Genomic DNA, 57175 nt, shown 5'->3' with positions numbered 1-57175 from the left:
GAGCTCCTGGAGGCCCTTAAGAAAGAGCAGGGAAGCTGGAAGGGGTTGCCGGGCACGGGGGGCGATCCGAACCTCGACTGGGGCCATGCTCCCAAGGTCAACGTGGCGGTGAAGCCAACGGCGCTCTTCTGCCTCGCCAATCCCCAGGATTTCGAGGGGTCGGTGGTTGCCATCCTGAACCGGATGCGCCGCATCTTCCAGAAGGTGATGGAGCTGAACGGCTTCCTCTGTATCGACATGGAGTCATACCGCCACAAGGAGATCACCCTGGAGGTCTTCCGGCGCCTCAAGCTGGAGTACCCGGCCTATCCCCACCTCGGCATCGTGCTCCAGGCCTACCTGAAGGATACGGACAGGGATCTGGACGCTCTTCTCGCCTGGGCGAAGGAGCGCGGGGTCCAGATCTCCATCCGCCTCGTGAAGGGGGCCTACTGGGACTACGAGACGGTGAAGGCGAAGCAGAACGACTGGGAGATCCCGGTCTGGACCATCAAGGCCGAGAGCGATGCCGCCTATGAGCGCCAGGCGCGCCGGATTCTGGAGAACCACCGGATCTGCCACTTTGCCTGCGCCTCCCACAACATCCGGACCATCTCCGCGGTGATGGAGATGGCGAAGGAGCTGAACGTGCCGGAGGAGCGCTACGAGTTCCAGGTCCTCTACGGGATGGCCGAGCCGGTGCGCAAGGGGATCCTCAAGGTGGCCGGCCGCATCCGCCTCTACTCCCCTTACGGCGACATGGTGCCGGGGATGGGGTACCTGGTCCGGCGGCTCCTGGAGAACACTGCAAACGAGTCGTTCCTGCGCCAGAGCTTTGCCGAGGATGCCCAGGTCGAGCGGCTCCTGGAGGACCCAGTCGCCACGGCCGAGCGGGAGCGGGCCGCCCGGGCGGCGAAACCGAAGAAGGAGCGGAAAGGCCCCGGCGGAGTTCCCCCCTTCGAGAACGAGGCCATGGTGGACTTCACTCGCGCCGACCACCGCACCGCCTTCCCGGCCGCCATCGCCCAGGTCCGGAGCCAGCTCGGCGAGAACTATCCGCTCTTTATCAACGGCCGGGAGATCCGGACCAGCGACCTGATCCCCACGGTGAACCCCAACAAACCGTCTGAAGTCCTCGGGGAGATCTGCCAGGCCGGGACCACGGAGGTGGGGGACGCCATCGTCGCCGCCAAGGCCGCATTCCCGGCATGGCGCGACACCGACCCGCGGAGCCGGGCCGAGTACCTGCTGAAGGCGGCCCGGGCGGCCCGGAAGCGGAGCTTCGAGCTCTCCGCCTGGCAGGTCCTGGAGATCGGCAAGCAGTGGGACCAGGCCTACGCCGACGTCACCGAGGCGATCGACTTTCTCGAATACTACGCCCGGGAGATGATCCGGCTCGGCTCTCCCCGGCGGGTGGGGCACGCCCCGGGGGAGCTGAACCACTACCTCTACGAGCCCAAGGGGGTGGCAGCGGTCATCGCCCCGTGGAACTTCCCCCTGGCCATCAGCATGGGGATGGTTTCGGCGGCCATCGTCACCGGCAACTGCGTCGTCTTCAAGCCGTCGGGGATCACCTCCATCATCGGCTGGCACCTGGTGGAGCTCTTCCGGGAGGCGGGGCTTCCCGACGGGGTCTTCAACTACACGCCGGGGCGCGGTTCGGTCATGGGTGACTACCTGGTGGATCACCAGGACGTGAGCCTCATCGCCTTCACCGGCTCCATGGAGACGGGGTTGCGGATCATCGAGCGGGCGGCAAAGGTCCATCCGGGCCAGGCCAACGTGAAGAAGATCATTGCCGAGATGGGGGGGAAGAACGCCATCATCATCGACGACGACGCCGATCTGGACGAGGCGGTACCGCATGTCCTCTACTCGGCCTTCGGCTTCCAGGGGCAGAAGTGCTCCGCCTGCTCCCGGGTCATCGTGCTGGACGCGGTCTACGAAAAGTTCGTGGAACGTCTCGTCTCCATGGCGAAGGCGACCCAGGTGGGCCCCTCGGAGGACCCCACCTACTACATGGGGGCCGTGGCCGACGACAAGGCCCAGAAGAGTATCCGGGAGTACGCCGAGATTGGGAAGCGGGAAGGGCATCTCCTCTACGAGAGCCCGGTGCCGGCAGGGGAGGGGTACTACGTCCCCATGACCATCATCGGCGGCATCAAGCCCGAGCACCGCATCGCCCAGGAGGAGATCTTCGGGCCGGTCCTGGCGGTGATGAGGGCCAAGGACTTCGACCAGGCCATCGAGTGGGCCAATTCCACCCGCTTCGCCCTCACCGGCGGGATCTTCAGCCGCAGCCCCGAGCACCTGGCCAAGGCCCGGCGGGAGTTCCGGGTGGGGAACCTCTACATCAACCGGAACAACACCGGCGCCCTCGTGGAGCGGCAGCCCTTCGGCGGCTCGCGGATGTCCGGGGTCGGCACCAAGGCGGGGGGGCCGGACTACCTCCTCCACTTCATGGACCCGCGGGTGGTGACCGAAAACACCATGCGGCGGGGCTTCGCTCCCATCGAAGAGGACGACGACTGGATCGCCTAGTTTTTCCCTCCGGGGGCAGGGGTTCGAACCTGCCCCCGTTTTTTGTCCCGCCATACAAAATTTCGACAGAATCAACACAAAGTTGATACTTCCGCTTGCACAATCTCCGGGCACTGTGGTATACATGTCGGACCTGTCGAGGCTTTTTCCTGTGCCCAGTGCAGCGCACCGTCCCGAGCCCTCGCTCCAAAGTCGCACCAAATCCACTCAAAAATATCCGCGCAGAGAGGAACGCGCATGCTCCTGCAGCAGCTTATCAACGGGATCGCCCTGGGCAGCACCTACGCGCTCATTGCCCTGGGCTACACGATGGTGTACGGCATCATCGCGCTCATCAACTTCGCCCACGGCGAGATCTTCATGGCCGGCGCCTTCGTCGGGCTCTTCATGGTCACGATCCTCAAGCTCAACATCTTCGTGGCCATGGCCGGCGCCATGGTCTTCTGCATGGTGATGGGGGTAGTGATCGAACAGATCGCCTACCGTCCGCTACGGAAGTCGTCGCGGCTTTCGGCCCTCATCTCCGCCATCGGGGTCTCTATCTTTCTTTCCACCCTCGCCCTCATGGTCTTTGGCGCCGATGCCAAGGGGTATCCCGACAACGCCTTCCCGGTGCGCCAGATCAAGCTCTTCGGGGCGGAGATCTCCACCCTGCAACTCCTGATCATCGGCGTTTCCGCCGCGCTCATGCTCGGCCTCGAGTTCATCGTCCAGAAGACCAAGACCGGCAAGGCGATGCGGGCCACCTCCGAGGATTACAACACTGCCGCCCTCATGGGGATCAACGTCAACCGGATCATCTCCTTCACCTTCGCCCTCGGCTCCGCCCTGGCGGCGGCGGGCGGGGTCCTCGTCGGCCTTCTCTTCAATGCCGTGAGCTTCAACATGGGACTCATGGCGGGCCTCAAGGCCTTCTCCGCGGCGGTTCTCGGGGGGATCGGCTCCATCCCCGGCGCCATGCTCGGCGGGCTTTTGCTGGGGGTGGCCGAGGTCTTCGGTGTCGCGGCGGGCTTTTCGTCGTACCGCGACGCCATCGCCTTCGCGATCCTCGTCCTCGTGCTCCTGGTGAAGCCGACGGGACTTCTCGGGCAGAAAATCCAGAAAAAGGTGTAACGAACATATGGGTGAGGCTCTGCAGCACATCGTCGCCCTGGTGGATCCCTATATCCTCCAGATCGTGGTCAATATCGGGATCGCCATCGTTCTGGCCCTGGGGCTGAACGTCATCACCGGGATCACCGGCCAGCTCTCCCTTGGCCACGCCGCCTTCATGAGCATCGGCGCCTTTGCCAGTGCGCTCATTGCGACCAAGCTGGCGCTCCCCTACGGCCTGAATATCCTCTGTTCGGGACTGGTGGCCGCCGCCATCGGGGCCGCCATAGGGTACCCGATCCTGCGCCTCACCGGCGATTACCTCGCCATCTGCACCCTGGGCTTCGCGGAGATCGTGAAGGTTGTCTTCCTCAACCTCGACGTCACCAACAAGGCCCTCGGCCTCACGGTTCCGCCCCCCAAGTCGGTGATCCCGATGCCGTTCTACGTCTGGGGGGTGGCGATCCTCGCTATCATGTTCGTCTGCTTCATGAAGGAGTCCCGCTTCGGCCGGGCCCTCAAGGCGATCCGCGACGACGAGATCGCCGCCGAAGCCATGGGGATCAACATCACCCGCTACAAGATCCAATCCTTCGCCGTCGGCTCCTTCCTGGCCGGGGTGGGGGGGAGCCTCTACGCCCACTTCATCAACTACATCAACCCGTCGGACTTCGGCTTCCTGAAATCGGTCGACATCCTGAGCATGATGGTCCTCGGCGGTCTCGGGAGCATCGCCGGCACGGTCTTCGGCGCCTCGGTGCTGGCCGCCGCACCGGAGTTCCTCCGCTTCATGTCCCAGTACCGGATGCTCGTCTACGGGGGGCTGCTGGTCTTCATGATGGTGTTTCGCCCCAACGGGCTCCTCGGCGGGGTGAACTTCACCGAACTCGTGCTCCGCAGCTTCGGAAAGAAGCCGAAGACCGCGGAGATAACCGAACGTCACAGACAGTAACGGGACTGCAACCATGTCGCTGCTCAAACTCGATAACGTAACGATCCGCTTCGGCGGCCTGGTGGCCGTGGACAGCGTCAACCTGACGGTGGAGAAGGGGGAGATCCTCTCCCTCATCGGCCCCAACGGTGCTGGCAAGAGCACCATGTTCAACCTGATCACCGGTATCTACGCCCCCACCGAAGGGACCATCACCTTCAAGGGAGAGCGGATCAGCGGCGCGAAGACCCACCGGATCGCCGCGGCGGGCATCGGCCGCACCTTCCAGAACATCCGTCTCTTCGCCGAGCAGTCGGTCCTCGACAACGTCCTGATCGGCGCCCATACCCGCGGTTCGTGGAATCTGACCGGCGCCCTCATGAAAGTCGCCCCCTGGGTCCGCAAGGAGGAGGGGGAGCTGGCCGAGTGGGCCATCGAGTGCCTCAATCAGGTGGACCTTGCCCACCGCGCCTATGAGATGGCGGTGAACCTCCCCTACGGCGAGCAGCGCCGCCTGGAGATCGCCCGGGCCCTGGCCCTCAAGCCCGACCTGATCCTCCTGGACGAGCCGGCGGCCGGCATGAACCCGCAGGAGAAACAGGTGCTGCTGGAGATGGTGAAGAAGATCCGCGCCACCGGCGTCACCGTTTTCCTCGTGGAGCACGACATGAAGTTCGTCATGGGGCTCTCCGACCGGATCGCGGTCCTCGACTACGGGGTCAAGATCGCCGAGGGGAAACCGGAGGAGATCCGCGCCAATCCCCAGGTGATTGAGGCCTATCTCGGCAAAGGGGCGACACATTAAGCCTGGCGCCGCAAAAAAATAACGTTCCGCGATAAGGAATAGAAGCATGCTTGTTGTCGAAAACCTCTCCGTCAGCTACAAGGCCATCAAGGCCCTCGTCAACCTCTCATGCCGGGTGGAGAAGGGGGAGATCGTCGCCCTCATCGGCGCCAACGGCGCGGGGAAGACCACGACCCTCAACACCATATCCGGCATCTTCCCGGCAGCGGCGGGGAGTGTGGTCTTCGAGGACGAGGATATCACCAGGGTCCCCCCCCACGAGATCGTCAAGCGGGGGATCTGCCAGGTCCCCGAGGGGCGGCGGGTCTTCGCCAAGATGAGCGTTCTTGAGAACCTGGAGATGGGGGCCTACATCCGCAGCGACCGCAAGGGGATCGCGGAGGAGATGGACCGGATCTTCCACCTCTTCCCCCGTCTGGCGGAGCGGCGCAAGCAGCTGGCCAAGACCCTCTCGGGGGGAGAGCAGCAGATGCTCGCCATGGGGCGGGCGCTCATGTCCCAGCCGCGCCTCCTCCTCCTCGACGAACCCTCCATGGGGCTGGCGCCGATGCTCGTCGAGAAGATCTTCGAGATCATCCAGGAGATCAACAAGGCCGGCACCACGATCATGCTCGTGGAGCAGAACGCCCACATGGCCCTCTCCATCGCCCATCGCGCCTACGTGCTGGAGACCGGCGAAGTCGTGCTCCAGGGCCCGGCAAAAGAGCTTGCGGAGAATCCGGAAGTGAGGAAGGCCTACCTGGGAGAGTAGTTCCGTGACCGACCACCACCCCGCAAAGCCGTGGATCAACCCCTACCTGGCCGTCCTGGTAGGGGTTTTTGCCGTCTCCTTCTCGGCCCTTTTCGTGCGGCTGGCAACCGCACCGCCGGTCATCATCGCCACCTACCGCCTCCTCTTCACCTTTCTCCTTCTGGCACCCCTCTCGGCACTCGAGCGGTTTTCCGGCGTGCGCCGGATGAGCTGGCGCCAGCGGGGCCTTGCCGCCGCCAGCGGCGTCTTTCTCGCCCTCCACCTCGTCACCTGGTTCATCTCCCTGAATTACACGAGCGTCGCCAGTTCGGTGGTGATCGTGACTATCCAACCGGTCTTCGTGGTGCTCGGTTCCTGGCTCTTCTTCAGCGAGAAGGTGCCGCGCCTCGCATTGGTCGGGGGGGGGCTTGCCCTGCTGGGGAGCGTCGTCATCGGCGCCGGCGACTTCCAGGCAGGGATGGAGGCCCTTTGGGGGGATCTCCTGGCCCTGGCGGCCGCCATCTTCGTTTCAGGATACCTCCTCATCGGCCGCCGCCTGCGGGCCGGCGTCGAGATCCACGGCTACACCTTCGTCACCTACGGAGCGAGCTCCCTCGTCCTGGTGGTGGCGAGCGCCGCGACCCGAGCGCCGTTCCATCCCTACCCTCTCCGCGACTGGCTCCTCTTCCTGGCTCTGGCGGCGGTCTGCACGGTTCTGGGGCATACCGTCTTCAACTGGGTGCTCCGCTACGTCCAGGCCTCCGTCGTGTCGGTCAGCATCCTCGGCGAGCCCATCGGGGCCATCATCTGGGCCTCCCTCTTTCTGGGGGAGAACCCGACGCCGCGGCAGCTGGCCGGGGGCGCCTTCATCTTCTCCGGACTGTTCCTCTTTACCCGCGTGACGGCTCGTCAGAAAAGCGTCTCCTGACCGCCCTTTTTCCCACCACGGCGCCCCTCCTCACCCTTCACACCTCAGTCGCGCGCTGAAGCGCTTCCCACAGATGCCGCCGGGCCTCCGGTCCGGTCCGGTTTGACAGGGGGGTTCCCGGTGCTAAAATGGAGGCAAATCGACCGTTTCCGCCCAGTTTTCCCGAAGGGAGGTTACGCGGATGCTCATTCGAGTCCGGTACACCGACGACAGCTACGATATGATCAAGCCGTGGCGGCTGCAGGAGTTCATCTCCTCGGGGAGGATTGCGGCGTTTCTGCGCTCGGACGGATGGGTCGCCGTGTCGCGTGACCCGCTGCGGCGGGGGAACGACCGGCGGTATTCGGGGCCCGAACGGCGCCGCCGGGACAACAATACCTACGAGGCCGCCTGACAGGACGGTTTTGGCGGTTCGGCACCGTCTTTCCCCCTCCGGGGATGCGGCTGCGGAAGGGGGGAGGGACCGTGTCCGATGACGTATCAAAACTGACCGTTGACCTGCAGAAGGAACTGGACGAACTGCGGGAAAGCTATCTGGCCAAGACCCCCGCCGATGTCTCCGAGACGATGCGCAAGGCGACGGAGGAGCTCCTCCTTTCCGGCATCACCGCTCGCGTCCTGAAGGTGGGGGCGCGTTCCCCCGATTTTTCCCTCCCCAATGCCGTGGGAAAGGAGATTCGCCTCTCGGCCGCGCTTCCCCGCGGCGCGGCGGTGATCACCTTTTACCGCGGCGCCTGGTGACCGTACTGCAGCCTGCAGTTGCGGGCCTATCAGAAGATCCTCCCCGAGCTCCGGTCGCTGGGGGGTGAACTCTTCGCCATCTCACCCCAAACCCCCGACAAATCCCAGGCGACGCTCCTCAAGAATTTCCTCCAGTACGAGGTGTTGAGCGACGTCGGCAACGACGTGGCCCGTCGCTTCGGCCTGGTCTATCCGGTCGCCGCGGAGGTGCGTAAAATCTACCTCGGGTTCGGCGTTGATCTCGCCGAGTATAACGGCGACGAATCGTGGGAACTGCCGCTCCCCGGCACGTTCATCGTGGACCGCTCGATGACCGTCCGCCTCTCGTTCGTGGATGCCGACTATACGAAACGGCTGGAGCCGGCGGTGATCCTCGACACCCTGCGGACAATCGGCCCCGCTGCGACGTGACAGTCGTCCCCCCTTGAGCCCAAAAGGAGAGCCGGGAGGGGGAGCGGCAATCATGAATTTCGCACCAATAGCTATAACAAAGTTATATTTTATTGCTTTGTGTTGTGTGTGAATTTGATACTTGCAGACTGTTTAGGTATAATACGTAAAACGATGTGTTGAAATTGTACGGATACGGCCACAGTGTGCTCCGCCCATCCCCGCCAAGAAGGAGTTCCCGGTGAAAAGTCATGTCTGGCGACCCCTGTTCGTCGCAGTCGGCCTCGTGGCGCTGATCCTTCTGGCACGCCACGTTCTCGTGCCGAAAGATTTCGGTGTGGGGGAGCGGGGATACATGTACGGCTGGCATCGGGAAGGGAACGAGGCGGAGTGGAAGGCCGTCACCGTTAAGTACCGGACCACAGCCTACTGCCGGGAGTGTCACGGGGAAAAGGTGGAGAGCATCGGCCGCTCGCCCCACGGTGCCATTGCCTGCGAGAACTGCCACGGCCCCGCCCTCGGCCATCCGAAGGACCCGCCCACCCTCACCATCGACCGCAGCCGCACGCTCTGCATCCGCTGCCATGCGAAGCTCGACACGCCGTCGAGTGGCAGGGCGCGGATCCGCGGCATCAATCCCGAAACCCACAACCCCGGGGCTGAATGCAGCCTCTGCCACGACCCCCACCATCCGAACCTGGAGGAGCTGAAACGCCATGGACAGACGTGAGTTTCTCAAGCGGAGCATGCTGGTCGTGGCCGGTCTGGCGGTGCCGGCCGCGGCTTTGGAACTGATTGACCCGGAGCGTCTCCTCGCCGCCCGGCCCGAGCTTCGCTGGGCCTTCCTCGTGGATGCTTACGCCTGTGTCGGCTGCGGCTTCTGCGTGAAGGCGTGCAAGCTCGAGAACGAGGTTCCCTATGACGCCAACGTCTCCCGGACCTGGGTGGAGCGCTACGTGGTGAAGAGGGACGGCAGCGTCCTGATCGATTCCCCCCGGGCTGCCCGTGACGGGTTCACGACCGGAAAGATCGAGTTGGGGGAGGGGAAGTACGCCGAGGTTCCCGCCGGCGAGATCGAAAAGTCGTTCTTCGTGCCGAAGCTCTGCAACCAATGCGAGAATCCGCCGTGCGTGCAGGTCTGCCCCGTGGGGGCCACCTACCAGACGGCCGACGGGGTGGTGCTCGTGGACCGGAAGTGGTGCATCGGTTGCGGCTACTGCATCATGGGGTGTCCCTACGGCGTCCGCTTCTTCCACCCGGTTCACCACGTGGCCGAGAAGTGCAACTTCTGCTATCACCGGATCTCCAGGGGGATGAAGAGTGCCTGTGTCGATGCCTGCCCCTTCGGCGCCCGAAAGATCGGCAACCTCCGTGACCCCGACGATCCGGTGACGAAGACGGTCCTCGCCGGCCGGGTCGGCATCCTCAAGGAGGAGTACGGAACCAAGCCCCAGGTCTACTACGTGGGGCTCACCAGGGAGGTACGCTAGCCATGGTGCACGGTGAGGCCTGGACCGTCAAGGAGCTCTTCGTCTATCCCAACGAGTACATCTACTGGACCATCCAGATCGTGATGTACCCGTTTCTGACCGGTCTCGTGGCCGGTGCCTTCGTGCTCTCGTCCCTCTACCACGTCTTCGGGGTGAAGCAGTTGAAGGAGATCGCCCGGTTCTCCCTGGTCTTCTCCTTCGCGCTCCTCCCCTGCGCCCCGATGCCGCTGCTGCTCCACCTCCAGCAGCCCCTGCGCAACCACCACGTCCTCATGACCCCCCACTTCACCTCGGCCATCGCCGCCTTCGGCATCGTCTTTATCACCTACGGGATGATCGTCGCCTCGGAACTCTGGTTCGTCTACCGGGGGCATTTCGTCGCCACCGTCCACGTGCTGCGGGAGAAGCGGGACCGGACCCTTCAGGAAACAGGCCTGATGCGGCTCTACTCCCTTCTGGTCCTCGGCGCCTGGGATGTGAGCCACCATGCCCTGGAGCAGGACGAGAAGGGGGTGAAGGTCCTGGCCGGCGTCGGCATCCCGGTGGCCTGCTTCCTCCACGGCTACGCCGGCTTCATCTTCGGATCGGTGAAGGCCAACGCTCTCTGGATGACCCCCCTCATGCCGGTCATCTTCATCTGCTCCGCCGTGGTGTCGGGGATCGCCCTCTGCATCCTCACCTACATCGCGACCATGGAGATCCGGAAACTCATGGCCGCATGGCGCCGGCGGGAGAATCCGGCGCTCCCCTCGCCAACCGACCTGGGGGGGGTGGAGGAGAACGTAGTGCGGATGACCTCCCGCTACCTCGTCATGTTCCTGATCCTCGCCATCACCTTGGAGCTCCTCGACCTGATCTTTCGCGGCTACACGGCGGTGAAGTCGTGGGACATCCTCCGGAGCGTGATCTACGGCAAGGACTTCACGGCCATCTTCGTCCTCCAGTACGGCCTCGGCAACCTCGTCCCGTTCGTGCTCTTCCTGCTCCCGGGGCTCACCGTCCGGCGGGCGGTGGTGGGGACCATCCTGGTCCTCTTCGGCGTCTTCATGATGCGCTGGAACGTGGTCATCGGCGGCCAGGCCTTCTCCGCCTCCTTCGCCGGCTTCATGCACTACCACCTTCCGATCTGGCCCCACGATTTCGAGACCTTCAAGGAAGGGCTCTTCGGCGCCCTTGCCGTGGGAGCGGTGCCCTTCGTCTTTTTCGTCATCCTCGCCCGGATTTTCCCCGTTTTCGGCCAGCGGGACTCGCACTGAAATCAACCAGAACGAAAAAGGGCGGCCTCGGGGCCGCCCTCACACTGCACAGGGATTCGCCGTGTCAGACGAGGCTTTGGGCCTCCTGCTCGACGATCTCGATGATCTCCCGGTAGATGGCAATCATGACACCGATCTCCCGCCACTTCTTCGCCACCATCCGAAGCAGGGAGAATGCGTGGACCACCGTTCCGGAGAAGAGGAAGATGCCGGTGATACGCATCTCTTCGTCCCCCATCATGATGCAGGAGACGGCCCCCACCGTGATCATGGAGGCGAGCCAGGCAAGCTCCGGCCCCTTGAAGGGGTTCTCCATCAGGGTGAGAAAGTCGACGTAATACCGGGTGAGCCCCCGCACCTTCTTCAGGAATTCATTCAGTTCGTCCCCGCCGTAGCGGAGGTACGCGTAGGAGAGGAACCGCTCCGCGGCTGACTTGCGTCCCTTTTCCATCCGCTCGTTGACGTACTTGTCGATGGCCTCGTCAATGACTGTCGTGTCCATAGCCCGCCCCCCGGTATCAATCTGTCCCCACCGGAGCACCAAATGCGCCCGATGGAAACGCTCCTGCAGCAGGGCTCTACCCCTTCTTCCCGGCTGCGGTACGGTGCGGTGTCGCCGTTTGCCCCACCGTTGTCTCTCTTGAGCGGTACACGATTCGTGCCAGCGCTCAGAGCGGGGAGAGGAAACGGATTTTAGTAACAGTTCCGGTAAGATCGGACGGTGACGGATGTGTATATCATTTTACTACACTTTGTTTCCAATGCGTTTCGGTCAAGAAAAAATTTTTGGAAAGGGGGCTGGAAGCCGTAAAAGGGCGTCTGCGACGGCGGTGCTGACTGTTTGCACAGATGCGAAGCGTTTTGAAGCAATGCGAAGAGAGGAGGGGGTAAGGAGAGAGGGGTATGCACGGGCGACCCTGGCGGACCGCCCGTGCTGTGTCCGTCAGTTGAAGAAGAAACGTATGCCCACCGTGCCGGAGACGCCGCTCGGGTCGAAGTTGCCCGATCCGTCCGGGGCATGGATGTCGACCTGCGGGGCGACGATCCCTTTTATCTCCGCGTTCAGGGCGAGCTGCTTCATGAAGAAATAGTCGATTCCGCCGCAGATATGAACCCCGACGGTGGTGTCGACGTCGGCGTTGAAGCCGTTGGGGCGCTTGTAGTCGCTCACGAGAATGTCGAGCCCTGCCCCTGCATAGGGGACGAGCTTCGGCTGGGGAATCAGGAAGCGGTACTGGACGCCGAGGGAGATGTTGGTAATACCGAAATCCCCCTCATCCCGGCCATCGACCCGATTGGTTCCGAATTCAGAACGGGTGACGTCGATCTCGGCGGCGAGGTTGTCGGTGATGCCGTAGATGAACCCGCCGCCACCAAGGAAGCCGGCGTCGCTTTCGAGCTTGAGGTTCTCGAAGTCGCTATCGGCGGGGAGCAGGAAGCCGATGCGCCCCGTGACCCCCAGTCTCCCCTTGATGCTGTCCGCCAGGGCCGATCCGCTCCCGACGGCGAGCATGAGAACAAGGCTTGCCAGAAAAACGATTTTCTTCATTGCAGATTCCCTCCTTGGTCTGAGTGTTGCCTGGTTGTTCAGGCCATTTCTATTACGGCCTTCACTGCCTTCTCGATCCCCGCCGCCGCCTCGGAGATCCGGGAGGCGAGCATGTAGGCGGGGGTGGTGACGATCCGGTTCTCCCGGTCCACCACGAACTCGGTGACGGGGCAGGAGACATGCTCGCTCCCCGTCTCGGCGATGGCTGCGGCGGTACCGGCGTCGGTGCCGATGGTCACCTTCGGCCTGAAGTCGCGGCCGAGGGTGGCGGCGATGAGGGCCGGTGCGATGCAGATGGCACCGATGGGCTTCTTCGCCGCGGCCATCTCGCGGATGAGGCGGGCGGCCTCGGGGTGGATGGTGGCGGCGGCTCCCTTTTCGGCGAAGGTGCAGAGATTCTTGGCTGCGCCGAAACCGCCGGGGAAGATGATGGCGTCGAGGTCGGCCGCCGTGACCGTTTTCAGGTCGCGGATTTTCCCCCGGGCGATCCGGGCCGATTCAACCAGGACGTTGCGCATGGCGCCGGTTTCCTGGGAGGTGAGATGGTTCACCTCGCGGAATTCCATGTCGGGGGCCATGCAGAGCGTCTCGGCGCCGCTGCGGTCGATGGCGAGCAGGGTCAGGACCGCCTCGTGGATCTCGCTGCCGTCGAAGACACCGCAGCCGGAAAGGACGACACCAATCTTTTTCATATGCTCCTCCGTGTCGGTCGTGGCGACCGGAATTGTCGGGCAGACGTGAAGCGGGGCTCATTGTAGTCGCTCTCCTTCCCTTCCGCAAGGGCGATCTTGAAGGGGTGACCAAAGGTGACCGGCTCCCTCTGCGGGGGACTCCATGCTGCCACGGCTGTTCTATCAATTGTACACACTCCGGGCCGAAGGCAAGGGGGGGACGGTGAGGAGAGACAGGTGGCGCCGGATGTGGTATCGTTCTCCGCGGAGGTCACGATGCCCCGCGACGACGCCATGCTCCCCCGGGAGATCGCCTGCCAGCAGATCCTTCTCGAAGATTCGTCAGTCTTCTCCATCCAATGGACGACACTCCCCGGCCGTCTCGCTGCGGGAGTCACTCCCGCCTGGCTCCTCGAGCGGTACCTGGCGTATATCAGGGGGTTCACCTGCACGCTGATCCGCCCCCGTCGGACGGGCGAAAGGGTCGAGTTCTGCCTCGCCGGCACGGCCCGGAGCCTCATCAGCTTCACCGCTCCCCGCGGGAGCCGGGAGGCGTCGCAGGAATCCCTCTCCCTCGGCATCTGCGGCGGAATCCTCGTCCAATCCGGACAGCGTCGCCGGGGGGAGCTTGCGTTCACCGTGGCGGCAGACGAGGAGAGCGTGCGGCTTACCCTCTGCCTCAGCGGTTACTGTCCGCTCATCCTCGGCAGCGCCACTCCGTCGCCTCTCAGAAAGACCCTCTACCGCGTAACCCAGGCCACCCTCCACAAGGTGGTCACGATCCGGTTCCTTGCCCATATCCATCGGGAGCTTGCCGGGCGGGGAGGAGCCGTCAAAGTGGTCCCCGCCCGGGTGAGGGAGGGGGAGGAGATCTGACGGGCGAAGCGCACTCCCTCCAGTTGCAAAGGCCGGGCTGCGTGTTACGATAGCAGTAGGCAGGAACGACAACCGAGGGAGGCGAAAATCATGAAAGAAACCGAGCATGTAAGTGTCTGCCAGCGGACCGAGCGCAAGGAAGAGCGGGTAAAGCTCAGGAATATGAAGACCGGGGAAGTGGGGTTGACGTTCGGGTGTACCGAGGCGGGAGAAACGATCCAGGTTCAGCTTGAAAGCGGCCAGCTCGACAGCTGGGATCCCGCCGACTGCGAGGAAGTGGCCCCGTAGGGGATAAGGGCGTGGACGAGCGTACCTGCAGGCGGATGCCGGTGAGGGTGGGATGCTGGCTCGTGGAGCTCGACGGACTGTCGTGCCTCTATACGTTCGACATCTCAGAGAACGGGGTTTCGGTCGTCACCGAAGACCCGTTTCCCGTCGGGCAGGTGGTGAAACTCCAGTTCTTCACCCCCCATTCGGCCCGGGCCGTCACCCTTGAGGCGGAGGTGGTCTGGAGTTGTCTCGAGCCGGAGGGGGGGATGGGGCTCAAATTCATCAATCTCGACGAAAAGGGAAGGGGGGTCCTGCGGGAATTCTCCCTCCTCCTCCGCCAGCAGCAGGGAGAGGCCGCGGATCACTCCCGGGAGTAGAGGACCGCCACCGCCGCCGCCTTCTCCGTTCCCACCGATACATAGCCGTGGGGTTCCGTGGAGTCGTAATAGATGCTGTCGCCCGGCAGCAGCCGCATCGTCTCCTCACCGTAGTGGAACTCCAGCTCCCCCGCAAGCAGGTAGATGAATTCGAACCCGTCGTGTTTGTAGAAGAAGCCGTCCTCCCACTCCCGCAGCTCGAACTCCACCAGAAACGGCTCCATCGGTTTGTGCCGGATGCCGGGGGCGAGGGAACGGTAGACATAGCCGTGGGGGGCGTCGTTGCCGGTGCGTCGCCGGCTCGCCACCTGCTGGGCGGCGCGGGTGAGGACGAACTTCTGCTGGTCCTCCTCTTCCTCGAAGAAGTAGTGGATGCCGACCTTGAGCCCCTTGGAGATCTTGAGGAGCGTTGCGATGGGGGGGGTGACCTGATCGTTCTCGATCTGGGAGAGGAGCGGTTTGGAGAGACCGGAGAGCTCCGAAAGCTCCTGGAGGGTCAGCCGGCGCTCCTGGCGCAGCTTGCGGATCTTCTCGCCGAGACGCAGTTCCTTGATCTGTGATTTGATGTCTGCCACAGGGCCTCCTCGTATCTAGCTCTGCTCGTTTATAGGGCAATCCCGCCGGGGGCGTCAAGAGCATATTGCGGTGTTCCCACGGCGATTTCACGGGAGTCCGTCCCCGCCGGCCCCGCCTGCGGCGGCCCGGAAAGGGCGTTGACATCGCGGGGCTTTTTCGTTACCCTTTCAACGGTTTATATCCCGTTGGAGACTCCCCGCGAGGCTTTTTGCGATGAACTTCCGCCGTATGTTCCTCATCGGGCTCGTCATTCTGAGCTCAATCACCGCCTGCAAGAAGAAGGAAGAGAAGCTCTTCTACGAATCGGGGCGCACCGATGCCCCCGTGAAGGAGGTCCCGAAGGATATCCTCGCCTCCCAGCAGGCCTTCGTGGAGGTGTCGAAGAAGGTCAATCCGGCGGTGGTGAACATCTCCACCATCAGCAGGAAGAAGGTCGAACAGCCCCTGTTCGAACTCTCCCCCTTCTTCAACGAATTCTTCGGCAACCGTCCCCGGTACCGCCGGGACCGGAGCCTCGGCTCCGGCTTCATCATCAACAAGGATGGCCTGATCGTCACCAACGACCACGTGGTGCGCGATGCCGAGAGCATCCAGGTGAAGCTCTCCAACGAGAGCGTCTACGAGGCGCGGGTCATCGGCAGCGACCCGAAGACCGACATCGCGGTCATCAAGATCGGTGCCAAGGAGAGCCTCCCCGTGGCGGTCCTCGGTGATTCCGACAAGCTCCAGGTGGGGCAGTGGGCCATCGCCATCGGCAACCCCTTCGGCCTCGACCGGACTCTCACCGTCGGGGTGGTCTCCGCCACCGGCCGCTCCAACATGGGGATCGAAACCTACGAGAATTTCATCCAGACCGACGCCTCCATCAACCCGGGGAACTCGGGGGGGCCTCTGCTCAACGTCTACGGCGAGGTGATCGGGATCAACACCGCCATTGTCGCCGCCGGTCAGGGGATCGGCTTTGCCATCCCCATCAACATGGCGAAGCAGATCATCACCCAGCTCGTCGGCAAGGGGAAGGTGACCCGCGGCTGGCTCGGCGTGACGATCCAGCCGGTCACCGAGGAGCTGGCCAAGGAGTTCGGCCTCAAGAGACCCCGCGGAGTGCTGGTGAGTGACATCCTGGAAGGAGGGCCCGCCGCGAAGGGGGGAATCCGCCAGGGGGACGTCATCCTCACGTTCGACGGCACGGAGATCAAGGACGCCCAGCACCTCCAGCGGGTGGTGGCCGATACTCCGCCCGGGAAAAAGGTGCCGGTCACCGTTTCCCGCGAAGGGCACGAGGTGAAACTGACGGTGACTGCGGCCAGTGCCGACAGCCAGGATGCCCGCGGGGTCCGGCCCTCCGGAGGGGAGCCCGATTCCCTCGGACTGGCCGTGGAGGACCTTCCTCCCGACATGCTGCGCCGGGGCGCCACCGGCGTCATGGTTGCCGACGTGGACGAGGGGAGCGTCGCCGCCGAGGCGGGGATACGGCCGGGGGACCTCATCGTCGCCGTCAACCGGAAGCGGGTCGCCAACCGTGCCGAATACGACCGCGCCATGCGCGACGCCCAGCACCGCGGGGCGGCGGTCCTTCTGGTGCGGCGCGGCGATGCGAGCATCTACTTCTCTCTTCCGCTGCGGTAGCGGGGCGGATGTTAACAACGATACAGGGGACGCTCCATGAGTCTTATTGACAATCCTGACCAAGCACGGCGGCTTGCCCGCGCCATCATTTCGGACATTGCGATCTACAACCGCGAAAAGGTGGAGCGGGGGATCAAGGATGACAACATCTTCGAGCTCCTGGCCGAGGACATCGAAGAGGGGCGTCAGCATTTCCTGTCGCGGGTCGCGCCCGAGCTGGCCTCCGCCGCGATCTACGATCTCGCCCTGGTGGATGTCCTCATCAAGCGGGCGGGGAAGATCGAGTCCCCCATCTGGTAGCTCCCGATGGTATCCCATCGTTCGGGCAAGGCGCGGCTCGCGGGTCGCGCCTTCGCTGTTTCTTGAGGTGTCATGGAATCACGGTTTGAACTGACAGTTTCCACCGAAGGAGAGCCGGAGCGGCTCGACCAGTTCGTGGCCCGCTCCGTTGAGGGGCTCACCCGCTCGGCGGCCCAGCGTCTCATCGAGGAGGGGCGGGTGTCGGTGGCGGGGGAGGTGGCCAAGCCCTCTCTGAAGCTCAAGGGGGGAGAGCGGGTGGTGGTGGAGGTGCCGCCACCGGTGGCGGCAACCCCTGTGGGAGAGGAGATTCCCCTCGACATCCTCTACGAGGACGGTGACGTGGTGGTGGTGAACAAGCCGGCCGGAATGGTGGTCCATCCCGCGGCGGGAAATCCCACCGGCACCCTGGTCAACGCCCTCATCGCCCACTGCACCGACCTCTCGGGGGTGGGTGGGGAACTGCGCCCCGGCATCGTCCACCGGATCGACAAGGATACCTCCGGGGTCCTCGTGGTGGCGAAGAACGACCGGGCCCACGAGGGGCTCTCCCGCCAGTTCCGGGACCACGCCGTGAAGCGCGTCTATCTGGCCCTCGCCTTCGGCACGCTCCGTCAGGACAAGGGGCGGATCGAGGGGGCCATCGGCCGCCACCCGGTGGACCGGAAACGGATGTCGGGGAAGGCGCGCCGCGGCAAGCACGCCGTCACCCACTGGAAGGTCCTCGGCCGCTACCCCGGCATGACCCTCGTCCAGCTCCGGCTGGAGACCGGCCGGACCCACCAGATCCGGGTCCATCTGGCCGAGGCGGGCCACCCCCTGGTGGGGGACGAGGTCTACGGTGCCGGCGGCCGGGTCAACGACCTGCGGGACCCCCGCCTCAGGGCGCTCGTGCGCCAGCTCGACCGCCAGGCCCTCCACGCCAAGACCCTCGGCTTCCTCCATCCGGTCAGCGGCGAGTATATGGAGTTCGACACGGAGCTGCCAGAGGATATGGCACGGATAATCACCTATCTCGAGGGGGCGGCGCAGGGGGCGTAAGCAGCCTGTACCTGCCGTACCGCCCCCCGTTCTTCACAAGGAGTCTACCCATGGAGATGAAACGAGCCGACAAGGTTCACTATCTGGAGCCGGCCCTCTTCACCGCCGCCGCGGTTTCGGCCCACGGCTTCACCACCCGTCACGAAGGGGTTTCGCGTCCACCGTACAATTCCCTCAACCTCGGGACGAACACCCTCGACTCCTCCCATGCGGTGGAGGGGAACCGGAGCATCCTTGCCCGGGGCTTCGGCGCCGATGTCGAGCGGCTCGTGACGGTGAACCAGGTGCACGGAACCGACATCCTGGTCATCGATGCCCCCAATCCCGACTACTCCTACTTCCAGAAGCTGGAGGCCGACGGCATCATCACCAATCAGCCGGGGGTGATGATCGGGGTCTGCGTGGCCGACTGCGTGCCGGTGCTCCTCCTCGACCCGGTGAAAGGGGTGGCGGCGGCCCTCCACGCCGGCTGGAAGGGGACCGCGGCCGGCATCTGCCGCAAGGGGGTCGATGCCTTCATAAATCTCTTCGGTTCCGATCCGCGGGATATCCTCGCCGCGGTGGGGCCGGGCATCGGCCCATGCTGCTACGAGGTGGACGGGCCGGTGGTCGATGCCTTCCGCAGGGGGGGGCACCCGTGGGAGGAGATTGCCGCCATCAAGGAGGTCTCACGGTGGCAACTGGACCTGGCGAAGGCCAACGCACTGCAGCTGGCCGCAGCGGGGGTGCCGGAGCGCAACATTGAGACGAGCGGCCAGTGCGTCTCGTGCGCGCCGGAGCTCTTCTTCTCCTATCGCCGTGACGGCGGGGAGACCGGCCGGCAGACGGGATTCATCATGCTGAAGCCGTAACAGAGGCAGCATTCGGGAGGCCGCCGTGAAGTTCCCCGTATCCGACCAGATCCGCTCCGTCCACTTTCCCCCCATCTCCGAGGTGAAGGGGTGGCTCGCCCACCGGGAGCCGGGGGATCCCCGTCCCCTCGTGGATCTCTGCCAGGCGGTCCCCGACTATCCTCCCGCCCGCCAGCTCACCGACTACCTGGCGACGATGCTCGACGACCCGGCGGTCTCCAAATATTCCCCCGACGAGGGGTTGTCGGAGGTGCGGGAAGCGGTCTGCGAGCGCTACGGCAGGCGCTGCGGTGCCGGCCCCACACCACGGCAGCTCTGCCTCACCATCGGCGCGAGCCAGGCCTTCTGGCTCGCCATGGTGACCCTCTGCCGGGCGGGGGACGAGGTGATCGTGCCGCTCCCCGCCTATTTCGACCACCCCATGGCGCTGGAGATGCTCGGCATCCGTCCGGTCTGGCTCCCCTTCGACGCCGAAAAGGGGGGGATTGTGGAGCCGGCGGCGGTGGCGCGCCTCATCACTCCCCGCACCCGGGCGATCCTCCTCGTTACCCCCTCGAATCCCACCGGCGTCGTCACCCCTCCCGACGTCATCCACGAACTTTACTCCCTCGCGCGGCGTCGCGGTATTGCCCTGGTTCTCGACGAAACCTACGCCGATTTCATCCCTGCCGGCGCCCCCCCCCACGATCTTTTTGCCGATCCCGCCTGGGGAGACCACTTCGTCCAGATCATCTCCTTCGGCAAGACCTTCGCCCTCACGGGGTACCGGGCGGGGTGCCTCGTCGCTTCCGAATCGTTCATCCACCACGCCCTCAAGGCCCAGGACACCATGGCGGTCTGCCAACCCCGCATCACCCAGCACGCCATCATGTATGGCGTCCGGTACCTGGATGACTGGGTTGACGCCAACCGCCGGATGATGGAGCGGCGGCACGATCTGTTCCGGAGCGAATTCACGCGGCCCGGAAACCCCTTCGGCCTCGTGGCGAGCGGCACCTTCTTTGCCTGGGTGCGGCACCCGTTCCCCGGCCGGAGCGGCCGCGAGGTGGCCCGGCAGCTCGCCCTCGAAGCGGGGGTGATCTGCCTCCCCGGCGAGGTCTTCGGCCCGGGGCTCGAACCGTACCTGAGGCTTGCCTTCGGCAATATCCGCGAAGAGGCGATTGTCGAGGCGGTGGAACGGTTCCGGGCGCTGGCCGTTTGATCCCTCAACTCCCGGCGATCATCCTTCGGCTACCGTAAAGAAAAAGGTTGCTCCCTCTCCCGGTGCGGCTTCGGCCCGGATCGTTCCTCCGTGGCGGGTGACGATGTTGTGGACGATGGCGAGACCGACGCCGGTCCCTTCGAAATCCTCGTCCCGGTGGAGCCGCTGGAAGACCCCGAAGAGCTTGCCTGCGTAGGCCATGTCGAAACCATCCCCATTATCCCGCACGAAGTAGATCACCGTTTTCCCCTGCCGGAGGCTTCCCACCTCGATCCGGGCATTCTCCCGGCGGCGGGTGTATTTGAGAGCGTTGGAGAGAAGGTTCACGAAGATCTGGCGGAGCAGGGAGGGGTCGGCCACACAGGGGGGAAGCTCGCCGACGGTGATCTGGACCGTGCGCTCCTTCCGGTCGCTCTCCGTTTCCTCCAGGACGCCGTGTACCAGGGAAGCGGTGTCCACGGCTTCCTTGAGCAAGGGGTGACGGCTGAGGCGCGAGAAGGACAGAAGGTCATCGATCAGGGCAGCCATTCGCGTGCCGTTTCCGGATATCTTGTCGAGGTATGCCTGGGCCTCGGGGGGGAGCACCGGCCCGAAATCCTCCACGAGGATGTGGGCGTAGCCGTTCAGGGCCCGCAGTGGGGCCCGCAGGTCATGGGAGATGGAGTAGGAGAAGGACTCCATATGTTGCAGTGCCTCCTGCAGCTGGGCCGTCCGCTCGGACACCCGCGCTTCCAGCTCTTCATTGAGGCGGCGGATATCCTCGGTCCGCTCCTCAACCCGCCGCTCCAGCGATTCGTTGAGGGTCTGCAGCTCCGAGAAATTGTTCTGAAGAGAGGCCGCCATCTGCCGGAAATTGTCGATCAGTCCGGCGACCTCGCGAATGCCGCTTTGGGGCCACGGTGCCTCCTGCTGCCGGATCAGTCCGGCGGGGAGGGCAGCGGAAAGCTGCTCGAGTCGCACGATGGGGCGGACGAATGCGGTGCTGGCGACCTGGGCGCTGACAATGGAAAAGAGAGTGAGGACGAGGAGGAGGGCAAAGCTTCTGCTGGCGTTGTCCTGAACCTCTTTCAGATACGGCTGCATCGGCGCACTGAGGACGATGGACCATGGCACGTCGGCATTGAGCGGCGAGTCCATGCCGAAGGATGCCTGCTGCCAGCTTTCAAGGTCGTTGGCCGCCCCTCTGCGCGGAACGAGCTGGTAGACTTTTCCTCGCAGCCAGCGGAGTTCGTGCCCCGCGGTGGGGTCCAGGTGCGTCATCATCCTGAGGGCGGGGTCGGTGCTGGCAACGACCTGCCGCTTCCGGTCCAGGAGCGTGATGGCCACGGCATTGCTCCGGGAGACGATCCGCAGCTGCTCCGCGAGGCTGGTTATTTCGACGACGCCGGTGCAGTAGCCGCGGAATACGCCGTCGATGACGATGGGGGCAAAGAGGGCAAGGCGGGGCCCCTTGGAGATGGTCCCGTAATCGATGTCGGAGACAGCGGGCTTGAGGGTGTCTCTGACGATGCGGTGATACGGCATATGTGAATAGTCCCTGCCGACATTGGAATGCCCCTGGTCATCCCGCGACGGGACGAAGGCAACGGAAACGGCCTTGCTGTTTTGGACCGACATCCTGACGAAGTGGGGAGAGGCACGCTTCATCAGTTCGGCGAGCCCCTGGATTCGGGCAGGGGGAACGGTCTGCGGGTCACCGACCATGGTGGTCAACGTCTTGACGTCATGGATCTTGTCGCTGAGCCAGTTTTCCATCAACTGCCGGGTCAGGCTGGTGGTGGACTGAAACCGGGTACGGACCTGCTCTTCCTCCTGAGCCATGTCGCGACGGATTTCAAAAATGATATAGCTGCAACCAGGGATGAGGATGGTGGCAACCATGAACGTCACCAGGAGGTGATGGAAGCTCGGGAGCTGTTCCGGCCCGCGTCGCGAGAAGGGGACGATGCTGAGGAGATGGAGCAGAAGGGCGGCTGTCACGGTATTGCAGATGTCGTTCACGCCAACCTTCAACGCCAGGAGTAGCGACAGGGAAAGATCGGAGTGGAGCAGCAGGAACCGGTAGGACAGCACGAAGGGGATGCCGATGCAGAGCCAGTAGAGGGTGTCGAGAAGTATGACGTTCCGCGAGCGCCGCAGCATGCGTCCCACGAACCATGCCTCGCCCAGAAAGACCATCAGCCCCCAGGGATGGCCCCAGAAGATCCAGGTGTAGCTCCCTGCGATGAAGCCGGCCATGATGCCGGCCCCTGTTCCGTACCGAAGGAGGGCGATCATGACGAAGAGCGAACCGAACAGGGCGTTGACACCGAAAAAGAGGGGTGGATTCAGCCAGTTGACGGCAAACCCGAGGGCTCCGAGCAGGAGGGCGGGAATGAAGAGCTCCTTGAAAGGGGAGGAGACGCTGTGCATGGGCTCTGCCTTTGGCGATGAAGAGCGGGAAGCGTCGGTGCGGGCGGAAAGGCTGCCCCCGGAGGGGCTCTTCACGACGTGATTTGTTTGGGCGGGATTGTAGTCTGATAATGGGGGGGGAGACAACAGGAAAGAAGAGAGAACACGACGGCAGGAGCCTGCTCAAAACTCCTGCGGCATGGCCTTGACCCGGGCGGCGGTAAAGACGGGTCCATCCTTGCAGACGTAGACGTTGCCCACGTTGCAGCGGCCGCACTTGCCGAGGCCGCACTTCATCCGGTTCTCCAGGGTGGTGTAGATGGCGTCGTCACCGAAGCCGAGCTTTTCCAGCACCGGGAGCGTGAACTTGATCATGATGGGGGGGCCGCAGACGAGAGCGATGGTGTTCTCCGCTACGGGCGCCGCCTCTTCCAGGATCGTCGGGACGAAGCCGACCTTACCGTCCCACTTGGGGGAGTTCCCGCCGGGGTCCACGGTCTTCACCAGCCGCACGTCGTCTCTCTCTTCCCACTCCTTGAGCTCCCGCTTGTAGACCAAGTCCCCTTCCGTGCGGGCGCCATAGACGATCGTTATCTCCCCGAACTTCTCCCGCCAGTCGAGGCACTGCCAGATAAGGGTCCGCAAGGGGGGCAGCGCGATTCCTCCCGCCACAAAGACCAGGTTCTTGCCAAAGAACTCCTCAATGGGAAAGGAGTTGCCGTAGGGGCCACGCACCCCGATGGTGTCGCCGATTTCCAGGGAGCGGAGCGCCTCGGTCACCCGACCGACAGCCCGGAAGCAGCACTCGATGTACCCTTTTCTCGTCGGTGCCGAGGCGATGCAGAAGGTGGCCTCCCCGGCCCCGAAGGCGGAGTACTCGGCGAACTGGCCGGCCCGGAAGGCGAAGCTTTCCCGCACCGCCTCGTCCTGGAAAACGAGCCGGAAGGTGCGGATGTCGGCGGTCTCGTCGACGATCTCCGCAATGGTTGCCAGCTGGGGGAGGTAGATGTTCTTGCTGTGGTCGCACATAAATAAACCTGTGAATCTGCCACGGAGACACGGAGACGCAGAGAAAACCTGCCAGGCTTCAGACAATACTCGCTCTGTTTGTCTTTCTGGCCTTACTCGGTGCCTCGGTGTCTCCGTGGCAGATTTGTTTTATTTGCTGTTGATCTCTTCGAGGACAGTGGCGATGTCGATCCCCACCGGGCAGGCGCGGACGCACCTGCCGCAGCCGGTGCAAAGGCGCTGGTCGAACTTGTCCACGTAGTACTTGAACTTGTGCATGATCCGGTTGCGGTAGCGGCTTGGCTGCACGTCCCGGGGATTGTGCCCCGAGGCATGGTTGGTGAATTTCCCGAAGCCGCAGGCGTCCCAGCTCTTTCTCCGTGCCCCCTTCTCTTCGCCCCCCTCGTCGACGATGTCGAAGCAGTGGCAGGCAGGGCAGAGGAAGGCGCAGGCGCCGCAGCCGGCGCAGCGCGCCGCGATCTCCTCCCAGAGCGGGTCCTCGAAGTGGGTGTCGAGCCACTGCCTGATCTTTTCCAGATCGAGCTTCCCCAGGGTCGGCTCGGCCAGGGGGAGCGGCTCAGCCGTGGCCGCATCGCTAAAAAGGTCGGCGTGGGCAGCGAGGAGCGCCTCCCCCTTCTCCGTGATGGCGTCGCAGCGGTAGCCGCCGTCGGTGAGCGGGGCGAGGAACAGATCACTCCCCTTCGTGTCACCGGGAGAAAGCCCCACGGCGGTGCAGAAACAGGCGTCGTCGGCCCTTGCGCAGGCGAGACCGATGATGGTGGTCTTGCGCCGTCGCTCCAGGAAAAACTCGTCCTTGAAGTCCCAGGAAAAGACGCTGTCCAGAACCGGCGCCGCGGCCACGTCGCAGGGGCGGGCAGCGACGAGCACCGTCTCGGGAATGGCTTGAGGGTCCACGTCGGTGACCCGCACCCCCTCCTTGTCCCGCTCGTAGGTGAGGATGGTCTCGCAGAGGGGAAAGAAGGCCTCCTTGGCGGAGCGGCGGGGGAGCTCCCCCAGGTTTAGCTCCTCGCCTTGCGAGAGCGGCTCGTAGAGGGTCATGGTGCCGGCGGCTTTTGGGCCGATGACCCGCTTCCCCTCGCTTACGAGCGTGTCGATGAGGAGGCGGAGGTTTGGTTCGGTGATGGTCTTTTGCATGGCGTTCCCTACTTGATGAACGACTGGTCGTCGTCTTCCCGGTACTGTGCCAGGGGTCCCTTCTCCTTCACCTCGAAGCCCGCTTCAAAGCCGTAGAGCTCCTTCAGTTCCTTGGCCATCTTGCGGTTCAGGAGATTGAGAGGGATATCCATGGGGCAGGCCCGCTCGCACTCGGCGCACCCCGCGCAACGGCCTGCCAGATGCATCGCTCTTACGATGTGCCAGGCCATGTTCCCGGCCGGCCGCGGGGTGCTCTCCACCGCCTGGGGGCGGTTGCGGTCGCAGAGGCACTGCTCGCAGTAGCAGAAGGGGCAGACCTGGCGGCAGGCATAGCAGCGGATGCAGCGGGAGAAGTGCTCCTTCCAGAAGCCCCACCGCTCGGCCGGGGTCATCGCCTCCAGGCGGGCCAGCTCCTCGCTTTCGGCCGGGGTGAAGTGGGGGAGCTGCGGCAGGGTGCCGACGGTGACGTCCGCCCCCTCGGGGGTGTGCACCGTGCACTCCCGGCACTTGCCGGCGATGGTCGTCTCTGAAAGCGGCTGTGCCCGGTCGGCATTGGCCCCCTGCACCCCGGGGCAGACCACGCCGATGATGTGGATATCCTCCCGCTTCAGCTGGTTTTCACCCATGAGGCCAACCAGGGCCTTCAAGTCGCACCCCTTGGCGACGATGGCGATCTTCCCCTTGGCCCGGATTTCCTTCTTGGCCTTGGTGAGGTAGAGGGCCAGGTTGTTGACGCAGGCCGGGGAAAAGATGAGCTCTTTCGCCTTGGCCGGGTCGGTGACGATGGCCGGCAGGGCGGTGCCCTTTCTTCGTCCCGCCTGCCACCCCACCACGGCGGCCACAATGCCGGCTTCCAGGACCTTCCGTGCCTCGGCCTGCACCGCCTCGGTGACGGCGGCATAGAGGCTTAAGTCGATTGTCTGTGCGGTATTGGTCATAAAAACCCTTAAAAGCCTTAACCACAGAGGAGATGGAGAAACACGGAGGAAAGCAAAAACCTTAAAGATTTCTTTGGGTAAAACCAGAATCGCAAACAGACTGTTGACGTTACGTTTGTGGTTTTCCTCTGTGCCTCTGTGTCTCTGTGGCAGATTTTATCAGATCGCGTTATACGCCTCTTTGAGTTCCGGCGTGTCGATCACCCCGGACCACTGCTCCTCGCTCTCCAGCTCCTTGAACTCCCGCATGGGACCCATCTGGCGTACCCGCTCGGTGAGCTCCGTGGCCACCTCCACCCATTTGCCCCCTTCGGCGGCGGAGACCCAAGAGAACTGCAGCCGCTGCAGGTCCACCCCGATGAAGTCCAGGAGCGCCCGGAAGGCGGCAAAGCGCCGGCGGGCATGGAAGTTCCCCGCCATGTAGTGGCAGTCGCCGGGATGGCACCCTGACACCAGCACCCCGTCGGCCCCCTTCTGGAAGGCCCGCAGGATAAAGACCGGGTCGATGCGGCCGGTGCAGGGGAACTTCACCACCCGGGTGTTGGCCGGGTACTGCAGGCGCGAGGTCCCCGCCAGGTCCGCCCCGGCGTAGGTGCACCAGGTGCAGACAAAGGCGACTATCTTCGGTTCGAATGCGTGCGTTTTCGTTTGATGCATGAAAACCTCAAATCTGCCACAGAGACACGGAGACACAGAGAAAAAACAAAATCTTGGTCTTAGGGGATAACCCTAAAATCGTTTCTTTGGGGTCAAAGGTTTTCTCCGTGTCTCTGTGCCTCTGTGGCAGGTGTTCAGAGTGATTCGATCATCGCCATGACCTGTTCATCGGTATATCCATCCAGCTCGACCGATTTCGACGGACAGCTCGCCTGGCAGGTGCCGCAGCCGCCGCAGACCCCGGGGTTCACGTAGGCCACGACGCGGATGAGGTTCCCCTGCCGGTCCCGGATCTCCTTCTCCTCCACGGCGCCGTAGGGGCAGACCTTCTTGCAGTAGAGGCAGGCCACACAGTTATTTTCATTCACCTTGGCGACGATGGGCTCCCGCTCCAGTTCGCTCTTGGCAAAGAGGGTCATCACCTTGGCCGCGGCGGCGCTCGCCTGGCTCACGGTGTCGGGGATGTCCTTGGGACCCTGGCAGGCACCGGCCAGGTAGATCCCGGCAGTGGCGCACTCGACCGGTTTGAGTTTCGCGTGGGCCTCGCTGTAGAAGTGGTAGCTGTCGTAGGAGATGCCGAGCTTCTGGGCCAGGGTGTCGGCGCCGGACCGCGGCTGCACCGCGGTGGCGAGCACCACCAGGTCGGCCTCGATCTCCACCTGAAGACCCACGGCGATGTCGCTTCCCATGACCACCACCTTCTCCCCCTTCTGGTAGAGACGGGAGACCATGCCGCGGATGTAGACCGCTTCCTCTTCCTCCACGGCCCGGCGCCAGAATTCGTCGTAGCTCTTCCCTGGCGTGCGGGCGTCCATGAAAAAGACATAGGCCTGACCGTCGTGGACCTTGTGTTTGTAGAGCATGGTGTGCTTGGCGGTGTACATGCAGCAGATCTTGGAGCAGTAGCTGATCCCCTTCTCCCGGGCCCGGCTGCCCACGCACTGGACAAAGACCACCTGCTTCGGCTCCTTCCCGTCGGAGGGGCGCAGGATCTTGCCGCCGGTGGGGCCGGAGGCACTGGCCAGCCGCTCGAAGGTGAGGCCGTCGATGACGTCGGGGATGGTGCCGTGGCCGAATTCGCCGTACCCCTTGATGGGGGAGCCCTTGGGTTTTTCGCCGATGCTGTAGAGCTCGAAGCCGGTGGCCACCACGATGGCCCCCACGGGCTCCACGATCAGCTCATCTGTTTGCTCGTAGTCGATGGCGCCGGGGCCGCAGACCTTCTGGCAGACCCCGCATTTGCCGTTGATGAACTTGGTGCAGTGCTCCCGGTCGATGACCGGGGTGTTGGGGACCGCCTGGGGGAACGGGACGTAGATGGCGGGGCGAACGCCCAGGTTCTTGTCGAAGGCGTTGGGGATCTTCTTCTGGGGGCACTTGGCGGAGCAGACCCCGCAGCCGGTGCACTTCTCCTCGATGACGCTGCGCGCCTTCTTGCGGATGGTCGCCTGGAAGTTGCCGATGTAGCCGTCGACGCTCTCGATCTCCGAGTAGGTGTGGAGGGTGATGTTGGGGTGGTTGGCGGCATCCACCATCTTGGGGGTCATGATGCACTGGGAGCAGTCAAGCGTCGGGAAGGTCTCGGAGAGCTGGGCCATGTGGCCGCCGATGGAGGGCTCCCGCTCCACCAGCACCACCTGGTGGCCGGCGTCGGCGATGTCGAGGGCCGCCTGGATCCCGGCGATGCCGCCGCCGATCACAAGGGCACGCTTGGTGACCGGGACGGTGATCGGGACGAGCTTTTTGTCCTTCTTGACCCGCGCCACCATCATGGCGACGATGTCGGCGGCCTTGGCCGTGGCCTCCTCCCTGTCCTCGTGGACCCAGGAGCAGTGCTCGCGGATGTTGGCCATCTCGCAGAGGAAGGGGTTCAAACCCGCGCTCTTGGCGGCGCTTCGGAAGGTTTTTTCGTGCATGCGGGGGGAGCAGGCGGCCACGACGACGCCGTCGAGATTGTGCTCGGAAACCGCTTTTTTCAAGAGGCTCTGGCCGGGATCGGAGCACATGTACTTGTAGTCGCAGGAGAAGGCGACGCCGGGAAGCTTGGTGGCCTCGGCAGCCACCTTCTCCACATCAACGGTGCGCGATATGTTCTCGCCGCAGTGGCAGACAAAAACGCCGATTCTGGACATTCGAATAACCTCGTAGAACATCTGCCACAGAGACACAGAGACTCGGAGAAAACCACAACCCTTTTGCAGAGATATTCAGGATTGAAACCAAAAAAACAATTTTTCTGGTTTACGTCGAAAAGCTTTTAATCCTGCCTATCCCTGTTGCTTTTCTTTGCCTTTCTCTGTGTCTCCGTGGCAGATTGCAAGACTTACAAAAGATTCTTCTCCCGCAACAGCGGCAGCGGGTTCACGATCATGCTGTCAAAGCCGAGCTTTCCCGGTGCGACCCCCACGGCCAGGGCCAGGAGCTGGGTCATGTAGAAGACCGGCATGCCGAAGCGATTCCCCGTGGCCTCTTCGATCTCCTTCTGCCGGATGTCGAGGTTGCCGTGGCACAACGGGCAGGCGACCATGAGGCAGTCGGCCCCGGCGGCCTTGGCCGAGGCGAGGATCTCGCCGGAGAGCTTCAGGACCACGCCGGGGCGCGAGAGGGTGAAGTTGGCGCCGCAGCATTCGAGCCGATGGCTCCAGGCAACGGTGTCGGCCCCGGCGGCGCCCACGACCCGCTCCATGATGGTGGGGGCCTCGACGCAGTCCAGTTGCGGCACCTCTGGCGGCCGGGTGAGGAGGCAGCCGTAGTAGCAGGCGACCTTCAGGCCGGAAAGGGGCTTCTGCACGGTGGCGGCAAGTTTGTCGAGGCCGAAGTCCTTCGCCAGGATCTCCAGCAGGTGCTTTACCGGCTTGTCGAAGGAGACCTTCCCGTCGATGGCGTACTCCACCTGTTTGCGCTTGGCGTCGCTGTCGGCCAGGTGGTGCTGGGTCACTTTCAGGCGCGAGAAGCAGGCGGCGCAGGCCACGGCCAGGTCCCCCTCTACGCCGTCGGCCAGGGAGAGGTTCTTGGCACAGAGGGAGAGGGACAAGAGCTCGTCCACGTTGTGGGCCGGGGTGGCGCCGCAGCAGAGCCAGTCGGGGACTTCCTTGAGACCGATCCCCAGGGCCTTGAAGAGCCCCCGGGTCGATTCGTCGTATTCCTTGGCCGAGGCGTGGAGGGAGCAGCCGGGATAGTAGGAGTAGGTGAGGAGATTTTTCGCGGGGGTCACGGCGCCTCCCCTTTCTTGCGCAGCTCTTCGATCCGCTTGAAGATCTGCTCGATCTCGGCCAGGTTCCGGTTCTTCTGGTGGAACATCTTGAGTTTGCCGCGGGTGATGAGCTTCGGGCCCAGCATCAGGTCTTTGAGGAACTGACCGCTCTTCACGTTGAAGACCGCAGCGAGCCGCATCTCGTACTGCCGGCCGTAGGTGCGGATGTTGTCGAGAAAGAGCCGGTTGGCCAGTTGCACGTAGCTCTCCTTGGAGGGGCCCTGGGCGTCCCAGGAGAGCTTCCGCAGCGCATCCATGATGGCCGCCAGATCCACCTTGTTGGGGCAGCGGGTGGTGCAGGTCTCGCACGAGGCGCAGTACCAGATCGAGCGCCCCGCCAGCACCCGTTCGTACTGCCCCAGCTGCAACAGCCGCACGATCCGGTTGGGGGGGTGCTCCATGAAGCTGCGCATGGGGCACCCCGCCGAGCACTTGCCGCACTGGAAGCAGCGCCGCACCGAACTGCCCGAGAGCGCCTCCACCTTGCGCACAAAGCCGAGATTCATCGTCTCGGTCGATAGGGTCATCTTCGTATGCTTCACGATGCCTCCCAAAGGGTATGGCTGCTGCGGGACGGGCGGAGCTGTCGGCGCATGGCGCGGGCAGAACGTGCGGAGCGGGCGGGGAAGAGGTGCTCCGGTGGACCGTCTTCACGGGGTTGCAGGGGGTGGGTTTTAGTTTTAGTAAAGTGTGCGTGCCAAATTTCGCTTTTTGCGGCGAAAGTCGCGATATTGGTTTTAGTGTGACTAAAACTGCTACCATATCGCGGGGCGGCTTGTCAACGTTATAATAAAACGCCGTGTGTGATTATGCGTTGGTTTTTTGCGATCCGTGGTTGTCGAAGTGCCTAAAAGTTGTCTGACCACGCGATTAATATCATATAAATCAAATTGATGTCAAATGAGCATAATGCGAAGCCGGGATAAAACAGATGTTAAAGCCAGGGAGTTGAAGTGAAATTAGCGGCTATTGTGGGTTGTTGTCGGGCGTGGCGTGATTGGTAAGACAATAATTGATCCGGCACGGTACCGCGTCTCATTATATCGAAAGCGGTAACAAAAAAGCAACAGCGGAGCGGGCCGGCGCTTTGACAAGCGGTGCAAAATGAATTACAAAGTCTGACAACACCTGACGTGAAGCGAGGTTACCATCGGCGAGCTCGGACGACTCTATGGCTATATTCGCGGGTGCCGGAGGACTTATATCCTCGGCGCCCTCTGTCTGGTCGGGACCAACGGTCTGGCCCTCGTCATTCCCTGGCTCCTGAAGCTGGCGGTGGAGGCCCTCCGGAATCCGGCGGGGGCGCTCCATTCGTCGGCCTGGTACGGCGGGGCGATCGTGGGGGTGGCGGCGCTTCAGGGGGGTGTGCGGATCATTTCCCGCACCACGCTGCTCCATGCGGCCCGCACGATCGAATACGCCATTCGCGAGGAGCTCTACGCCAAGCTCCTCTCCCTTGACCTCCCCTATTTTTCGGGCGAGCGGACCGGCGACCTCATGTCCCGCTTTGCCAATGATCTGACCAATGTCCGGATGCTCCTCGGTTTCGGGGTGCTCAACGTCATCAACACCATCGTCATCTACCTCGCTGCCATTGCCCTGATGGGAAGGATCAGTGTCGTGCTGACCCTCTGTGCCGTGACGCCGCTCCCGCTCATGATTTACGGGGTGAAGGGGCTTACCCGGCGGATGTACCATCATTCGAAGCGCGCGCAGGAGGAGCTGGCGCGGCTGACCAGTCAGGCCGAGGAAACCATCTCGGCGGCGGTGGTGGTTCGGGCCTACCGTCGCGAGGCGGCGGCGGTTGAGACGTTCCGCAGGGAGGCGCTCGGCTATCTGGCAAGCAATATGGCGATGGCGCGGCTGCGGGGGTTGATTCTTCCCCTGATGGCGGCGGCATCGGCGTTTGGGACCCTGGTGGTGCTTTTTCTCGGTGGCCAGCGGGTCATAGCGGGGGCGATGACCCTTGGCGACTTCGTTGCCTTTAACGGCTATCTCGCCATGCTGGTCTGGCCCACCGTGGTCTTCGGCTGGATTCTCAATCTCGTCCAACGGGGAGCAGCATCCATGGCGCGCCTGAACGAGGTGCTGGATGCCCGGGCCCGGGTGGAGGAGCCGGCCGACCCGGCACCGGTTGCGACGCTTGGGGGAAGGATCGAACTGCGCGGCCTCTCTTTCGGGTACGGCGGCACTGGGGTGCTCCGGGGGGTGTCTCTGGCGATCAAACCGGGCCAGCGGGTCGGCATCGTCGGACGAATCGGCAGCGGCAAGTCGACGCTGGTCCGGCTCATCGCCCGGCTCTACCCCGTGCAGGACGGGCAGATCTTCATGGACGGCATCGATATCAATCGGATCTCTCTCTCGCTTTTGCGCGGCTCCATCGGATTTGTTCCCCAGGAGGGATTTCTCTTCTCCCGCACGGTCAGGGAAAACATCGAATACGGGAAGGAGGGGGCCGATGAGGAGGCGGTGCGGGAAGCGGCGCGGCTCGCACGCCTCGATGCTGATGTGCAGCGTTTCCCTGGCGGCTACGATACCTTGGTGGGCGAGCGGGGGGTGATGCTGTCGGGAGGGCAGAAGCAGCGGGCGGCCATCGCGCGGGCGCTTCTCAAAAATCCGGCGATTCTGGTGCTGGATGACCCGCTTTCAGCGGTGGACGCCCGCACCGAAGAAGAGATTCTGCAAGGACTCGCCGGCTATTACGGTAGGCGGACCGTCCTGATCGTCTCCCACCGGCTCTCGGCGGTGCGGGAGTGTGATGTCATCGTCGTGCTGGAGGACGGTGCCGTTGCGGAGCAGGGGCGCCACGACGAGCTCCTGGCGCGGGAGGGGCTCTATGCCGCCATGTGGCGCGAGCAGCAGATCCGGGAGGAGATCGCCGGATTCCGCGACCGGCGCGCTCCCAAAAACGTCCTGGAAAAAGAGGCTTTACAAAACGGGGACTATATACTATAGTCCAAAGTTCCGGAGAGATGTCCGAGAGGTCGAAGGAGCACGATTGGAAATCGTGTGTACTGCAAGGTACCGAGGGTTCGAATCCCTCTCTCTCCGCCATAAACAACTTCAGAACAGCCGCCCCGGGCGGCAGAATAGTCCCTCTCGGCCCGGCGTTTCCGTTTCGGGCCGAGCGTTTTTTGCGGGCAGAGCTGATAGCTGGGTCCCGCGCAACGGTAGGTTATGAACCCCGCCAGGTCCGGAAGGAAGCAACGGCAGTAACTGACACCGTGTGCCGCGGGGGAGCCCAGCTATCAGTTGTGCCCGCAAAACCCCCGAAGAATCCCTTCCCCCTTCTTGCCCGAGCACAAACCGTTCACGCTGTGAGGTGCTTAGACCTTGTCCTATCTCGTCCTTGCTCGAAAATGGCGCCCCCAGACCTTCAGTGACCTCACCGGCCAGGGGCACGTCAGCCAGACGCTGAAAAACGCCATCGACTCCGGCAGGATCGCCCATGCCTTCCTCTTTACCGGCGCCCGGGGAGTGGGGAAAACATCGTCGGCCCGCATCCTGGCCAAGGCGCTCAACTGCGAGCAGGGGATGAGCCCCGAGCCGTGCAACCAGTGCCCCGCCTGCCTGGAGATCACCGCCGGCACCTCGGTGGATGTCCTCGAGATCGACGGCGCCTCCAATACCGGCGTCGACGATATCCGCGAGCTGCGCGAGAACGTCAAGTACCTGCCGTCACGGCTCCGCTACAAGATCTTCATCATCGACGAAGTCCACATGCTCTCCACGAGCGCCTTCAACGCCCTGCTGAAGACGCTGGAGGAGCCCCCTCCCCACGTCAAGTTCGTTTTTGCCACCACCGAACCCCACAAGGTCCCGATCACCATCCTCTCCCGCTGCCAGCGTTTCGACTTCAAGCGGATTCCGCTCGGTCAGGTGGTGGAGCGGCTTCGCTACATCGTCGACCAGGAACGGATCGCCATCAGCGACGGAGCGCTCACCGTCGTGGCCCGCAAGGGGGATGGGAGCATGCGCGATTCCCTTTCGGTGCTCGACCAGGTCCTCGCCTTCTGCGGCGACCAAGTCCGGGACGAGGAGGTGGCGAGCCTCCTCGGCGTCGTCGACCGGCGGCTGCTGCTGGAGGCGTCGGCGTCGGTCCTTGCCCGCGACACCGCCCGGGCCCTCGGGGTTGCCGCAAAGGTGGACGGGTACGGCTACAGCATGCGGCAGTTCTGCGGCGAACTGATCGACCATTTCCGGAACCTGACGATCCTTGTGGCGGTGGCTGACCCCCGGGATCTCCTCGATCTCTCCGAGGCCGAGCTCGCGGCGCTCCGGGAGCAGGCGGCTCAGGCGCCGCTTCCCGACCTCCAGCGCCACCTGGCGACTCTGCTTCGGGCGGAGGGGGAGATGGCCCAGTCATCCTATCCCCGGCTCCTGCTGGAGATGGCCCTGATCAAGATGGCGACCCTCGCACCGCTGATGCCGGTGGACGAGCTTCTGGAACGGCTGAAGAAGATCGAGGCCGGCGGGGGAGGGGGTGTCGCCGATGCCCGCGCCCAGTGGCGCCCGACGGCGGCTTCCCCGGCGCCGTCCCCCGCGGCGCGTCCTCCGGAGCAGCGCCCGGCGCCGCCGGCATCATCTTCGGCTCCCGCGGCGCGCCCTGCCGGAGGGGGGACTCCGGCGCCGGTGCGCCCTGCTCCCGGTGCGGCGGCAACGACCGCCCCCGCGGCTCCCGTGCTGCGCCGGACGGGGGACGAGTGGGCGGATTTCGTCGCCTTCGTCAAAGGGGCAAAGATGCCTCTCGGGTCGATGCTCGAGCGTGGCAGCCCCCTTGCCGTCACCGCCGAACGGCTTGAAATCGGTTTTCCCGAAGGTTCCTTCGTCCTGACGAGCCTCAGGGACGGCGACTCCCTAGCCTCCCTGAAGGAGCTGGCGACGCGCTTCTTTGGTGCCGAGCCGGCCGTGGTCCTCAAGGCGATGAGGGGGGGCGGAGGCGAAGCGCCGCCGAATCTCCTGGAAAAAAAAAGAGTTGAGACCGAACGGAGGCAGGCAGACCTCCGGGAAGCGGCTGCGTCACATCCGGTGGTTTCCGTTGCCCTCGATGTCTTCGACGGGACTATCGCCGAGGTGATTCCCCTTGAACAGAGGGAAAAATTATAACTTTGTTTTAATATCAACAAAACTCTTTGAGCGAGAGTAAATTTCCCATCACCACAGACGGAGGAAGAGATGTCCAAAGGTTTGGCAGGTATCATGAAGCAGGCCCAGATGATGCAACAGAAGATGGCAAAGCTCCAGGAAGAAGCGGCGAACCGCACCGCTGAGGCCACCGCCGGCGGCGGCGCCGTGGTTGCCGTGGTAAGCGGCAAGAACCAGCTTCTCTCCCTTACCATCAAGAAGGAGGCGGTGGATCCGGAAGATGTGGAGATGCTCCAGGATCTCGTCATGGCGGCGGTGAACGAGGCGCTGAAAAAGGTCCAGTCCCAGTTTTCCGACGAGATGGGGAAGATCACGGGCGGGCTGAATATCCCCGGTCTCTTCTGAGACCGCCGGTATACGGAAAATTGATTTGTCGTTCGTATACGCCGCCCGCTTCGGAGATTTCCGAAGAGATGCGGTGGTGGCGGCGGCAGCTGAAACGCCATACGTTACGCAATGTTATGGCGTTTTTTATTATGACTTAAAATCTTTACTTACAATATAATCAAAAAATGTTTTATATATCGGTAAAAGTATGATACGTTTTTCGAGGTCATTGACCAGGCTCCTTGTCGAGCTGCAGAAACTTCCGGGGGTCGGTGAGAAAACGGCGCTGCGGCTTGCCTTTCATCTCCTGAAATCTCCCGACAGCGCCGGCGCCCTTGCCGACAGTCTGCGCGAGGTGACATCCCGGGTGAGATTCTGTTCGACCTGCTTCGGCATCACCGAGGACGATCCTTGCCGGCTCTGCACCGGGCCACGGGAAGAAACCTCGCTCTGCGTCGTTGAGGAACCCCAGGATCTCCTGGCAGTGGAGCGGACCGGGGCATTCCGGGGGCGCTATCACGTCCTCCAGGGGGCACTGTCCCCCCTGAACGGCATCACGCCGTCCCGCTTGCGAATTGCCGAGCTGATGACGCGGCTCGGGGAGGGGACGGTGCAGGAAGTGGTGCTCGCCACCAACTTCTCGGTGGAGGGGGAGGCAACGGCGCTCTATCTCGCCCGGCTCATCAAGCCGCTCGGGATCCGGGTCACGAGGCTTGCCCACGGCATCCCGACGGGAAGCGATCTGGAGTATGTGGACGCCGCCACGGTGCAGCGGGCGCTGGAGGGGCGGAATGAGCTGTAGGACCAGTCCCCGCCTGTGCAGGACCGTAATCGATGACTAACGAACAGTTACGGCTGTGCGTACTTTCCAAGAGGAGGAGTGTATGAGCAGAAAAATGGTAACGATCGATGGCAACACCGCCGCCGCCCACGTGGCCCACGCCACCAACGAGGTGATCGCCATCTACCCCATCACCCCTTCATCGGTCATGGGCGAGATTTCCGACATCAAGAGCGCCATGGGCGAGAAGAACATCTGGGGGACGGTCCCTTCGGTAGTCGAGATGCAGTCCGAGGGGGGGGCCGCCGGCGCCGTCCACGGCGCACTCCAGGCAGGAGCCCTCACCACCACCTTCACCGCGAGCCAGGGGCTCCTCCTCATGATCCCCAACATGTTCAAGATCGCCGGCGAGCTGACCTCCACGGTCTTCCACGTCTCGGCCCGCGCCATTGCGGCCCAGGCACTCTCCATCTTCGGCGACCACTCCGACGTCATGTCCTGCCGTTCCACCGGCTGGGCCATGCTCTGTTCCAACAACGTCCAGGAGGTCATGGACTTTGCCCTCATCGCCCAGGCGGCGACGCTGCGCGCCCGGGTGCCGTTCCTCCACTTCTTCGACGGGTTCCGGACCTCCCATGAGGTGCAGAAGGTGGAAGAGCTCACCTTCGACGACATGCGCGCCATGATCGACGATGCCCTCGTTGCAGCCCACAAGGGGCGCGCCCTCTCCCCGGATTTTCCGGTGATGCGCGGCACCGCCCAGAACCCCGACGTCTACTTCCAGGGGCGCGAGACGGTGAACCCCTACTACCCCGCCACCCTCGGCATCGTGCAGGAGGAGATGGACAAGTTCGCCACGCTGGCCGGCCGCCAGTACCGGCTGGTGGATTACGTGGGGGCTCCCGACGCCGAGCGGGTCGTCGTCATCATGGGCTCCGGCGCCGACACCATCCAGGAGACGGTTGAGACCCTGGTGGCCAAAGGGGAGAAGGTCGGCCTCGTCAAGATCCGCCTGTTCCGGCCGTTCCCGGTGGATGCCTTCGCCGCGGCCCTTCCCGCCACCGTCAAGAAGATTGCTGTCCTCGACCGGACCAAGGAGCCCGGCTCCCTCGGCGAGCCCCTCTATCTCGACGTCCGCACCGCCATTGGCGAGGCGATGGCCGACGGGAAGACCTCCTTCGCCGGCTACCCGGCCATCGTCGGCGGCCGCTACGGCCTCGGCTCCAAGGAGTTCACCCCTGCCCACGCCAAGGCGGTCTTCGACAACCTGAAGGACGACCGGCCGAAGAACCACTTCGTGGTCGGCATCACCGAGGATGTCACCGACGCGAGCCTTTCCGTCGACCCGGCGTTCAAGAACCCGGCCGAGGGGATCTACTCTGCCATGTTCTTCGGCCTCGGCTCCGACGGCACCGTCGGCGCCAACAAGAACTCCATCAAGATCATCGGCGAGCGGACCGACAACAACGCCCAGGCCTACTTCGTCTATGACTCCAAGAAGGCGGGAACCATCACCACCTCCCACCTCCGCTTCGGGAAGAAGGCGATCCGCTCCCCGTACCTGGTGGACCAGGCCGACTTCGTGGCCTGCCACAACTTCTCCTTCCTGGAGAAGTACGACATGCTCTCCAAGGCCAAGGAAGGGGCCACCTTCCTCCTCTGCTCCCCCTTCGACAAGGACGAGGTGTGGGATCGGATGCCGGTGGAGGTGCAGCAGCAGATCATCGACAAGAAGCTGAAGCTCTATGTCATCAACGCCATCAAGGTGGCCGAGGAGCTCGGGCTCGGCGCCCGTATCAACGTCATCATGCAGACGGCGTTCTTCAGGATTTCCGGCATCATCCCGCTGGAGACCGCTCTCGACTCCATCAAGGACGCCATCAAGAAGTCCTACGGCAAGGCGGGCGAGAAGGTGGTGGAGATGAACAACAAGGCGGTGGATGCCGCTCTGGAGAACATCTTCGAAGTCGCCGTGCCGGCAGCGGCCACCAGCGCCCTGAAGAAGCCCCCCGTGGTCGGCGCCCACGCCCCGGAGTTCGTGAAGGACGTGACCGCCACCATCATCGCCGGCTACGGCGATGACGTGCCGGTCTCCAAGATGCCGGCCGACGGCACCTTCCCCACTGCCACTTCCCAGTACGAGAAGCGCAACATCGCCGTGGAGATCCCGGTGTGGGACGAGAGCCTCTGCATCCAGTGCGGCATCTGTTCCTTCGTCTGTCCCCACGCCACCATCCGGATGAAGGCCTACGACCCCGCCTCCCTGGCCAAGGCTCCTGCCACCTTCAAGGCGGTGGACGCCAAGGGTGCCGAGTACAAGGGGATGAAGTTCTCCCTCCAGGTGGCCCCCGAGGACTGCACCGGCTGCGGCGCCTGCGTCCACAACTGCCCGGCCAAGAGCAAGGAGGACCCGAACCACAAGGCGATCAACATGCAGTTCCAGCCCCCCCTGCGTGAGCAGGAGGCAAAGAACTGGGACTTCTTCCTTACCCTTCCGGAGACCGACCTCGCGCTCCTCAAGCTCGACTCCCTCAAGGGGAGCCAGCTGGTGCGGCCGCTCTTCGAGTTCTCCGGCGCCTGCGCCGGCTGTGGCGAGACCCCGTACCTGAAACTGATGTCGCAGCTCTTCGGCGACCGGGCCCTCATCGCCAACGCCACCGGCTGCACCTCCATCTACGGCGGCAACCTCCCCACCACCCCGTGGGCCAAGCGGGCCGACGGCCGGGGTCCGGCGTGGTCCAACTCCCTCTTCGAGGACAACGCCGAGTTCGGCTTCGGCATGCGTCTCACGGTGGACAAGTTCAACGAGCAGGCGCTGGAACTCCTGGATCAACTCCTTGAGTGCGGCTGTAAGTCGTGCGATTCCTTCCGCGGGGTCATGGCCGAGATCAAGACGGCCGACCAGTCGACCCAGGCAGGGGTCGAGGCGCAGCGGGAGCGGGTTGCCGGCCTGAAGAAGGCGCTGGCCGACTGCCCCGAGCCGGCAGCCAAGCGGCTCCTCACCCTGGCCGACTACCTGGTGAAGAAGTCGGTCTGGTGCATCGGCGGTGACGGCTGGGCCTACGACATCGGGTACGGCGGCCTCGACCACGTCATCGCCTCGGGGCGCAACGTGAACCTGCTGGTCCTCGACACCGAGGTCTACTCCAACACCGGCGGCCAGGCCTCCAAGTCGACCCCCCTCGGTGCGGTGGCCCAGTTCGCCGCCGGCGGCAAGGCGATGCCCAAGAAGGACCTCGGGATGATCGCCATGGCCTATGGCACCGTCTACGTGGCCAAGGTATCGCTGGCCAACCCGGCCCAGTGCATCAAGGCGTTCCTGGAGGCGGAGGCCTTCGACGGGCCGTCGCTCATCATCGCCTATGCCCACTGCATCGCCCACGGCATCAACATGACCACCGCCGTCGACGAGCAGAAGAAGGCGGTTTCTTCCGGGCACTGGACCCTGTTCCGCTACAACCCCGATCTTGCCTGCAAGGGACAGAATCCGCTCCAGCTCGACAGCAAGGCGCCGAGCATCTCGTTTGAAGAGTACGCCCTCAGCGAGAACCGCTACCGGGTGCTCAAGAAGTCCAATCCGAAGGCCGCTGCCGCCCTCATGGCCCAGGCGAGCGAGTGGAATGCCCGCCGTTTCGAGCTCTACGAGAAGATGGCTCAGATGACCTTCTCGGTCTGCCCGGCGGAAAAGAAGTAACCGTCCCGGCACCGTTTCGCGAGCAAGGCCCCGGCATATCCTGTGCCGGGGCCTTTCGTTTGAACTGCCGCCGGGCTTTATCCCCTTGAACGGACGACGATAGTTTGTTATAACCAAGCCGATTACGCATCGTGTGCATTTGCGAACGCGCCCGACCGGCGAAGAGGTGTTCCATGGCTTATCCTCAGATGGTGATGTACGATGAGGAGTTCAAGCAGATTAACTTCGTGATCGATAAACTCCTCCGGGAAGCCAACGCCAAGGTGATCTTCCTGGTCGACAAGAACGGCCAGCTCATCTCCGGCGTCGGCGAGACGGACCGGTTCGACACGACGTCGCTTGCCTCCCTCACCGCCGGGAATATTGCCGCCACCGGCGGCCTCGCCAAGCTGATCGGCGAAAAGGAGTTCTCCATCCTCTTCCACGAGGGGGAGAAGGACAACCTCCACATCTCCATCGTCGGCGGCCGGGTGATCCTGGTGGTCATCTTCGACAGCCGCTCGTCCCTGGGGCTGGTGCGGTTGCGGGTAAAAAAGGCCTCGGAAGAGCTGACCGGCATCTTCGACCGGCTCATGCGCAAGGCCGAAGAGAAGGAGCGGAGCGGGGTGCCGGAGTTCCCCTTCGCCGAGATCACCGACGACGATATCGACAACCTGTTCAGCTAGCCCGAGGTACGGCGGATGTCTTTCATTAACTATGCGTCGCGCGAGATCAACTGCAAGATCGTCTACTACGGGCCGGGCCTCTGCGGCAAGACGACCAATCTCCAGTATGTCTACCAGATGACCGCTCCCGAGGCGAAGGGGAAGATGATCAGCCTCGCCACGGAGACGGAGCGGACCCTCTTCTTCGACTTCCTGCCGTTGGCCCTCGGCGAAATCCGTGGCTTCAAGACCCGTTTCCACCTCTACACCGTCCCCGGCCAGGTATTCTACGACGCCTCCCGGAAGCTGATCCTCAAGGGGGTCGACGGCGTGGTCTTCGTGGCTGACTCCCAGGAAGAGCGGATGGACGCCAACATCGAGTCCCTCGAAAACCTCCGGTTCAACCTGAAGGAGCAGGGGTACGACCTCGACAAGCTCCCCTACGTGGTCCAGTACAACAAGCGGGACCTCCCCGGCGTGCTGGCGGTGGATGAGCTGCGGCGGGAGCTGAATCCCACGGGGGTCCCCGACTTCGACGCCTGTGCCGCCACGGGGGAAGGGGTTTTTGAGACCCTGAAAGCAGTGGCGAAACTGATCCTCATCGACCTGAAAAAGGGGAGATGACCCAGGGGCGGTTCCGCGCCTCTGCGCCGACGAGCCCATGGGGTAACCCGTGGGCTTTTTCGTTTGAAGCCCCTGCGAGACGTCGGCCGTTCTGCAGGAGGCCGTCCGTTGCACCCAGGGAGAGCCATGCACCACGGCAACGCCTATGAAGACGAGATAGTCGGCAAGGCCTACGACCGGCACCTCATGGGGAGGTTTCTCCGCTACGTGCGGCCGTACGCCGGCCTCGCCATGGTGTCGCTGGCACTGCTCCCCCTCTCCGCCGCGGTGCGGCTCGCGCAGCCCTGGCTCCTCAAGGTGGCCATCGACGGCCACATCGTCTCCGGACGGATGGAGGGGCTGCCGCTGGTGGCGGCGGGCTTCTTCGCGCTGATCGTGGCGGAATCGCTCCTCACCTTCCTGGAGGCATGGCTCCTCCAGTATCTCGGCCAGCGGGTCATGTTCGATCTCCGCCTGGAGCTCTTCTCCCACGTCCAGCGGCTCCCGGTGCCGTTCTTCGACCGGACCCCCACCGGCAGCCTCGTGACGCGACTCACCAGCGACGTGGAGGTTCTCGGCGAGATGTTTGCCGCCGGCATCATCACCGTAGTGGGGGACATCCTCTTCCTCGCCGGCATCATCGGCGTCATGCTCTGGATGAACCCCACCCTCTCCCTCGTCACCTTCTCGGTCCTGCCGCTCCTCGTCTGGGTCGCCTTCACCTTCCGGGTGAGGATGCGGACGGCGTTTCGGGAGGTCCGCGCCCGCCTGGCAACCCTCAACACCTTCCTAGCGGAGACCATTGGCGGCATGGCCATCGTGCAGCTCTTCAACCGCCAGGCCACCGAGCGCCGGGAGTTCACCCGGCTCAACGCCGCCTACCGCGACGCCAATTTGCCGGTCATCACCTGGGATGCCTCGCTCTACGCCCTGGTGGAGGCCCTCTCCTCGGTGGCGGTGGGGCTCATCGTCTGGTACGGCGGCGGCGAGATCGCCCGGGGGGCACTCACCTTCGGCGCCCTGGTCGCCTTCATCCAGTACATCGAAAAGTTTTTCGGCCCCATCCGGGATCTCTCCGCCAAGTATTCGATCATGCAGGGGGCGATGGCGGCGCTGGAGCGGATCTTCAACCTCCTCGACACGGGAGGAGACACCGTCGCCATTCTGCCGCCGGCGGGGGACGTGGAACGGCAGGTTCCCGCCGGCCGGCCGGTCTCTACGATCGAATTCCAGGACGTCTGGTTCGCCTACCGGGACAAGGAGTATGTCCTGCGCGATTTCACCCTCACGGTGCGGCGGGGGGAGACGGTGGCCCTTGTCGGTGAGACCGGCGGGGGGAAAACCACGGTTACCCGCCTCCTCTCCCGCTTTTACGACGTGAACCGCGGGAGCATCCGGTTTGACGGCACGGACATCCGGGAACTCTCGCTGGACGGGCTTCGCCGACGGATCGGGGTCGTCCTCCAGGAGCCGTACCTCTTCAGCGGAACGGTTGCCTTCAATATCTCCCTCGGCGACGAGGGGGCCGCGCGCCGGGTCGAGGAGGCCGCCCGCCTCGTCGGGGCCGACCGCTTCATCCGGGCGCTCCCCAACGGCTACGACGAAGAGGTGCGGGAGCGGGGGGCAAACCTCTCCGCCGGGGAGCGCCAGCTCATCTCCTTTGCCCGCGCCGTCGCCTTCGATCCCGAGATCCTCGTCCTCGACGAGGCGACCGCCAGTGTCGATTCGGCCAGCGAGCGGCTGATCCAGGAGGGGTTACGGGGGCTCATGGCCGGCAGGACTTCCCTGGTGGTTGCCCACCGGCTCTCCACGGTCCGGGATGCGGACCGGATCGCCGTCATCCACCGGGGGGAGAAGGTCGAGGAGGGGACCCACCGGGAGCTGCTGGCCGCCGGCGGGCTGTACAGCCGGCTCTATCGGCTGCAATTCAAGGATCAGGAGCGGACATGAAACATCTCATTCTCGGTACCGCCGGCCATATCGACCATGGCAAGACCTCCCTCGTCCGGGCCCTGACCGGCATCGACACCGACCGGCTCCCGGAGGAGAAGAAGCGCGGCATCACCATCGAACTCGGCTTTGCCCATCTGGAGCTGCCGGGAGGGATCCAGTTCGGCATCGTCGACGTGCCGGGGCACGAGCGCTTTGTCCGGACCATGGTGGCGGGGGTGGGGGGGATGGATCTCGTGATGCTCGTCATTGCCGCCGACGAGGGGGTGATGCCCCAGACCCGCGAACATCTGGAGATCTGCCAGCTCCTCGGGGTCAGCAGGGGGGTCGTGGCGCTCACCAAGAGCGACATGGTGGACCCCGAGTGGCTCGGCCTCGTGGCCGAGGAGGTGCGGGAGTACCTGGCCGGGAGTTTTCTGGCGGGGGCGCCGGTGGTGCCGGTGTCGTCCCGGACCGGCGCGGGGCTGGACGAACTGCGGGGGGAGCTGGCGCGGCTGGGGCCGAGGCCGAGGAGCGGAAGGGGGAGGGGCCGTTTCGGCTCCCCATCGACCGGGTCTTCACCGTTACCGGTTTCGGCACCGTCGTGACCGGCACCCTGCTGGCGGGGGAGATCCGGGTCGGTGACGAGGTGGAGCTCCTGCCGTCGGGGCGCCAGGCCCGGGTGCGGGGGGTCCAGACCCACGGCAGGAAGGGGGAGTCCGCCACTGCGGGGCAGCGGGTGGCGGTGAACCTCCAGGGGGTGGAGCATGGGGAGGTGGCGCGCGGCGATATCGTCGTTCCCCGGGGGGTATACCGCACCACCCGCGCCGTGGATGCCCGCCTCGACTACCTCCCCTCGGCGCCGAAGGAGCTCCGGCACCGGGCGACCCTGCGCCTCCATTCGGCCACCTACGAGGTTCCCGCCCAGGTGATACTCCTCGACCGCGACCTCCTCCCGCCGGGGGAATCGGCCTTTGTCCAGCTCCGCCTCAAGTCGCCGGTGCTCCTCCTCCCCGGCGACCCCTTTGTCCTGCGCTCCTATTCCCCTGCGGCAACCGTCGGCGGCGGGCGGGTCCTCGACCCGATGCCTCCCCGGCACCGGCGTCGCTCCGCCGAGGCGCTGGAGCTCCTCGGTGCCCTGGGGGGGGGGAGCGATACGGAGAAGGTGCGCGAGCTCGTGGCGGGAAGCCTCCTCTCCGGCGTGGCGCTGGAAGAGATCGCGGTCCGGAGCGGGGTTGCCGCCAAACGGTGCGACGCTGCCCTTGCCGCCCTGCTTTCCGCCGGCGAGGTGGTCCAGGCGGTGCGCGAGCCACGCATCTTCCTCTCCCGCACCTCCTTCGGGGCGCTGAAGGAGCTCCTGCTCGGCGAGGTGGAAGGGTATCTGCGGGACAACACCCTCAAGGACGGCATCGGGAAGGAAGAGCTCAAGACCCGTCTCCCCCGGCGGAGCGATCCACGGTTTTTCGGTCCGCTCCTCCAGGCCCTGGAACGGGAGGGGAAGGTGGTGGTCGATCGGGAGCTCGTCAAGCTCCCCGGCCGGAAGGGAGCTGCAACCGTCGACCAGGCGGGGTTCCAGGCGCGGATTGAAACGGCCCTGACGCGGGGGGGGGCGGAGCCCCCGACGGTGAAGGAGCTGTGCGAGGCGCTTCGCTGTGGCGAAAAGGACCTTCTGGAGCACCTGGCCGTCCTGGTGCGGGGGGGGAGGGCAAAGAAGGTGAAGGGGGATCTCTTCTATGCCCCGGAGCCACTGGCGGCGCTGCGGGAGCAGCTCGTCGCCCTCCTGAGGGAGAAGGGGGAGATCACCCCCCCCGAGTTCCGGGAGATCACGGGGCTTTCCCGCAAGTTCATGATTCCGCTGCTCGAGTATTTCGACCAGGAAAAGGTGACGATCCGCGTCGGAGACAAGCGGGTGCTCAGGAAAGGGTAACGTGGTCGCGTCGCCCGGATTTGCAAAGGGTGCATTTTGCCGTAAGATTTCTCAGAGCATAAGATTTTTCAAAGAAACCGGTAGTCGGTAGTGGCGCCAGTCCCGGTCCCGGCGGGGCGCTTCTTTCCGTGGCGGGAAGGGGGAGGTCCATCATGAAAGCGCTTCCCCTTGAGAGGCTTGTTGCCGAGAACGGGGAATGGCTGGCGGAACGGGCTCTCCGGTATGGGCGGGAGCTTGGCTGCATCGGGGACGTCCCTGTCGGCGAGGAGCCGTGGCGGCGTTCTGCCGACGGCCTTTACCATTCCCTCGCTCAGTCCTTGGGGGGTGGGGCGTCGCTCCCCCCCTTCGACTGTGGCATCGATTACTCCCGGAACCCCGCCTTCGCTTTCGGCGCGGAAGAGGTCCGTCGCTGTCGGGCCGGGGGAGTCACTCTCCGGGCGTTCCTCAGTTTCATGAAGTGCTGTCGCCGGAGTTGCCTCGATCTCATGCAGGAGAGGGGACTCAGCCGGGTGGTGATGGAGCGGTGTGCCCATTCCCTCGGCCGGTTTTTCGAGCTGGTGGAGTGGGGCTTCTGCTTCGAGTGGGACCGGCTCACGGAGAAGCACAACGGCGCCGGGCCGGAAGAGACCGTTGGTTCGACGCCCGAAGGGGCGTGCGGGGCCGACGGTGCGCTCCGGTTGTCGGAGCAGTTTTTTCACGCCGCCATCGACGCCTTCTCCGCACACGTGGCGATTCTGGAGAGCAGTGGCGTGATCCTGGCGGTGAACCGCGCATGGCGCCGTTTTGCCGATGAAAATGGGTTCCGGGGGGAGGGTCACGGCGTTGGCCAGAATTACCTGGCGGTCTGTGATGCCGTCGAGGGGGAGGAGGCCGCCATTGCCGGGGCGGTCTCCCGGGGGATTCGCGCGTTGGCCGCCGGGCGCTGCGCGGAATTCCACATCGAATACACCTGCCACAGCCCCGACGAAAAGAGATGGTTTCAGGTCCGGGCCACCCGTGTCGACGGGGGGATGTCGGATCGGCTCGCCGTGGTGCACGAGAACATCACCGAGGTGAAGCGCGCCGAGGAGGAGATGCGCACCTTCAACCGCGAGTTGGAGCGGCGGGTGCGGCAGCGCACCGCCGAGCTGGAGCAGTCGAACCGGGAGATGGAGGAGTTCTGCCACGCGGTTTCCCACGATCTCCGCGGGCATCTGGCACGGCTCGAAGGGTTTGGCCGCGGGCTCTTCGAGGACTGTGCCGATGTTCTGGATGCACGGTCCCGGTTCTACGTGGAGCGGATCTGCCGTATCGGCATCGATCTCCGCCGGGTCGTCGATGCGCTTCTCGAGCTGAGCAGGATCGGCCGGGAGGAGCTGGCGGTGCAGGAAGTCGACCTGGGTAAACTCGCCGGCACCATCATCGAGGAGCTTCATCGGAACCACCCTCGGCGCGTGGTGCGGTTCACCGTTCCGCTCTCCATCGCAGCCCGGGGGGATCCGCGTCTGTTGCGGATAGTCCTCGAAAAGCTCCTCGGCAATGCCTGGAAGTTCACGTCGGGAAAGGAGCTGGCCGAGATCGAGTTCGGCGTCACGCAGCGGTACGGAATGCCGGCCTACTTTGTGCGCGACAACGGGGCGGGGTTCGATATGCGGTACGCGGGGAGGCTTTTCCGGCCATTCCAGCGTCTCCATGCCGACGGGGAGTTTGCAGGGGAGGGGATCGGTCTGGCCACGGTGCAGCGGGTCGTCCGGCGCCACGGCGGCCACGTGTGGGCGGAGGGGGCGGTGGGAGAGGGAGCGATCTTCACATTCACGCTGTCGGCGTGATGGTCAGGAGGGTGGGGTGGAGGCGAAACAGATTCTGCTGGTGGAGGACAATCCCGACGATGAGTTCCTTGAGCTTCGCGCCCTGCGTCGCCAGGGGCTGGAGGAGGTGGTGGTCGCCCGGGACGGGGAACAGGCGATATCACTCATTCTTGGCGACAGAGTCTCTAGCCGCGACCGCAGCGCGGCGGGCCCCTGGCTCGTTCTCCTCGATCTGAAGCTGCCGAAGGTCGACGGCATCGAGGTGCTCCGGGCGATCAGGAGCAACGACCGGACCAGGGATATCCCGGTGATCGTGATCAGTTCGTCGTGCGAGGGGGTGGAGGTCCAGCGGTGCCGGGAACTGGGGGTGACGCACTACTTCACCAAACCGCTGGACGGCGAAAAACTGGTCGGGGTCCTTCGCGAGGCGGGGCTGCTCGACGGCGCTGCCCCCTGAGCGACGTCTCGCCCAGGGGGGGTCCTGGTCATTTCTTGTGGCACTCAATGCAGAGCGAATCAGTGACGCGGCGTTTCAGCACGGCGGCCGGGTCTTTCGACTCCCCTTTTCCCATGAGCCGTTCTCCCATCTTGTGGCAGCCGAAACAGCCGCGACCCTGCAGCGCCTGGTGCATCCGGACCATGCCGGGCTTCTTGCTGTGGCACTCCTTGCATTCGAACATGCCGCCCCAGGCACTCCCGGCGGCGGAGCCGATCATCAGCCCTGCAACAACTAATTTTCTGAGCATATGCAATGCCTTCCTCGATGTTTTTCTTCCATAGTACCCGCTGCGCTTCCGTCCCGGTTTGACCAAAGTCAAATTCTTTGCCGAAGAGGTCGCCCGCCAAAAGCGCCCCGGTATCTGTCCGCTGAAGCGGGGGTAAAAATCCCTTCACAAACGGGGGAGAGTGTGGTAACTATCACTCGCTTCCGGGAAATGCCGCCCACCCCTCACCAGTTCACGAAGACGACAAACCAATGGCCAAAAAAATATGCATTGCGAACCAGAAGGGGGGGGTCGGCAAGACCACCACCGCGGTGAACCTCGCGGCGTCGCTCGCGGCTGCCGAGAAGCGGACGCTGCTCGTGGACATGGACCCCCAGGGGAATGCCGGCAGCGGTGTCGGCATCGACAAGGGGGGGCTTGCCGAATCGGTCTACGATGCGATCATAAACGACGCGGATCCCGCCTCCCTCGTGATCCCGACCGATCTGGCCTTTCTGGAGCTCCTTCCGTCCACCACCGATCTGGCCGGCGCAGAGCTGGAACTGGTCGTGACGGAAGGGCGCGAGTGGAAACTCAAGCAGGCCCTCTCCCGCCTCGACGACCGCTATGACTACATCCTCATCGACTGCCCCCCGTCGCTCGGCCTGCTCACCGTCAATGCCATGACTGCTGCCGATTCTGTGCTCATTCCGCTCCAGTGCGAGTATTATGCCATGGAGGGACTGTCACAGATCATCAAGACCATCAAGCTCGTCCAGAAGGGGCTCAATCCGGCGCTCGGAATCGAAGGAATCCTGCTTACCATGTACGACGGCAGAAACAATCTCGCCCGCCAGGTGAGCGAAGAAATCCGGGGCCACTTCAAGGATCTGGCATTCGAGACCGTCATTCCCCGCAACGTCAGGCTTTCCGAGGCACCGAGCCACGGCCGCCCCATCATCCTGTATGACATCACCTCCAAGGGGGCGGTCACCTACATGGAGCTTGCGAAAGAACTCATGGAGCGGGAGGCGCGCAATGGTTAAGAAGACCGGCCTTGGAAAGGGGATGGCCGCGCTGCTCCCGGTGGTCGAGGAGGAGGGGAAACGTTACTTCTCCTGTCCGATCGAAGAGATCCGGCCCAACAAGAACCAGCCCCGCAAGACCTTTGTTCCTGAAAAGCTCGAAGAGTTGGCCGCCTCGATCCGCGAAAAGGGGATTATCCAGCCGCTGGTGGTCCGCAGGAAGGGGGACCACTACGAACTGATCGCCGGCGAACGCCGCTGGCGTGCCGCCCAGAAGGCGGAGTTGCGCGAAGTCCCGGTGGTCATCCAGGACGTCTCCGAAGACACGGCGCTGGAAATGGCGCTCATCGAGAATATTCAGCGGGAGGATCTCAATGCCGTGGAAGAGGCGGAGGCCTACCACGCGTTGATGGAAACATTCGGCCTCACCCAGGAAGAGCTGGCGAAGCGGGTGGGGAAAGACCGCTCCACCGTTGCCAACTCCCTGCGGCTGCTTAAGCTTTCCCCGGAGCTGAAGAGGGATATCGTGGAAGAGCGCCTCGCCATGGGGCACGCTCGGGCACTGCTGGCGCTCGAGAGTGGCGAACAACAGCGGGAAGCGCGCGAGGCCATCGTCCGCGGCAACCTTACGGTGCGCGAAGCAGAAGCGCTGGTGAAGCGGGCCCGGTCTGCTCCCCGGCCGCGGGTGAGTGCGCGAAGCGATGTCCATGGCTCCGATCTTGTCGAGCAGCTTCAGCGGCGCTTCATGGCCAAGGTCGCCGTGCGTCGCAGCGGCAAGGGGGGGCGCATCGAGATTGCGTTCAGCGGGCAGGAGGAACTGACACGGCTCGTGGAACTTCTTCTTGGCTAAAGACCCTTGCGCAGACCGGGTTTACGCAATATCTAGATAGTGTAAATCATATAAAAGGCTTGACATGGTTGTTGGCCTGTGGTAGCTAACGTCTATTTGCGGCCCAACGACCGTATTTTTTTTTGATACGTCAGTAATTGCATACTGTATACAAAATCTATTCATAAAACTCGACGGGGTGGTAGCGTGATAAGTTTGGATCTTGCCTTTGTCATTCAACTGGTGAACTTCCTGGTGCTGATGCTGGTGCTGAACATCCTCCTTTACAAGCCGATCAGGAAGGTGATTGCCGATCGTAAGGCGCAGATTGGCGGCGCGAAAGATCGTGCCGCCGCGGTGGACCAGGAGGTGCAGGCGAAGGTAGCCCTCTACGAGGCGCGTCTGCGTGAGGTCAAGGCCAAGGCCGGCGAGGAGCGCGAAGCGCTTCGGAAGGAGGCGCAGCAGGAGCAGGCGGTTTGTCTTGAGCGCGCCCGTGCTGAAGCAACCGATTCTCTCTTGGCGATCAAAAACCGAGTTGCCAAGGAAGCCACCGAGGCAAAGGAGCTGTTGAAGGAGCAGGCCCGCTCCCTGTCGCTTGAAATCTGCGAGAAAGTTCTTGGGAGGAGTCTGTAAGATGGCGAATGCGAGAGGGTACAGAGGGCTGGTTCGGCCCGTGGTGACGATGGCGGTGTTCTGCCTCGCGCTTGCCGGCCTGGCGGCGCTGGGGTTTGCCTCCGAGGGGGGCGAGGGCGCCCATCATGTCGATACCGGCAAGCAGCTCAAGGACTTCATGTGGCGGGTCATCGACTTTGCCGCCCTGATCGCGCTTCTTGTCTGGGCGCTTAAGAAGGCGAACGTCAAGGGGGCACTGGGCGACCGTACTGCAACCATCGAGAAAGCGCTCCGCGATGCGGAGACGGCTCGGGATGCGGCAGAGCGTAAGCTTGCCGAGTATCGCGAGAAGCTCGAAACGGCAAACAATGAAGTCGATGAGATCTATGCCGCGATCCGCCGGGAAGGTGAGCTGGAAAAGGAGCGGATAGTTGCCGAAGCGAAATCCGCTGCGGAAAAGATTCGTGAACAGGCTGCCGCCACTGCGAATCAGGAGATTCTGAAGGCGAAGGCCGAGCTTCGTGACGAGGCGGCCCGCCTCGCCGTTCAAATGGCCGAGCAGGCGATCCGGGAGAAGATCTCGAAGGATGACCAGGATCGGCTTGTGAAAGACTATCTTACGAAGGTGGAGAATTTACATTGATCTCGAACGCAATTGCACGTCGCTACGCCAAGGCTCTGGTGCAGCTTGGGGCGGAAGAGGGGGCGGTGGATCGGTTCGGCGCCGAACTCGCCCGGGCTGCCGCGGTGCTGGGAACCAGTGCCGACCTTCGTCTGATCCTCGGAAGTCCTGCCTACCGAATTGAGGCTAAACGGGAAATCCTCAAGGATGTGATCGCCAAGTTGAGTCTGTCGGGTAGCGTTGCGAATTTTCTTCAGGTGCTTCTCGACCGGGGGCGCATCGGCTGTCTTCCCCAGATCGTTCAGAGCTATGAGTCTTTCGCCGATGAGTTGTCGGGAGTAGTCCGGCCGGTCCTCGTGTCAGCCGTTTCCCTCGACGACGCCCAGGTTGAGGAGATGAAGTCGGCGCTCTCCAAGGCCACCGGCAAAAAGGTTGTACTTTCCGTCAAGGTTGATCCCTCCCTGATTGGGGGAGTGGTTACCAAGATTGGCGACAAGGTATTCGACGGCAGCGTACGAACCCAGCTTGACAGGATTAGGGATATATTACAGAAGGGGTGAGAGGTTCCATGGAAATCAGAGCGGAAGAAATCAGCGAGATTATCAGGAAGCAGATTAAAGAGTACGGCAAAGAGGTAGAGGTTGCCGAAACCGGCACCATTATCTCCGTCGGCGACGGTATCGCCCGTATCCACGGTCTCGACAAGGCCATGGCGGGTGAGCTTCTGGAGTTCCCCGGCGGGGTTTCCGGCATGGTCCTCAACCTTGAAGAGGATAACGTCGGTGCCGCCATCCTCGGCGACTTTGAGGAGATCAAAGAAGGCGATTCCGTCAAGCGGACCGGCCGCATCGTCGAGGTTCCGGTCGGCGAGGCGCTGGTCGGTCGTGTCGTGAACGCCATCGGCCAACCCATCGACGGCAAGGGCCCCATCAACAGTGATAACTTCCGGAAGGTGGAGGTGAAAGCCCCCGGCATCGTCAAGCGGAAGTCGGTTCATCAGCCGATGGCTACCGGCCTCAAGGCGATCGATGCAATGGTGCCGATCGGCCGCGGGCAGCGTGAGCTCATCATCGGCGACCGTCAGACCGGCAAGACTGCCGTTGCCATCGATACCATCATCAACCAAAAGGGCGGCGACGTCATCTGCATCTACGTCGCCATCGGCCAGAAGCGTTCGACGGTTGCGCAGGTCGTGTCGAAGCTTCAGGAGCACGGCGCGATGGATTATACCATCGTTGTCGCCGCCACCGCCTCCGAGCCGGCACCGCTTCAGTTCATCGCACCGTACACCGGTGTTACCATGGGCGAGTACTTCCGCGATGGTGGCAAGCATGCCCTCATCATCTACGATGACCTTTCCAAGCAGGCCGTTGCCTACCGGCAGCTTTCGCTTCTCCTTCGTCGTCCGCCGGGACGCGAAGCATACCCCGGCGACGTCTTCTACCTCCACAGCCGTCTTCTGGAGCGCGCCGCCAAGCTTTCCGACGACTGCGGGGCGGGCTCCATCACGGCGCTGCCGATCATTGAGACCCAGGCCGGCGACGTCTCGGCGTACATCCCGACCAACGTTATCTCGATCACCGACGGCCAGATCTACCTTGAGACGGATCTCTTCTACTCGGGCGTTCGTCCGGCCATCAACGTCGGTCTCTCGGTTTCCCGCGTCGGTGGTGCCGCTCAGACCAAGGCAATGAAGCAGGTTGCCGGTACGCTCCGTCTCAACCTCGCCCAATACCGCGAGATGGCGGCGTTCGCCCAGTTTGGTTCAGACCTCGACAAGGCGACCCAGATGCAGCTCGCTCGCGGCGAGCGTCTGGTTGAGATCCTCAAGCAGCCGCAGTATCGTCCGCTCCCCTTCGAAAAACAGGTTCTCGTCATTTTCGCGGCCAACAATGGCTACGTCGACGATTATGCCGTTTCGGTCCTCAAGCGTTATGAGGCGGAGCTGTTGAGCTTCTTCGATACGAGGAAGTCTGACATTCTCGCCGAACTGCGCGAGAAGAAGGCCATCGATGACGAGCTGAAGGCCAAGATTGCCGGAGCGCTCGACGAGTTCAAGAAGGAATTTACCGCGTAAAACAAGGACGGTGCTTCGCCCATGCCAAGCCTCAAAGCGATAAAAAAACGTATCACGTCTGTCAAAAATACCCGGCAGATCACCAAAGCCATGAAGATGGTCTCGGCGGCCAAGCTCCGCCGGGCCCAGGAAAGCGTGGTTGCTGCCCGTCCCTATGCCCAGAAGCTGGGCGAAGTTCTCGAGCGGCTCGCCAAGAGCAGCGACGTGGAGGGAATTCCGCTTCTCCAGAAGCGGATGGCTGAGAAAGCGCTTCTTATCGTCGTGACCTCGGACCGGGGGCTCTGCGGCGGGTTCAATGCGAACATCTGCAAGACCGCCGAGCGCTTTCTGAAGGAAAAGAAGGGTGAATATGCCGAAATCAGCGTACTGACGATCGGTCGTAAAGGTCACGACTTCCTGAAGAATCGGCATAACGTCTGGAAGAATCATGCGAACGTGCTCTCAAGCCCCAACTACCAAGTGGCAGCGCTGATAGCACGCGAGGTCATCGATGGTTTCCTCGCGGAAGAGTACGACGAGGTCTTTGTTCTCTACAACGCGTTCCGCAGCGTTATGTCTCAGGACATCACCCTGACGCAGTTGTTGCCGATCGTTCCTCCGGTCTCGGAAGAGGACGAGTACGCACCCGAGTATATTTATGAGCCGTCCAAGGGCGAACTTCTCCAGGAAATCCTGCCGAAGCACGTCGAAGTCCAGATCTTCAGGTCACTCCTCGAGTCCGTGGCCGCCGAGCACGGCGCGCGGATGACTGCGATGGACAGCGCTTCCAAAAACGCCACCGAGATGATTGGCAAGCTGACCCTGCAGTACAACAGGGCGCGGCAGGCAGCCATTACGAAGGAACTGATGGAGATCATTTCCGGCGCTGAATCGATCAAGGGATAACAACTAATTGTTCGAATAGAAACGAGAGGCCAAACGCGGCCGCAGGAGGAAGAGGGTACAATGAGCCAGAACATCGGAAAAATTTCGCAGGTCATCGGCGCCGTCGTCGACGTCGAGTTTGAGCCAGGCAAGCTGCCGGCAATCTACAATGCTCTCAAGGTCACCAATCCGTCCATCGACGACCGCGAGTACAACCTGGTGCTCGAGGTTGCCCAGCACCTGGGTGAGAATGCGGTTCGGACCATCGCTATGGATTCCACTGACGGTCTCGTGAGAGGTCAGGAGGTCCTTGACACCGACAAGCAGATTTCGGTTCCCGTCGGCCGCAAGACCCTCGGCCGCATTCTGAACGTTGTGGGTGAGCCTGTTGACGAGATGGGCCCGGTTAATGCCGAGAAGGAATATGGTATCCACCGTTCGGCTCCCGCCTTTGAGGATCAGTCCACCAAGGTTGAGGCATTCACCACCGGCATCAAGGTCGTCGACCTGCTCGCTCCCTACGCCCGGGGCGGCAAGATCGGCCTCTTCGGCGGCGCCGGCGTCGGCAAGACCGTTCTCATCATGGAGCTCATCAACAACATCGCCAAGCAGCACGGTGGCTTCTCGGTTTTCGCCGGGGTTGGCGAGCGTACCCGTGAAGGGAACGACCTCTGGATGGAAATGAAGGAGTCCGGGGTTATCGACAAGGCCTCCCTGGTTTACGGCCAGATGAACGAGCCTCCCGGGGCCCGTGCCCGAGTTGCGCTGACCGCCCTCGCCATCGCCGAATACTTTCGGGATGAAGAGAACCAGAACGTGCTCCTCTTCATCGACAACATCTTCCGGTTTACCCAGGCAGGTTCCGAGGTTTCCGCGCTCCTCGGCCGGATTCCTTCCGCCGTCGGCTACCAGCCGACCCTCGCTACCGAAATGGGTGAGCTCCAGGAGCGGATCACCTCCACCAAGAAGGGGTCCATTACCTCGGTTCAGGCCATCTACGTTCCGGCCGACGACCTGACGGACCCGGCGCCGGCGACGGCCTTCGCCCACCTCGACGCGACGACGGTTCTTTCCCGTCAAATCGCCGAGCTCGGCATCTACCCGGCCGTTGACCCCCTCGACTCAACTTCCCGGATTCTCGACCCACAGGTCGTGGGAGACGAGCACTACAAGGTCGCCCGTGACGTTCAGTACGTCCTCCAGCGGTACAAGGACCTCCAGGACATCATCGCCATTCTCGGTATGGACGAACTTTCCGAGGAGGACAAACTCGTCGTTGTCCGTGCCCGGAAGATCCAGCGTTTCCTCTCCCAGCCGTTCCACGTTGCCGAGGCATTCACCGGCACTCCCGGCGTCTACGTCGAGCTCAAGGACACCATCAAGGGGTTCAGTGAGATCGTGGCCGGCAAGCATGACGATATTCCCGAGCAGGCATTCTACATGGTCGGCACCATTGAGGAAGCCATTGAGAAGGCCAAAAAGCTCGCCGCGTAATTACCACCATTCACTGCCTGCCGGCGCTATCCGTCGGCAGGCGCAAGGATGACGATAGATGGCTGAAAAGATAACTCTTGAACTGGTAACCCCCTACCGCAAGGTCCTGACTGAAGAGGTCGACGAGATAACCGCCACGGGCGCACTCGGAGAATTCGGCGTTCTTCCCGGCCATGCGCCACTCCTTTCATCTCTGAGAATCGGTGAACTCAGCTACAAGAAGGGGGGTGCCGTCAGCCACCTTGCCCTTAACTGGGGGTACCTCGAGGTGAAGGACGACAAGGCTATCGTTCTTGTCGAAACCGCCGAGCGGGCCGATGAGATCGACTTTCAGCGGGCAAAGGCTGCACTTGGTCGCGCTGAGGAGGCGCTGAAGAAGCTTACCATCGAAGACAAGGATTATCGGGTGATGGAAGCCGCCCTCGAGCGTGCCACCATCCGGATGCAGGTGGCCTCCAAGGCGGCCCGTAAGTAGAACAGGACAGACATTATCTGAAAAGAGCGGCAGAGCCGCTCTTTTTTTTTGCCGAAGCGCGCGTTGCGATGGTGAGATAGTGGAGAACGCCATGAAAGATCAGTTGCCCCTCGTCGCCGTCACCATGGGTGATCCATCTGGCATAGGTCCAGAGATAATCGTGAAGGCGCTGGCGTGGGCTGACATCAGTGCGAGGTGCCGCCCCCTCGTTCTTGGAGTACGGGGAGCCTTGGAACGGGCCCTTGCCGTTACCGGGGCGAATCTCGTTATCCAGCCGGTCGGAAGCGATCTCCCCCAACAATGGGAGGCCGGAGTGCTCTATCTTCGGGAGGTCGCCGCGCTTCAACCCGATGATATGGTATTCGGTAAACCGTCTCTGGCAGGGGGAGAGGCGACGTTTCGCAGCATCACCGAGGCGGCGCGTCTTTGCCAGGCAGGGATAGCCGATGGGATGGCGACGGCGCCGATCAACAAGGAGGCGCTCAATCGTGCTGGCCACCACTATCCGGGCCATACAGAGCTGCTGGCGGAGCTGACCGGCACAGACGACTACGTGATGATGCTTGCCGGAAAGCGGCTCAAGGTCACGCTCGTCACGATCCATGTGGCGCTGGCAGAGGTCCCGCGACTCGTGACGCGGGAGCGGGTGCTCGCCACCATCCGGATCACCAATCGGGATGTGCAGCGCTACTTCCGTCCCCATCCGCGCATCGCGGTGCTCTCCCTCAATCCCCACTGCGGGGAAGGGGGATTGTTTGGCGACGAAGAGCGGACCGCCATCGCCCCCGCGGTGGCTGCGGCACGGCGCGAAGGAATCGACGCCATCGGCCCCCTTTCGGCCGATACGCTCTTTCATTTTGCCGCCCGGGGCGACTATGATGCCGTCGTCTGCATGTATCACGACCAGGGACTCATCCCGTTGAAGCTTCTCCACTTTGACGATGGCGTCAATGTGACCCTTGGTCTCCCGATCATCCGCACGTCGGTCGATCATGGTACTGCCTATGATCTGGCAGGGACGGGGACGGCATCGGAGCGAAGCATGGTTGCTGCCATTGAGATGGCTACCGAGATGGCTCTCGTGCGGCGCAGGGGGACCGGGAGTCGCGGGCTGCAGGAGGAAACGACACAGTGGGAACAATGAAAAAAACAGCACTTGTCGCCGCCGTTTTGGTGATCGCCTACGGCTGCTATATCGGTGTGTCGCTCATGTTTCTTCCCTCCGTGGGAATCCTCCAGAACCGCAAGACCAATCTGACGATCCAGGTCAAGGACTGGCAGGGCGAATACCATCCGTTCACCGTCGGCCCGAAGAACCGCTACTGGACCCCGTCGGGAGCCATACCGTCGGAGATGAAATGGGCGGTGATCGTTGCCGAGGATGCTAATTTCTACAAGCATGAGGGGGTTGACGTAAAGGCCCTCAAGAACGCCATCAAGTACGACCTGGAAAAGAAGAGTTTTGCCCGGGGGGCATCCACCATAACCCAGCAGGTGGCAAAGAATCTCTTCCTCTCCCGGGAAAAGACGATTTCACGCAAGATCAAGGAGATCGTCCTCGCGAGGCGGATGGAGGAAGAGCTGACGAAGGGGCGGATCATCGAGCTCTATCTGAATGTGGTGGAGCTGGGACCGATGGTCTATGGGGTCGGCCACGGGGCGCGCTACTACTTTGGCAAGCCGGCATCGGCCCTGACCCCCCGCGAGTGTGCGTTTCTGGCCGCCATGCTTCCCGGTCCCCGCGTCGCGTATAACCCGTACAAGAATCTCGATAAGGTCGTGAAGCGCTCGGACATGATCCTCCGTCTCCTGCGCGGCAAGGGGGTCCTTTCGGAAGGCGAGTACCGGCAGGCGTTGCAGCAGCTACCCAACGTGGCGGGCCTTCAGCGGAAGGTTGATGCAAGCATCAAGCAGGAAGAGACGACCTTCAGGAATACGTCTTCGGCCACCCTCCCCGGAGCGGGGGAGGAGCCGAAGAAGGAGGGGGAGCCGCTGCCGCCGGCTTCGCAACCG

General features: G+C 63.3%; 55 protein-coding genes, 1 tRNA gene and 1 other RNA gene (2 of these 57 cut by a window edge). 44 read left to right on the top strand and 13 right to left on the bottom strand.

Translation table 11 applies throughout. The annotated features are described in order from the left end of the window. From pruA to nrfD, 11 genes are all read left to right on the top strand, one after another. Positions 1-2520: the 3' portion of an L-glutamate gamma-semialdehyde dehydrogenase gene (gene pruA / locus GPICK_RS15835; RefSeq protein ID WP_039744844.1), read on the top strand. 495 nt of this gene lie to the left of the window's left edge; the window shows 2520 of its 3015 coding nt (coding positions 496-3015); its start codon lies off the left edge, out of view; it ends in the stop codon at positions 2518-2520. A gap of 237 nt (positions 2521-2757) precedes the next feature. Next, positions 2758-3633 (top strand): branched-chain amino acid ABC transporter permease, encoded by an 876-nt coding sequence (locus GPICK_RS15830; protein WP_039744842.1) that lies wholly within the window; start codon positions 2758-2760, stop codon positions 3631-3633. Between the two features lie 7 nt (positions 3634-3640). Then, positions 3641-4564, top strand: coding sequence for a branched-chain amino acid ABC transporter permease (locus GPICK_RS15825; RefSeq protein WP_039744840.1), 924 nt, complete (start codon positions 3641-3643; stop codon positions 4562-4564). A gap of 13 nt (positions 4565-4577) precedes the next feature. Next, positions 4578-5348: an ABC transporter ATP-binding protein gene (locus GPICK_RS15820; RefSeq protein ID WP_039744838.1), complete on the top strand. Its 771-nt coding sequence runs from the start codon at positions 4578-4580 to the stop codon at positions 5346-5348. Between the two features lie 46 nt (positions 5349-5394). Further along, complete coding sequence (locus GPICK_RS15815) at positions 5395-6099, top strand: ABC transporter ATP-binding protein (protein WP_039744836.1); 705 nt, start codon at positions 5395-5397, stop codon at positions 6097-6099. 4 nt (positions 6100-6103) lie between these two features. Beyond that, positions 6104-7006 (top strand): DMT family transporter, encoded by a 903-nt coding sequence (locus GPICK_RS15810; protein ID WP_039744835.1) that lies wholly within the window; start codon positions 6104-6106, stop codon positions 7004-7006. 181 nt (positions 7007-7187) lie between these two features. After that, positions 7188-7400: a GSU3473 family protein gene (locus GPICK_RS15805; protein WP_039744834.1), complete on the top strand. Its 213-nt coding sequence runs from the start codon at positions 7188-7190 to the stop codon at positions 7398-7400. A gap of 44 nt (positions 7401-7444) precedes the next feature. Continuing rightward, positions 7445-8158 (top strand): peroxiredoxin-like family protein, encoded by a 714-nt coding sequence (locus tag GPICK_RS15800; protein ID WP_144400110.1) that lies wholly within the window; start codon positions 7445-7447, stop codon positions 8156-8158. 220 nt (positions 8159-8378) lie between these two features. Beyond that, positions 8379-8867 (top strand): cytochrome c3 family protein, encoded by a 489-nt coding sequence (locus GPICK_RS15795; protein WP_039744832.1) that lies wholly within the window; start codon positions 8379-8381, stop codon positions 8865-8867. Then, on the top strand, positions 8854-9627 hold the full coding sequence (locus GPICK_RS15790; protein ID WP_039744831.1) for a 4Fe-4S dicluster domain-containing protein: 774 nt from the start codon (positions 8854-8856) through the stop codon (positions 9625-9627). Before GPICK_RS15795 ends, GPICK_RS15790 begins: the two co-directional genes overlap by 14 nt. 2 nt (positions 9628-9629) lie before the next feature. Then, complete coding sequence (gene nrfD, locus GPICK_RS15785) at positions 9630-10883, top strand: NrfD/PsrC family molybdoenzyme membrane anchor subunit (protein WP_039744830.1); 1254 nt, start codon at positions 9630-9632, stop codon at positions 10881-10883. Positions 10884-10947: 64 nt separating this feature from the next. Here the strand turns inward: nrfD and GPICK_RS15780 are convergent, their stop codons facing one another. The 3 genes from GPICK_RS15780 to elbB all read right to left on the bottom strand — a co-directional run bounded on the left by GPICK_RS15780 (position 10948) and on the right by elbB (position 13124). Then, on the bottom strand, positions 10948-11385 hold the full coding sequence (locus GPICK_RS15780) for a GSU0071 family protein (RefSeq protein ID WP_039744828.1): 438 nt from the start codon (positions 11383-11385) through the stop codon (positions 10948-10950). Between the two features lie 441 nt (positions 11386-11826). Continuing rightward, positions 11827-12432 (bottom strand): porin family protein, encoded by a 606-nt coding sequence (locus GPICK_RS15775; protein WP_039744826.1) that lies wholly within the window; start codon positions 12430-12432, stop codon positions 11827-11829. A gap of 38 nt (positions 12433-12470) precedes the next feature. After that, a complete protein-coding gene (gene elbB, locus GPICK_RS15770) occupies positions 12471-13124 on the bottom strand; it encodes an isoprenoid biosynthesis glyoxalase ElbB (protein ID WP_039744824.1) in 654 nt (217 codons plus the stop codon). A gap of 216 nt (positions 13125-13340) precedes the next feature. Between elbB and GPICK_RS15765 the strand changes: the two genes are divergently transcribed. The 3 genes from GPICK_RS15765 to GPICK_RS15755 all read left to right on the top strand — a co-directional run bounded on the left by GPICK_RS15765 (position 13341) and on the right by GPICK_RS15755 (position 14626). Beyond that, a complete protein-coding gene (locus GPICK_RS15765; protein WP_236685592.1) occupies positions 13341-13979 on the top strand; it encodes a hypothetical protein in 639 nt (212 codons plus the stop codon). Positions 13980-14069: 90 nt separating this feature from the next. Then, positions 14070-14267 (top strand): hypothetical protein, encoded by a 198-nt coding sequence (locus tag GPICK_RS15760; protein WP_039744822.1) that lies wholly within the window; start codon positions 14070-14072, stop codon positions 14265-14267. A gap of 11 nt (positions 14268-14278) precedes the next feature. Beyond that, positions 14279-14626: a PilZ domain-containing protein gene (locus GPICK_RS15755; protein ID WP_039744819.1), complete on the top strand. Its 348-nt coding sequence runs from the start codon at positions 14279-14281 to the stop codon at positions 14624-14626. Here GPICK_RS15755 and GPICK_RS15750 read toward each other — a convergent pair. Then, complete coding sequence (locus tag GPICK_RS15750; protein WP_039744818.1) at positions 14611-15201, bottom strand: helix-turn-helix domain-containing protein; 591 nt, start codon at positions 15199-15201, stop codon at positions 14611-14613. The genes GPICK_RS15755 and GPICK_RS15750 overlap by 16 nt on opposite strands. Positions 15202-15415: 214 nt before the next feature. On the opposite strand from GPICK_RS15750, the gene GPICK_RS15745 reads away from it, so the two are divergent. From GPICK_RS15745 to GPICK_RS15725, 5 genes are all read left to right on the top strand, one after another. Continuing rightward, positions 15416-16831, top strand: a complete 1416-nt coding sequence (locus tag GPICK_RS15745) for a DegQ family serine endoprotease (protein ID WP_039744815.1) — start codon at positions 15416-15418, stop codon at positions 16829-16831. Positions 16832-16867: 36 nt separating this feature from the next. Then, positions 16868-17131, top strand: a complete 264-nt coding sequence (locus GPICK_RS15740) for a hypothetical protein (RefSeq protein WP_039744813.1) — start codon at positions 16868-16870, stop codon at positions 17129-17131. 72 nt (positions 17132-17203) lie between these two features. Then, entirely contained in the window at positions 17204-18169 is a 966-nt protein-coding gene (locus GPICK_RS15735; RefSeq protein ID WP_039744810.1) for an RluA family pseudouridine synthase, read from the top strand. Between the two features lie 50 nt (positions 18170-18219). After that, entirely contained in the window at positions 18220-19020 is an 801-nt protein-coding gene (pgeF, locus tag GPICK_RS15730; RefSeq protein ID WP_039744808.1) for a peptidoglycan editing factor PgeF, read from the top strand. A gap of 25 nt (positions 19021-19045) precedes the next feature. Then, a complete protein-coding gene (locus tag GPICK_RS15725) occupies positions 19046-20221 on the top strand; it encodes an aminotransferase (RefSeq protein WP_039744806.1) in 1176 nt (391 codons plus the stop codon). Positions 20222-20239: 18 nt separating this feature from the next. Here GPICK_RS15725 and GPICK_RS15720 read toward each other — a convergent pair whose 3' ends face one another. From GPICK_RS15720 to GPICK_RS15685, 8 genes are all read right to left on the bottom strand, one after another. Beyond that, on the bottom strand, positions 20240-22708 hold the full coding sequence (locus GPICK_RS15720; RefSeq protein ID WP_236685591.1) for an ATP-binding protein: 2469 nt from the start codon (positions 22706-22708) through the stop codon (positions 20240-20242). Between the two features lie 87 nt (positions 22709-22795). Continuing rightward, a complete protein-coding gene (locus tag GPICK_RS15715; RefSeq protein ID WP_039741596.1) occupies positions 22796-23641 on the bottom strand; it encodes an FAD/NAD(P)-binding protein in 846 nt (281 codons plus the stop codon). Between the two features lie 129 nt (positions 23642-23770). Then, entirely contained in the window at positions 23771-24775 is a 1005-nt protein-coding gene (locus GPICK_RS15710; RefSeq protein WP_039741594.1) for a 4Fe-4S dicluster domain-containing protein, read from the bottom strand. Between the two features lie 8 nt (positions 24776-24783). After that, positions 24784-25713, bottom strand: a complete 930-nt coding sequence (locus tag GPICK_RS15705) for a 4Fe-4S dicluster domain-containing protein (protein WP_039741591.1) — start codon at positions 25711-25713, stop codon at positions 24784-24786. A gap of 159 nt (positions 25714-25872) precedes the next feature. Next, positions 25873-26370, bottom strand: a complete 498-nt coding sequence (locus GPICK_RS15700) for a hydrogenase iron-sulfur subunit (protein ID WP_039741588.1) — start codon at positions 26368-26370, stop codon at positions 25873-25875. 134 nt (positions 26371-26504) lie between these two features. Further along, positions 26505-28502 (bottom strand): CoB--CoM heterodisulfide reductase iron-sulfur subunit A family protein, encoded by a 1998-nt coding sequence (locus GPICK_RS15695; RefSeq protein ID WP_039741585.1) that lies wholly within the window; start codon positions 28500-28502, stop codon positions 26505-26507. A gap of 191 nt (positions 28503-28693) precedes the next feature. After that, positions 28694-29584: a CoB--CoM heterodisulfide reductase iron-sulfur subunit B family protein gene (locus GPICK_RS15690; RefSeq protein ID WP_039741583.1), complete on the bottom strand. Its 891-nt coding sequence runs from the start codon at positions 29582-29584 to the stop codon at positions 28694-28696. Then, positions 29581-30165, bottom strand: coding sequence for a 4Fe-4S dicluster domain-containing protein (locus GPICK_RS15685; RefSeq protein ID WP_039741580.1), 585 nt, complete (start codon positions 30163-30165; stop codon positions 29581-29583). The genes GPICK_RS15690 and GPICK_RS15685 overlap by 4 nt, the downstream gene beginning before the upstream one ends. 637 nt (positions 30166-30802) lie before the next feature. Here GPICK_RS15685 and GPICK_RS15680 point away from each other — a divergent pair. From GPICK_RS15680 to GPICK_RS15625, 14 genes are all read left to right on the top strand, one after another. Continuing rightward, positions 30803-32578 (top strand): ABC transporter ATP-binding protein, encoded by a 1776-nt coding sequence (locus tag GPICK_RS15680; RefSeq protein ID WP_039744801.1) that lies wholly within the window; start codon positions 30803-30805, stop codon positions 32576-32578. Positions 32579-32589: 11 nt separating this feature from the next. Continuing rightward, positions 32590-32677: transfer RNA gene (locus GPICK_RS15675), tRNA-Ser, on the top strand. A gap of 97 nt (positions 32678-32774) precedes the next feature. Continuing rightward, positions 32775-32873: signal recognition particle sRNA small type (gene ffs, locus GPICK_RS17145), an RNA gene on the top strand. Positions 32874-32956: 83 nt separating this feature from the next. Continuing rightward, a complete protein-coding gene (dnaX, locus tag GPICK_RS15670) occupies positions 32957-34729 on the top strand; it encodes a DNA polymerase III subunit gamma/tau (RefSeq protein ID WP_039744798.1) in 1773 nt (590 codons plus the stop codon). 69 nt (positions 34730-34798) lie between these two features. Beyond that, on the top strand, positions 34799-35113 hold the full coding sequence (locus GPICK_RS15665) for a YbaB/EbfC family nucleoid-associated protein (protein ID WP_039744795.1): 315 nt from the start codon (positions 34799-34801) through the stop codon (positions 35111-35113). A 190-nt stretch (positions 35114-35303) separates the two neighbouring features. Then, positions 35304-35897: a recombination mediator RecR gene (gene recR / locus GPICK_RS15660; RefSeq protein WP_039744793.1), complete on the top strand. Its 594-nt coding sequence runs from the start codon at positions 35304-35306 to the stop codon at positions 35895-35897. Positions 35898-35979: 82 nt separating this feature from the next. Next, positions 35980-39570 carry a pyruvate:ferredoxin (flavodoxin) oxidoreductase gene (nifJ, locus tag GPICK_RS15655; protein WP_039744791.1) on the top strand — a complete coding sequence of 1197 codons (3591 nt, stop codon included), beginning with the start codon at positions 35980-35982 and terminating at the stop codon, positions 39568-39570. 173 nt (positions 39571-39743) lie between these two features. Then, positions 39744-40235 (top strand): roadblock/LC7 domain-containing protein, encoded by a 492-nt coding sequence (locus tag GPICK_RS15650; RefSeq protein WP_039744788.1) that lies wholly within the window; start codon positions 39744-39746, stop codon positions 40233-40235. Positions 40236-40250: 15 nt separating this feature from the next. Continuing rightward, on the top strand, positions 40251-40838 hold the full coding sequence (locus GPICK_RS15645; protein WP_039744787.1) for a GTP-binding protein: 588 nt from the start codon (positions 40251-40253) through the stop codon (positions 40836-40838). A gap of 126 nt (positions 40839-40964) precedes the next feature. Next, entirely contained in the window at positions 40965-42767 is a 1803-nt protein-coding gene (locus GPICK_RS15640) for an ABC transporter ATP-binding protein (protein WP_039744785.1), read from the top strand. Continuing rightward, positions 42764-43354: a GTP-binding protein gene (locus GPICK_RS18245; RefSeq protein WP_330217054.1), complete on the top strand. Its 591-nt coding sequence runs from the start codon at positions 42764-42766 to the stop codon at positions 43352-43354. The genes GPICK_RS15640 and GPICK_RS18245 overlap by 4 nt, the downstream gene beginning before the upstream one ends. Next, positions 43351-44673 carry a SelB domain-containing protein gene (locus GPICK_RS15635; RefSeq protein WP_330217053.1) on the top strand — a complete coding sequence of 441 codons (1323 nt, stop codon included), beginning with the start codon at positions 43351-43353 and terminating at the stop codon, positions 44671-44673. The genes GPICK_RS18245 and GPICK_RS15635 overlap by 4 nt, the downstream gene beginning before the upstream one ends. 152 nt (positions 44674-44825) lie before the next feature. Beyond that, positions 44826-46481 carry a sensor histidine kinase gene (locus GPICK_RS15630; RefSeq protein ID WP_039744783.1) on the top strand — a complete coding sequence of 552 codons (1656 nt, stop codon included), beginning with the start codon at positions 44826-44828 and terminating at the stop codon, positions 46479-46481. A 16-nt stretch (positions 46482-46497) separates the two neighbouring features. Further along, positions 46498-46917, top strand: a complete 420-nt coding sequence (locus tag GPICK_RS15625) for a response regulator (protein ID WP_039744780.1) — start codon at positions 46498-46500, stop codon at positions 46915-46917. Between the two features lie 28 nt (positions 46918-46945). On the opposite strand, the gene GPICK_RS15620 is transcribed toward GPICK_RS15625, so the two are convergent. Next, positions 46946-47206 (bottom strand): cytochrome c3 family protein, encoded by a 261-nt coding sequence (locus GPICK_RS15620; RefSeq protein ID WP_039744778.1) that lies wholly within the window; start codon positions 47204-47206, stop codon positions 46946-46948. A 230-nt stretch (positions 47207-47436) separates the two neighbouring features. On the opposite strand from GPICK_RS15620, the gene GPICK_RS15615 reads away from it, so the two are divergent. The 11 genes from GPICK_RS15615 to GPICK_RS15565 form a co-directional block, all read left to right on the top strand. Next, a complete protein-coding gene (locus GPICK_RS15615) occupies positions 47437-48210 on the top strand; it encodes a ParA family protein (RefSeq protein ID WP_039744776.1) in 774 nt (257 codons plus the stop codon). Next, complete coding sequence (locus GPICK_RS15610) at positions 48203-49039, top strand: ParB/RepB/Spo0J family partition protein (RefSeq protein WP_039744774.1); 837 nt, start codon at positions 48203-48205, stop codon at positions 49037-49039. The genes GPICK_RS15615 and GPICK_RS15610 overlap by 8 nt, the downstream gene beginning before the upstream one ends. 186 nt (positions 49040-49225) lie before the next feature. After that, positions 49226-49651 carry an ATP synthase F0 subunit B gene (locus GPICK_RS15605; RefSeq protein ID WP_039744773.1) on the top strand — a complete coding sequence of 142 codons (426 nt, stop codon included), beginning with the start codon at positions 49226-49228 and terminating at the stop codon, positions 49649-49651. Position 49652: 1 nt separating this feature from the next. Continuing rightward, positions 49653-50273, top strand: a complete 621-nt coding sequence (locus GPICK_RS15600; RefSeq protein WP_039744771.1) for an ATP synthase F0 subunit B — start codon at positions 49653-49655, stop codon at positions 50271-50273. Further along, positions 50270-50812, top strand: coding sequence for an ATP synthase F1 subunit delta (atpH, locus tag GPICK_RS15595; RefSeq protein ID WP_039744769.1), 543 nt, complete (start codon positions 50270-50272; stop codon positions 50810-50812). Before GPICK_RS15600 ends, atpH begins: the two co-directional genes overlap by 4 nt. Before the next feature lie 8 nt (positions 50813-50820). Next, complete coding sequence (atpA, locus tag GPICK_RS15590) at positions 50821-52329, top strand: F0F1 ATP synthase subunit alpha (protein ID WP_039744766.1); 1509 nt, start codon at positions 50821-50823, stop codon at positions 52327-52329. Between the two features lie 21 nt (positions 52330-52350). Next, positions 52351-53214 (top strand): ATP synthase F1 subunit gamma, encoded by an 864-nt coding sequence (atpG, locus tag GPICK_RS15585; RefSeq protein WP_039744765.1) that lies wholly within the window; start codon positions 52351-52353, stop codon positions 53212-53214. 60 nt (positions 53215-53274) lie between these two features. Further along, positions 53275-54687 carry a F0F1 ATP synthase subunit beta gene (gene atpD / locus GPICK_RS15580; RefSeq protein ID WP_039744763.1) on the top strand — a complete coding sequence of 471 codons (1413 nt, stop codon included), beginning with the start codon at positions 53275-53277 and terminating at the stop codon, positions 54685-54687. Between the two features lie 58 nt (positions 54688-54745). Further along, complete coding sequence (locus GPICK_RS15575) at positions 54746-55162, top strand: F0F1 ATP synthase subunit epsilon (RefSeq protein ID WP_039744760.1); 417 nt, start codon at positions 54746-54748, stop codon at positions 55160-55162. A gap of 91 nt (positions 55163-55253) precedes the next feature. After that, positions 55254-56306, top strand: a complete 1053-nt coding sequence (gene pdxA / locus GPICK_RS15570) for a 4-hydroxythreonine-4-phosphate dehydrogenase PdxA (RefSeq protein WP_052263462.1) — start codon at positions 55254-55256, stop codon at positions 56304-56306. Further along, positions 56303-57175, top strand: partial view of a transglycosylase domain-containing protein gene (locus GPICK_RS15565; RefSeq protein WP_039744758.1) — the 5' portion only. It continues 84 nt past the right edge of the window; the window shows 873 of its 957 coding nt (coding positions 1-873); its start codon is at positions 56303-56305; its stop codon lies beyond the right edge, outside the window. The genes pdxA and GPICK_RS15565 overlap by 4 nt, the downstream gene beginning before the upstream one ends.

The organism is Geobacter pickeringii (genome assembly GCF_000817955.1).
Taxonomy (GTDB): Bacteria; Desulfobacterota; Desulfuromonadia; order Geobacterales; family Geobacteraceae; genus Geobacter; species Geobacter pickeringii.
The sequence above is the reverse complement of the archived record's forward strand: the minus strand, read 5'-3'. Positions and strand labels throughout refer to the sequence as shown.

Coding starts and splice junctions, on each gene's coding strand:
- GPICK_RS15715 (WP_039741596.1), bottom strand. CDS start 23,641: ATGTGCGACCACAGCAAGAACATCTACCTCCCCCAGCTGGCAACCATT.
- recR (WP_039744793.1), top strand. CDS start 35,304: ATGATACGTTTTTCGAGGTCATTGACCAGGCTCCTTGTCGAGCTGCAG.
- GPICK_RS15630 (WP_039744783.1), top strand. CDS start 44,826: ATGAAAGCGCTTCCCCTTGAGAGGCTTGTTGCCGAGAACGGGGAATGG.
- GPICK_RS15830 (WP_039744842.1), top strand. CDS start 2,758: ATGCTCCTGCAGCAGCTTATCAACGGGATCGCCCTGGGCAGCACCTAC.
- pgeF (WP_039744808.1), top strand. CDS start 18,220: ATGGAGATGAAACGAGCCGACAAGGTTCACTATCTGGAGCCGGCCCTC.
- GPICK_RS15790 (WP_039744831.1), top strand. CDS start 8,854: ATGGACAGACGTGAGTTTCTCAAGCGGAGCATGCTGGTCGTGGCCGGT.
- GPICK_RS15735 (WP_039744810.1), top strand. CDS start 17,204: ATGGAATCACGGTTTGAACTGACAGTTTCCACCGAAGGAGAGCCGGAG.
- GPICK_RS15575 (WP_039744760.1), top strand. CDS start 54,746: ATGGCTGAAAAGATAACTCTTGAACTGGTAACCCCCTACCGCAAGGTC.
- GPICK_RS15805 (WP_039744834.1), top strand. CDS start 7,188: ATGCTCATTCGAGTCCGGTACACCGACGACAGCTACGATATGATCAAG.
- GPICK_RS15665 (WP_039744795.1), top strand. CDS start 34,799: ATGTCCAAAGGTTTGGCAGGTATCATGAAGCAGGCCCAGATGATGCAA.
- GPICK_RS15825 (WP_039744840.1), top strand. CDS start 3,641: ATGGGTGAGGCTCTGCAGCACATCGTCGCCCTGGTGGATCCCTATATC.
- GPICK_RS15745 (WP_039744815.1), top strand. CDS start 15,416: ATGAACTTCCGCCGTATGTTCCTCATCGGGCTCGTCATTCTGAGCTCA.
- GPICK_RS18245 (WP_330217054.1), top strand. CDS start 42,764: ATGAAACATCTCATTCTCGGTACCGCCGGCCATATCGACCATGGCAAG.
- atpD (WP_039744763.1), top strand. CDS start 53,275: ATGAGCCAGAACATCGGAAAAATTTCGCAGGTCATCGGCGCCGTCGTC.
- GPICK_RS15650 (WP_039744788.1), top strand. CDS start 39,744: ATGGCTTATCCTCAGATGGTGATGTACGATGAGGAGTTCAAGCAGATT.
- GPICK_RS15775 (WP_039744826.1), bottom strand. CDS start 12,432: ATGAAGAAAATCGTTTTTCTGGCAAGCCTTGTTCTCATGCTCGCCGTC.
- elbB (WP_039744824.1), bottom strand. CDS start 13,124: ATGAAAAAGATTGGTGTCGTCCTTTCCGGCTGCGGTGTCTTCGACGGC.
- GPICK_RS15705 (WP_039741591.1), bottom strand. CDS start 25,713: ATGACCAATACCGCACAGACAATCGACTTAAGCCTCTATGCCGCCGTC.
- GPICK_RS15615 (WP_039744776.1), top strand. CDS start 47,437: ATGGCCAAAAAAATATGCATTGCGAACCAGAAGGGGGGGGTCGGCAAG.
- GPICK_RS15780 (WP_039744828.1), bottom strand. CDS start 11,385: ATGGACACGACAGTCATTGACGAGGCCATCGACAAGTACGTCAACGAG.
- pdxA (WP_052263462.1), top strand. CDS start 55,254: ATGAAAGATCAGTTGCCCCTCGTCGCCGTCACCATGGGTGATCCATCT.
- GPICK_RS15815 (WP_039744836.1), top strand. CDS start 5,395: ATGCTTGTTGTCGAAAACCTCTCCGTCAGCTACAAGGCCATCAAGGCC.
- GPICK_RS15620 (WP_039744778.1), bottom strand. CDS start 47,206: ATGCTCAGAAAATTAGTTGTTGCAGGGCTGATGATCGGCTCCGCCGCC.
- GPICK_RS15610 (WP_039744774.1), top strand. CDS start 48,203: ATGGTTAAGAAGACCGGCCTTGGAAAGGGGATGGCCGCGCTGCTCCCG.
- GPICK_RS15820 (WP_039744838.1), top strand. CDS start 4,578: ATGTCGCTGCTCAAACTCGATAACGTAACGATCCGCTTCGGCGGCCTG.
- GPICK_RS15760 (WP_039744822.1), top strand. CDS start 14,070: ATGAAAGAAACCGAGCATGTAAGTGTCTGCCAGCGGACCGAGCGCAAG.
- GPICK_RS15695 (WP_039741585.1), bottom strand. CDS start 28,502: ATGTCCAGAATCGGCGTTTTTGTCTGCCACTGCGGCGAGAACATATCG.
- GPICK_RS15600 (WP_039744771.1), top strand. CDS start 49,653: ATGGCGAATGCGAGAGGGTACAGAGGGCTGGTTCGGCCCGTGGTGACG.
- GPICK_RS15700 (WP_039741588.1), bottom strand. CDS start 26,370: ATGCATCAAACGAAAACGCACGCATTCGAACCGAAGATAGTCGCCTTT.
- GPICK_RS15645 (WP_039744787.1), top strand. CDS start 40,251: ATGTCTTTCATTAACTATGCGTCGCGCGAGATCAACTGCAAGATCGTC.
- GPICK_RS15710 (WP_039741594.1), bottom strand. CDS start 24,775: ATGCAAAAGACCATCACCGAACCAAACCTCCGCCTCCTCATCGACACG.
- GPICK_RS15640 (WP_039744785.1), top strand. CDS start 40,965: ATGCACCACGGCAACGCCTATGAAGACGAGATAGTCGGCAAGGCCTAC.
- nrfD (WP_039744830.1), top strand. CDS start 9,630: ATGGTGCACGGTGAGGCCTGGACCGTCAAGGAGCTCTTCGTCTATCCC.
- atpA (WP_039744766.1), top strand. CDS start 50,821: ATGGAAATCAGAGCGGAAGAAATCAGCGAGATTATCAGGAAGCAGATT.
- nifJ (WP_039744791.1), top strand. CDS start 35,980: ATGAGCAGAAAAATGGTAACGATCGATGGCAACACCGCCGCCGCCCAC.
- GPICK_RS15740 (WP_039744813.1), top strand. CDS start 16,868: ATGAGTCTTATTGACAATCCTGACCAAGCACGGCGGCTTGCCCGCGCC.
- atpG (WP_039744765.1), top strand. CDS start 52,351: ATGCCAAGCCTCAAAGCGATAAAAAAACGTATCACGTCTGTCAAAAAT.